47 protein-coding genes and 1 tRNA gene are annotated in these 54,607 nt (G+C 70.3%); 13 read left to right on the top strand and 35 right to left on the bottom strand.

Features of this window, described 5'->3' with window-relative positions:
* The 18 genes from ACFU6I_RS26590 to ACFU6I_RS26505 form a co-directional block, all read right to left on the bottom strand.
* The coding region (locus tag ACFU6I_RS26590) for an ATP-binding cassette domain-containing protein (RefSeq protein ID WP_384371241.1) at window positions 1–349 on the bottom strand (349 nt) is incomplete at its 3' end.
* Between the two features lie 75 nt (window positions 350–424).
* A complete protein-coding gene (locus ACFU6I_RS26585; protein WP_384371237.1) occupies window positions 425–1,267 on the bottom strand; it encodes a DUF4097 domain-containing protein in 843 nt (280 codons plus the stop codon).
* 83 nt (window positions 1,268–1,350) lie between these two features.
* Window positions 1,351–1,869 (bottom strand): toxin-antitoxin system HicB family antitoxin, encoded by a 519-nt coding sequence (locus tag ACFU6I_RS26580; RefSeq protein WP_384371235.1) that lies wholly within the window; start codon window positions 1,867–1,869, stop codon window positions 1,351–1,353.
* A gap of 639 nt (window positions 1,870–2,508) precedes the next feature.
* Window positions 2,509–2,582, bottom strand: a tRNA-Thr gene (locus ACFU6I_RS26575).
* Window positions 2,583–2,708: 126 nt separating this feature from the next.
* On the bottom strand, window positions 2,709–4,238 hold the full coding sequence (locus ACFU6I_RS26570) for an alpha/beta hydrolase (protein ID WP_384371233.1): 1,530 nt from the start codon (window positions 4,236–4,238) through the stop codon (window positions 2,709–2,711).
* An 86-nt stretch (window positions 4,239–4,324) separates the two neighbouring features.
* The gene (locus ACFU6I_RS26565) at window positions 4,325–5,530 is read right to left on the bottom strand and encodes a DNA polymerase III subunit delta' (RefSeq protein WP_384371231.1); all 1,206 of its coding nucleotides are present in this window, start codon (window positions 5,528–5,530) and stop codon (window positions 4,325–4,327) included.
* Between the two features lie 118 nt (window positions 5,531–5,648).
* Window positions 5,649–8,783 carry a dTMP kinase gene (gene tmk, locus ACFU6I_RS26560; RefSeq protein ID WP_384371229.1) on the bottom strand — a complete coding sequence of 1,045 codons (3,135 nt, stop codon included), beginning with the start codon at window positions 8,781–8,783 and terminating at the stop codon, window positions 5,649–5,651.
* A 153-nt stretch (window positions 8,784–8,936) separates the two neighbouring features.
* The gene (gene topA, locus ACFU6I_RS26555; protein WP_384371227.1) at window positions 8,937–11,795 is read right to left on the bottom strand and encodes a type I DNA topoisomerase; all 2,859 of its coding nucleotides are present in this window, start codon (window positions 11,793–11,795) and stop codon (window positions 8,937–8,939) included.
* A 335-nt stretch (window positions 11,796–12,130) separates the two neighbouring features.
* On the bottom strand, window positions 12,131–12,328 hold the full coding sequence (locus ACFU6I_RS26550; RefSeq protein WP_384371225.1) for a hypothetical protein: 198 nt from the start codon (window positions 12,326–12,328) through the stop codon (window positions 12,131–12,133).
* Between the two features lie 166 nt (window positions 12,329–12,494).
* Entirely contained in the window at window positions 12,495–13,082 is a 588-nt protein-coding gene (locus ACFU6I_RS26545; RefSeq protein ID WP_384371223.1) for an ABC transporter permease, read from the bottom strand.
* Window positions 12,992–13,309 carry a hypothetical protein gene (locus ACFU6I_RS26540; RefSeq protein ID WP_384371243.1) on the bottom strand — a complete coding sequence of 106 codons (318 nt, stop codon included), beginning with the start codon at window positions 13,307–13,309 and terminating at the stop codon, window positions 12,992–12,994. The genes ACFU6I_RS26545 and ACFU6I_RS26540 overlap by 91 nt, the downstream gene beginning before the upstream one ends.
* A 57-nt stretch (window positions 13,310–13,366) precedes the next feature.
* Entirely contained in the window at window positions 13,367–13,966 is a 600-nt protein-coding gene (locus ACFU6I_RS26535; RefSeq protein WP_384371221.1) for an ABC transporter permease, read from the bottom strand.
* Between the two features lie 23 nt (window positions 13,967–13,989).
* The gene (locus ACFU6I_RS26530) at window positions 13,990–14,430 is read right to left on the bottom strand and encodes a hypothetical protein (protein ID WP_384371219.1); all 441 of its coding nucleotides are present in this window, start codon (window positions 14,428–14,430) and stop codon (window positions 13,990–13,992) included.
* A 178-nt stretch (window positions 14,431–14,608) separates the two neighbouring features.
* Window positions 14,609–16,120 (bottom strand): methyltransferase, encoded by a 1,512-nt coding sequence (locus ACFU6I_RS26525; protein ID WP_384371217.1) that lies wholly within the window; start codon window positions 16,118–16,120, stop codon window positions 14,609–14,611.
* Between the two features lie 80 nt (window positions 16,121–16,200).
* A complete protein-coding gene (locus tag ACFU6I_RS26520) occupies window positions 16,201–16,827 on the bottom strand; it encodes a small secreted protein (protein WP_384371215.1) in 627 nt (208 codons plus the stop codon).
* Between the two features lie 301 nt (window positions 16,828–17,128).
* On the bottom strand, window positions 17,129–19,561 hold the full coding sequence (locus tag ACFU6I_RS26515; protein ID WP_384371213.1) for a sodium-translocating pyrophosphatase: 2,433 nt from the start codon (window positions 19,559–19,561) through the stop codon (window positions 17,129–17,131).
* A gap of 287 nt (window positions 19,562–19,848) precedes the next feature.
* Window positions 19,849–20,313, bottom strand: coding sequence for an ATP-binding protein (locus ACFU6I_RS26510; protein WP_384371211.1), 465 nt, complete (start codon window positions 20,311–20,313; stop codon window positions 19,849–19,851).
* Window positions 20,314–20,663: 350 nt separating this feature from the next.
* The gene (locus ACFU6I_RS26505; RefSeq protein WP_003967428.1) at window positions 20,664–21,017 is read right to left on the bottom strand and encodes an STAS domain-containing protein; all 354 of its coding nucleotides are present in this window, start codon (window positions 21,015–21,017) and stop codon (window positions 20,664–20,666) included.
* 78 nt (window positions 21,018–21,095) lie between these two features.
* On the opposite strand from ACFU6I_RS26505, the gene ACFU6I_RS26500 reads away from it, so the two are divergent.
* On the top strand, window positions 21,096–23,621 hold the full coding sequence (locus ACFU6I_RS26500; protein WP_384371209.1) for a DEAD/DEAH box helicase: 2,526 nt from the start codon (window positions 21,096–21,098) through the stop codon (window positions 23,619–23,621).
* On the opposite strand, the gene ACFU6I_RS26495 is transcribed toward ACFU6I_RS26500, so the two are convergent.
* The 7 genes from ACFU6I_RS26495 to ssd are packed head-to-tail and all read right to left on the bottom strand — an operon-like array spanning window position 23,515 to window position 28,634.
* On the bottom strand, window positions 23,515–23,985 hold the full coding sequence (locus tag ACFU6I_RS26495; RefSeq protein WP_384371239.1) for an Rv3654c family TadE-like protein: 471 nt from the start codon (window positions 23,983–23,985) through the stop codon (window positions 23,515–23,517). The two genes, ACFU6I_RS26500 and ACFU6I_RS26495, sit on opposite strands and share 107 nt — an antisense overlap.
* A gap of 47 nt (window positions 23,986–24,032) precedes the next feature.
* On the bottom strand, window positions 24,033–24,434 hold the full coding sequence (locus ACFU6I_RS26490; RefSeq protein WP_384371207.1) for a TadE family type IV pilus minor pilin: 402 nt from the start codon (window positions 24,432–24,434) through the stop codon (window positions 24,033–24,035).
* Window positions 24,421–24,630 (bottom strand): DUF4244 domain-containing protein, encoded by a 210-nt coding sequence (locus tag ACFU6I_RS26485; RefSeq protein WP_384371205.1) that lies wholly within the window; start codon window positions 24,628–24,630, stop codon window positions 24,421–24,423. The genes ACFU6I_RS26490 and ACFU6I_RS26485 overlap by 14 nt, the downstream gene beginning before the upstream one ends.
* Window positions 24,631–24,683: 53 nt before the next feature.
* On the bottom strand, window positions 24,684–25,487 hold the full coding sequence (locus tag ACFU6I_RS26480) for a type II secretion system F family protein (protein ID WP_384371203.1): 804 nt from the start codon (window positions 25,485–25,487) through the stop codon (window positions 24,684–24,686).
* The gene (locus tag ACFU6I_RS26475; protein ID WP_384371201.1) at window positions 25,484–26,365 is read right to left on the bottom strand and encodes a type II secretion system F family protein; all 882 of its coding nucleotides are present in this window, start codon (window positions 26,363–26,365) and stop codon (window positions 25,484–25,486) included. Before ACFU6I_RS26475 ends, ACFU6I_RS26480 begins: the two co-directional genes overlap by 4 nt.
* Entirely contained in the window at window positions 26,362–27,510 is a 1,149-nt protein-coding gene (locus ACFU6I_RS26470) for a TadA family conjugal transfer-associated ATPase (RefSeq protein ID WP_384371199.1), read from the bottom strand. Before ACFU6I_RS26470 ends, ACFU6I_RS26475 begins: the two co-directional genes overlap by 4 nt.
* Window positions 27,507–28,634 (bottom strand): septum site-determining protein Ssd, encoded by a 1,128-nt coding sequence (gene ssd, locus ACFU6I_RS26465; RefSeq protein ID WP_384371197.1) that lies wholly within the window; start codon window positions 28,632–28,634, stop codon window positions 27,507–27,509. The genes ACFU6I_RS26470 and ssd overlap by 4 nt, the downstream gene beginning before the upstream one ends.
* Before the next feature lie 502 nt (window positions 28,635–29,136).
* Between ssd and ACFU6I_RS26460 the strand changes: the two genes are divergently transcribed.
* On the top strand, window positions 29,137–29,976 hold the full coding sequence (locus ACFU6I_RS26460; RefSeq protein ID WP_266984237.1) for an HAD family phosphatase: 840 nt from the start codon (window positions 29,137–29,139) through the stop codon (window positions 29,974–29,976).
* 536 nt (window positions 29,977–30,512) lie between these two features.
* Here ACFU6I_RS26460 and ACFU6I_RS26455 read toward each other — a convergent pair.
* A complete protein-coding gene (locus ACFU6I_RS26455; RefSeq protein WP_384371195.1) occupies window positions 30,513–31,337 on the bottom strand; it encodes an oxidoreductase in 825 nt (274 codons plus the stop codon).
* Between the two features lie 102 nt (window positions 31,338–31,439).
* On the opposite strand from ACFU6I_RS26455, the gene ACFU6I_RS26450 reads away from it, so the two are divergent.
* A complete protein-coding gene (locus ACFU6I_RS26450) occupies window positions 31,440–32,435 on the top strand; it encodes an ATP-binding protein (protein WP_384371193.1) in 996 nt (331 codons plus the stop codon).
* A 57-nt stretch (window positions 32,436–32,492) separates the two neighbouring features.
* Here the strand turns inward: ACFU6I_RS26450 and ACFU6I_RS26445 are convergent, their stop codons facing one another.
* Window positions 32,493–33,806: a hypothetical protein gene (locus ACFU6I_RS26445; protein ID WP_384371191.1), complete on the bottom strand. Its 1,314-nt coding sequence runs from the start codon at window positions 33,804–33,806 to the stop codon at window positions 32,493–32,495.
* A 287-nt stretch (window positions 33,807–34,093) separates the two neighbouring features.
* Between ACFU6I_RS26445 and ACFU6I_RS26440 the strand changes: the two genes are divergently transcribed.
* From ACFU6I_RS26440 to ACFU6I_RS26415, 6 genes are all read left to right on the top strand, one after another.
* The gene (locus ACFU6I_RS26440; RefSeq protein ID WP_384371189.1) at window positions 34,094–36,700 is read left to right on the top strand and encodes a bifunctional SulP family inorganic anion transporter/carbonic anhydrase; all 2,607 of its coding nucleotides are present in this window, start codon (window positions 34,094–34,096) and stop codon (window positions 36,698–36,700) included.
* Window positions 36,701–36,865: 165 nt separating this feature from the next.
* Window positions 36,866–38,863 (top strand): acetate--CoA ligase, encoded by a 1,998-nt coding sequence (gene acs / locus ACFU6I_RS26435; protein WP_384371187.1) that lies wholly within the window; start codon window positions 36,866–36,868, stop codon window positions 38,861–38,863.
* Between the two features lie 251 nt (window positions 38,864–39,114).
* Window positions 39,115–40,521, top strand: a complete 1,407-nt coding sequence (nhaA, locus tag ACFU6I_RS26430) for a Na+/H+ antiporter NhaA (RefSeq protein ID WP_384371185.1) — start codon at window positions 39,115–39,117, stop codon at window positions 40,519–40,521.
* A 47-nt stretch (window positions 40,522–40,568) separates the two neighbouring features.
* Window positions 40,569–41,108 carry a phage holin family protein gene (locus ACFU6I_RS26425; RefSeq protein WP_384371183.1) on the top strand — a complete coding sequence of 180 codons (540 nt, stop codon included), beginning with the start codon at window positions 40,569–40,571 and terminating at the stop codon, window positions 41,106–41,108.
* Entirely contained in the window at window positions 41,105–42,100 is a 996-nt protein-coding gene (locus ACFU6I_RS26420) for an alpha/beta fold hydrolase (RefSeq protein ID WP_384371181.1), read from the top strand. The genes ACFU6I_RS26425 and ACFU6I_RS26420 overlap by 4 nt, the downstream gene beginning before the upstream one ends.
* 163 nt (window positions 42,101–42,263) lie before the next feature.
* Window positions 42,264–42,467 carry a hypothetical protein gene (locus ACFU6I_RS26415; protein ID WP_266984224.1) on the top strand — a complete coding sequence of 68 codons (204 nt, stop codon included), beginning with the start codon at window positions 42,264–42,266 and terminating at the stop codon, window positions 42,465–42,467.
* Between the two features lie 55 nt (window positions 42,468–42,522).
* Here ACFU6I_RS26415 and ACFU6I_RS26410 read toward each other — a convergent pair whose 3' ends face one another.
* From ACFU6I_RS26410 to nth, 3 genes are all read right to left on the bottom strand, one after another.
* Window positions 42,523–43,728: a MarP family serine protease gene (locus ACFU6I_RS26410; protein WP_384371178.1), complete on the bottom strand. Its 1,206-nt coding sequence runs from the start codon at window positions 43,726–43,728 to the stop codon at window positions 42,523–42,525.
* Window positions 43,729–43,817: 89 nt separating this feature from the next.
* Window positions 43,818–44,543 carry an NUDIX hydrolase gene (locus ACFU6I_RS26405; protein ID WP_384371176.1) on the bottom strand — a complete coding sequence of 242 codons (726 nt, stop codon included), beginning with the start codon at window positions 44,541–44,543 and terminating at the stop codon, window positions 43,818–43,820.
* A 59-nt stretch (window positions 44,544–44,602) separates the two neighbouring features.
* Entirely contained in the window at window positions 44,603–45,481 is an 879-nt protein-coding gene (gene nth, locus ACFU6I_RS26400) for an endonuclease III (RefSeq protein WP_384371174.1), read from the bottom strand.
* A gap of 313 nt (window positions 45,482–45,794) precedes the next feature.
* Between nth and ACFU6I_RS26395 the strand changes: the two genes are divergently transcribed.
* Window positions 45,795–46,469 carry a Crp/Fnr family transcriptional regulator gene (locus tag ACFU6I_RS26395; RefSeq protein ID WP_030925113.1) on the top strand — a complete coding sequence of 225 codons (675 nt, stop codon included), beginning with the start codon at window positions 45,795–45,797 and terminating at the stop codon, window positions 46,467–46,469.
* 104 nt (window positions 46,470–46,573) lie between these two features.
* Here ACFU6I_RS26395 and ACFU6I_RS26390 read toward each other — a convergent pair whose 3' ends face one another.
* The 4 genes from ACFU6I_RS26390 to ACFU6I_RS26375 form a co-directional block, all read right to left on the bottom strand.
* Entirely contained in the window at window positions 46,574–47,404 is an 831-nt protein-coding gene (locus tag ACFU6I_RS26390; RefSeq protein ID WP_384371172.1) for an MBL fold metallo-hydrolase, read from the bottom strand.
* A complete protein-coding gene (locus tag ACFU6I_RS26385; RefSeq protein ID WP_384371170.1) occupies window positions 47,401–48,315 on the bottom strand; it encodes an NUDIX hydrolase in 915 nt (304 codons plus the stop codon). The genes ACFU6I_RS26390 and ACFU6I_RS26385 overlap by 4 nt, the downstream gene beginning before the upstream one ends.
* 171 nt (window positions 48,316–48,486) lie before the next feature.
* Window positions 48,487–48,957 (bottom strand): RidA family protein, encoded by a 471-nt coding sequence (locus ACFU6I_RS26380; protein WP_384371168.1) that lies wholly within the window; start codon window positions 48,955–48,957, stop codon window positions 48,487–48,489.
* Window positions 48,957–49,115 (bottom strand): DUF4177 domain-containing protein, encoded by a 159-nt coding sequence (locus ACFU6I_RS26375; protein WP_019992579.1) that lies wholly within the window; start codon window positions 49,113–49,115, stop codon window positions 48,957–48,959. The genes ACFU6I_RS26380 and ACFU6I_RS26375 overlap by 1 nt, the downstream gene beginning before the upstream one ends.
* 71 nt (window positions 49,116–49,186) lie before the next feature.
* Between ACFU6I_RS26375 and ACFU6I_RS26370 the strand changes: the two genes are divergently transcribed.
* The gene (locus ACFU6I_RS26370) at window positions 49,187–50,173 is read left to right on the top strand and encodes an ArsA family ATPase (protein ID WP_384371166.1); all 987 of its coding nucleotides are present in this window, start codon (window positions 49,187–49,189) and stop codon (window positions 50,171–50,173) included.
* Entirely contained in the window at window positions 50,170–51,540 is a 1,371-nt protein-coding gene (locus ACFU6I_RS26365; RefSeq protein WP_384371164.1) for an ArsA family ATPase, read from the top strand. The genes ACFU6I_RS26370 and ACFU6I_RS26365 overlap by 4 nt, the downstream gene beginning before the upstream one ends.
* A gap of 32 nt (window positions 51,541–51,572) precedes the next feature.
* Here ACFU6I_RS26365 and ACFU6I_RS26360 read toward each other — a convergent pair whose 3' ends face one another.
* Window positions 51,573–51,920 carry a WhiB family transcriptional regulator gene (locus ACFU6I_RS26360; RefSeq protein ID WP_037690812.1) on the bottom strand — a complete coding sequence of 116 codons (348 nt, stop codon included), beginning with the start codon at window positions 51,918–51,920 and terminating at the stop codon, window positions 51,573–51,575.
* Window positions 51,921–52,327: 407 nt separating this feature from the next.
* On the opposite strand from ACFU6I_RS26360, the gene ACFU6I_RS26355 reads away from it, so the two are divergent.
* Window positions 52,328–54,553, top strand: a complete 2,226-nt coding sequence (locus ACFU6I_RS26355; RefSeq protein ID WP_384371162.1) for a transglycosylase domain-containing protein — start codon at window positions 52,328–52,330, stop codon at window positions 54,551–54,553.
* The last annotated feature ends 54 nt before the right edge of the window (window positions 54,554–54,607 follow it).

Below are 54,607 nucleotides of genomic sequence, written 5' to 3'. Positions count from 1 at the left end.
GGTGCAGGTCCGCCATGAGGAGCATGTTCTCCTCGCCGGTGATCAGGCCGTCGACGGCGGAGAACTGGCCGGTGACACCGATCGCGGCACGCACCCCGTCCGGGGACGTCGCGATGTCGTGGCCCGCGACCTGGGCCTGCCCGCCGTCGGCGGTGATGAGCGTGGACAGGATCTTCACAGCGGTGGTCTTGCCGGCGCCGTTCGGTCCGAGCAGCGCGAACACGGACCCGGCCGGGATGTGCAGATCGATGCCGTCGAGGACGGTCTTGTCTCCGTACGACTTGCGCAGACCGACGGTGGAGACGGCAGCCGGCGACGGGTGACCGTCCGCCCGCATGGACGTGGACATGACAGGAGAAGGCATGGGGCCCTCCGCTCGAAGGCTGAAGTGGGTTGGGGATGGGGCCGATTGCGGATGTGGCGCTCAGGCCTTGGCGCGGCGGATGTCGATGTTGCCGTGCCGGGTACGGGCGCGGACCTTGACGGTGCCCTCGGTCTTCTCGGGGGTCTCGGACGCGGTGAGCGTGTTGCGCACCTGGCCGGAGCCCGAGCTGACGTCGAGCCAGGCGGCCGTGCCCTCGCGGACGCCGACCTCGATGGCACCGTAGGAGGTCTCCAACTGGACGGTGCCACCGGCCACTTCGCCCACACGCAGGGTGCCGTGGGCGGTGGTGGCGGTGACCGAGTCCTCGGCACGCCGGATCTCGATGTCGCCGTTGGCGCCGCTCACCCGCAGCTCGCCGGTCGCGGCGCCGACGGTCGTGGTGCCGTGCGAGTTCTTCAGGACGGCGGGGCCGTCGACGAGGCCGACACGCAGGCTGCCGGAGCTGGTGGTGATCTCGGCCATGCCCTCGACCCGGTCCACGGTGATCGAGCCGTGCGACGCGGTCAGCTTCAGCGGGCCGGTCGCGTCGAGGCGGACGTCACCGGACGAGGTCTTCACGCGGACCTCGCCGAGCCGGCCCTCGCCGAGCACCTGGGCCCAGGCGCCAGTCATGTCGACGCGCGAGCCTGTGGGCAGTTCGACCGTCACGTCGACAGTGCCGGTGCGGCCGAACAGATTGGACTTGGGCGTCCTGACGGTCAGTACGCCGCTCGCGTACGTGACCTCGGTCTGGTCGGCCGCCCGCACGTCCTGGTCCCGCTTCGGGTCGCGGGGTTGCACCTCGACGACGGTGTCGAGGCGGTCGCCCGCGGTGAACTGGATGGAACCGGCCTCCACGTGAGCCGTGGCCGAGATCGGTGCGGGAGTGTCGAAAGAAGGCATGGCTGTCCCGTCCTCTTGAGTCTTTGGGTTGTCCCCGCTGGTGGGACGTGGTGTGGGTGAAGTGGTGCGGGCAGGGGGCGCGGTCAGCGCACCCAGCCCGTGAAGCTCTGTCCGACGGTCCGGGCCTTCTCCGTCGTACGCGGCCGGGTGCCGCCGTCGACCGCGGCCGACACGGCGCGCACCAGCCACGCGTTGACCGACAGTCCCTCGCGGGTCGCGGCCTCCTCGGCGCGGGCCTTGAGGTGGGCCGGCAGGCGCAGGTTGACGCGGGCGGTGCCGCCCTCGTCGCCATCGGCCGGGGCCGGGGTCTTGAACGTTTCGACGGGCGCGGCCGGCTCCGCGGGGGCGCCGCCGTAGGCGGGTGGCGGTGTCACCACGAAATCGGGGTCGAGCCCGCGCAGCCGTACGTCGACCGAGCCGGGGGCGAGTTCGCGGGTGATCTCGTCCATCGCGGCCGAGAGCACGTTGAGCATGGTCAGCCGGGTTGCCGACTCCAGGGGAGCGGTGAGCCTCTCGGCCAGCTCGCGGGCTTCGTCGCCGCCGGCTTCGGCAGCCACCGCAAGTTCGCGGCGGAGGGTATCGACATACGGGGTGAGGTCCATGACGCCATCATGGCGCCACAATGGCGCCACACGCAAGCCGCGAGGCGGCATTTCCGAGTCGGTCGCCAGCGCGATCGCCCTGACCTGCGAAAACACACTGGCACCAACCTGAGCAATTGTGGCGCCACGCATGCTCATGCGCTTCTGAGAGTGCGAAATGGCACCGAGCGGCACCGGATGGCGCCAACTGGTGCCACCCCGGCGCCATGGGATGCCATGCGACGTCGCAAGAAGGCGACCTGCCCCACCACACGGTCCGCCGCCGAACCGATCCCACCCGAGGTCGCACGATCGGGCCCGCCCCGCCCGCACCGAACACCGCGAACACCGCCCGCTGCTCGGCCGCCGCGGCTGGGTGACATGGCGGCAGGAGTTGCGGAGGACGCGGACCCCGGTCGATCCGGCCGGGCGCCCGGCCCGGGAGTCGTCGCCACAGCGACCGGCGGACGGGCCACCGTGCGTGCGCGGGCACCTGCGTGAACCGGTGAACCCCTGCACCGCGGTCGCCCCGGCGGACGACGTCACCCCCACCACAACTGGGACCACCGGCCGCCGCTCGACCCGCACCCGACGCCGACGCCGTGTCCGGCAAAAGCAAAAGCCCCAGGTCACGGCGAGTGAGTCCTGAGGCTTCTACAGAGCCGCCTTCGGGATTCGAACCCGAGACCTACGCATTACGAGTGCGTTGCTCTGGCCAACTGAGCTAAGGCGGCACGCCCTGTCGCACTATGGTGCGAGCAGCAGCGTCGCTAAGTTTACACAGTTTCGGAGGGTGCTCCGCACCACCCGCCTCCGGAGCCGAATGCGCAGGTCAGGCGGGTGGAGGGAGCCGCGGCAGGTCAGGAGCACTTCGTACCGTCGGCCGGCGGGGTGCCGTCCAGGAGGTACGTGTTGATCGCCGTGTCGATGCAGTGGCTGCCGCGGCCGTACGCGGTGTGACCGTCGCCCTCGTACGTGAGGAGCCTGCCCGAGGAGAGCTGGGCGGCGAGGGACTGGGCCCACTTGTACGGGGTCGCCGGATCACGGGTGGTGCCGACCACGACGATCGGGGACGCGCCCTTCGCCGTGATGCGGTGCGCGGTGCCGGTGGGCGCAACGGGCCAGTGGGCGCAGTTCAGGGCAGCCCAGGCGAAGGCCCTGCCGAAGACCGGGGAGGCCTTCTCGAAGCCGGGGATGGCCTGCTCGACGGCGTCCGGGCCGGTGAAGGCCGGGGGCGCGTCCAGGCAGTTCACCGCGGCGTTGGCGAACATCAGGTTCGCGTACGTGCCGTTCGGCTTGCGCTCGTAGTAGCTGTCGGACAGGGCGAGCAGACCGGCCCCGTCGCCCGCCCGGGCGCCGGCGAGGGCGCTGCGGAGCTGGGGCCAGGTCCCCTCGTCGTACATGGCGGCGATGACACCGGTGGTGGCGAGGGACTCACCGAGCTTGCGGGAGTCGCCGGCGGGGATGGGCCTGGCGTCGAGATCGGTGAAGAGCTGCTTCAGGCGGGTCGCGGCGTCGGCGGTGGAGGTGGTGCCGAGCGGGCAGTCCGACTTCTTCACGCAGTCCGCGGCGAAGGCCTGGAACGCGGTCTCGAAGCCCGCCGTCTGGTCGCGGTTCATCTCCAGCGACGGAAGCGACGGGTCCATCGCACCGTCGAGGACGAGACGGCCGGTGCGGCCGGGGAAGAGTTCGGCGTACGTCGCACCGAGGAAGGTGCCGTACGACGCCCCGACGTACGTCAGCTTCTCGTCGCCGAGCAGGGCCCGCAGGATGTCCATGTCGCGGGCCCCCTCGACGGTGGAGACATGCGGGAGGATCGTGCCGGAGCGCTGCTCACAGCCATCTGCGAACTTCTCGAAGGCCGTGCCCAGCTCCGAGACCTCGGTGCTGTCGTCGGGGGTCTGGTCGACCTGGGTGTAGGCGTCCATCTGCGGGCCGGTGAGGCATTCGACGGGCTCGCTGCGGGCGACGCCGCGCGGGTCGATGGCGACCATGTCGTAGCGGGCTCGGACCGGGGCCGGGTAGCCGAGGGCCGCATAGTTCTGGAGGTAGCCGATGGCCGAGCCGCCGGGGCCGCCCGGATTCACCAGCAAGGAGCCGATCCGCTTGCCCGGACCGGTGGCCTTCTTCCGGGACACGGCCAGCTTGACGTCGCCGCCGTCCGGCTTCCGGTAGTCGCGGGGCGCCTTCATCGTGGCGCACTGGAAACCCGAGACGCCGCAGTCCCGCCAGTTCAGATGCTGCGTGTAGTACGGCCGGAGCGCCGCCGGCGCAGCGGACGTCGAGCCCGACGCGCTCGTCGTCGAACTGCCTTTGCTGCAGCCGGAGATGAGGAGGCCGGTCGTGCCGAGCACGGTGGCGAAGGTACGGAGCAGACGCCTGGTATCCATGCCCGGAGCGTAGCCCTCAAGGGGCGACCGGCCCGTTTCGTTACCCATTCGGATGAATCGGCGGCGCGCAACAAGGTGCGGAGGGATCAGCCGGCGCGCAGAGCCATCGTCATCGCCTCCACCGCGAGCAGCGGCGCCACATTGCGGTCCAGCGCCCGGCGGCAGGCGATCACCGCCTCGATCCGGCGCAGGGTGCGCTCGGGCGTCGAGGACCCGGCGACGCGGTCGAGTGCGTCCCGTACATCGACATTGGCGAGGGCGATCTGCGAGCCCAGCTGCAGCGCCAGTACGTCGCGGTAGAAGCCGGTCAGATCGGTGAGAGCGAGGTCGAGGCTGTCGCGCTGGGTACGGGTCTTGCGGCGCTTCTGCTTGTCCTCCAGCTCTTTCATCACCCCGGCCGTGCCGCGCGGCATCCGGCCTCCGGCAGCCGCGCCGAGCGCGGCCTTCATGTCCTCCGTCTCCTTGGCGTCCACCTCCTCGGAAACCTGCTTCGCGTCCTCCGTGGCGGTGTCGATCAGCTCCTGGGCGGCCTTGAGACACCCACCGATGTCCTCCACCCGGAGCGGAAGCTTGAGCACGGCCGCGCGGCGCGCACGCGCCTTCTCGTCGGTGGCCAGGCGTCGGGCCCGGCCGATGTGCCCCTGAGTGGCACGAGCAGCTGCCGCGGCCCGCTCCGGTTCGATTCCGTCACGCCGGATCAGCACATCGGCAACGGCGTCGACGGGGGGCGTGCGCAGGGTGAGGTGACGGCAGCGGGACCGGATGGTGGGCAGCACATCTTCGAGCGAGGGTGCGCAGAGCAGCCACACCGTACGGGGCGCGGGCTCCTCGACCGCCTTCAGGAGCACGTTTCCCGCGCCCTCGGTGAGACGGTCGGCGTCCTCCAGGATGATCACCTGCCAGCGGCCCACGGCCGGGGACAGCTGGGCGCGGCGGACCAGCTCACGGGTCTCCTTCACGCCGATGGAGAGCAGGTCTGTACGGACCACCTCGACATCGGCATGCGTCCCGACGAGGCTGGTGTGGCAGCCGTCGCAGAAACCGCACCCCGGAGCGCCGCCCAGCGCACGGTCCGGGCTGGTGCACTGGAGGGCGGCGGCGAAGGCGCGGGCAGCGGTGGACCGCCCGGAACCCGGCGGTCCGGTGAACAGCCAGGCGTGGGTCATCTTCGACCCCGAAGGCACCTGATCCGCCGCGGAAATGGCGGTGACCAGCGCATCGGCGTCCCGGGCGGCCGCACCGAGCTGCTCCTGCACCCGGTCCTGGCCGACCAGGTCGTCCCATACGGTCATCGGTCACCGCCCTTCCGGTGGTGGTCTACGGCTCCGGCTTCCCATTGTGGGGGAAGGGTCTGACATTCCCGGCGATCCCGGTCCGCCCCTCCCCCCGGGCCACCCACCGCGGCCGCTCTCAGCGGCGCGGGCGACGGCCCCGTCCGGAGGTGCCACGGCCCTCGTCGTCCCGGTCGTGGTCGCCGAGCAGCTCGTCGGCCAGGGTCGGCAGATCGTCCAGCGGAGTCTCCTCGGCCCACTCCGGGCGACGGCGGCGGCGGCCCCGGCCCGGGCGTCGGTCCTCGGCCGCATCCGGGACGGCGTGCGGATCGCTGATCTGCGGCAGCTCCCGGGTGCGCTCGTTCTCACCCTCCGGTGCGGCGTCCGCCGGGCGCTCGTCACGGAAAATGCCCCGCGGAACGCGGTCCGTCGGCTGCTCGTCACCTACGTCACGTACCTGCGGGAGTACCGCGGTCTCGTCCGCGGAGCCCGTGGCGTCCCGTGCCGCAGGCCGCTCGGACGGATCGGTGATCCTCGGGATCATCGCCGTCTCGGCCTGGTCCGACGGTGTGTCGACCGGTGACGGCACCGGCTGCGTCACCTCGTTCGGGCTGACGACCGGTGTCGGAACCGTCAGCTCGTTGTCCGGGACGGAAGCGGACGCCGCCGCCTCCGCGCGGGCGGCCTCCGCCGCCGCGGCCGCCTCGGCCTCGGCCTGCCGCCGGGCAGCCTCGGCCCGCAGCAGCGCCTCCTCCGCCTTGCGCTGCTTCTCCAGCCGCCGCGCCTCGGCCTCCTTGCGCAGCCGGGCCTCCTCCTGGGCCAGCTTGCGCAGCCGCTCCTGCTCGGCCTCGCGCGCCTGCTCCTCGGCCTCGCGCCGGACCCGCTCCTCCTCGGCGACCCGACGGGCTTCCTCGGCCCGCAGACGGGCCTCCTCCGCCTGCCGCTCGGCCTCGCGCTGCCGCGCCTCCTCCAGCTCGCGGCGCTTGCGCTCCTCCTCCTCGGCGCGGAGCTTGGCGAGTTGCTCCTGGCGCTCGCGCTCCAGCCGCTCCTCCTCCGCCTTGCGCGCAGCCTCTTCCTCGGCCTTGCGCCTGGCCTCTTCCTCAGCCGCCTTGCGGGCCTCCTCCTGGGCCTTGATCTCGGCCTCGGAGAGCGGCAGGAGCTGGTCGAGCCGGTGGCGCACGACGGTGGTGATCGATTCCGGTTCCTGGCCGGCGTCCACCACCAGGTAGCGGGTCGGGTCTGCGGCGGCCAGTGTGAGGAAACCGGACCGTACCCGGGCGTGGAACTCGGGAGGCTCGGACTCCAGCCGGTCGGGCGCCTCGGTGAACCGTTCCCGCGCGGTCTCCGGGTCGACGTCGAGCAGCACCGTCAGATGCGGTACGAGTCCACTCGTCGCCCACCGCGAGATCCGGGCGATCTCGGTTGGGGAGAGGTCGCGGCCCGCGCCCTGGTAGGCGACGGACGAGTCGATGTAGCGGTCGGAGATGACGATCGCACCGCGCTCCAGCGCCGGACGGACCACCGAGTCGATGTGCTCGGCGCGGTCGGCGGCGTAGAGCAGTGCCTCGGCCCGGTTCGAGAGCCCGGCCGACGACACGTCGAGCAGGATCGAGCGCAGCCGCTTGCCGACCGGCGTGGCGCCGGGCTCGCGGGTGACGACGACCTCGTGGCCCTTGGCCCGGATCCACTCGGCGAGCGCCTCGACCTGGGTTGACTTGCCGGCCCCGTCGCCGCCCTCCAGGGCGAGGAAGAAGCCGGTGGCGGCGGGGGCGACAGCCGGTTCGCCGCCGCGCAGGGCCTCGCGCAGGTCACGGCGCAGCGGCACTCCGGAACGGTCGTCCGTCTTCGCGAGGACGATCGCGGCGACCGGCAGCAGCAGGGCGCCGATGAGCATGAGGGCGAACGCGGCGCCGCCGTGCGCGAAGACGAAGTCGCCGACCGTCAGCCGGTGAGTGCCGATCGCTGCGGCCAGCAGCGGTCCCGCGACCGCGCCGAGCGCGACCAGGACCCGGACGACGGCCTGGAGGTGCTCGGTCGTCCTGGCCCGGCGGGACTCCTCGGTCTCCTGGTCCACGAGGGTGTGGCCGGTGTTGGCCGCGACACCCGCCGCGTAACCGGCGAGGACCGCGAGGAGCACCACGGTCGCCGTGTCCGGCACCAGGCCCATCGCGAGGAGCGCGACCCCGGTGACGGCGGTGGCGAAGACGAGCAGCCGGCGCCGCGACAGGGTGGGCAGCACCTTCTCCGCGGTACGGATACCGGCGGCTGTGGCGCCCGCCAGGGCGAGGATCAGCAGGGCGAACGTGGCCGGTCCGCCACCGAGGTCGTAGGCGTGCAGTGCGGCGACGGCTGCTGCGGCTGCGATCGCTCCGGCGACGGCCGCGCACGCGCCGACGATCAGCGGGACGGCGCCGGTGCGGCCCTTGTCCGGGCCGTTGCCGGTGGACGGCCGCCGCAGACCCTCCAGCGGCGAGCGCGGGCGGGGCGTCGGCGAACCGGGGAGTTCGAGGAAGTAGAGGGTCGAGATCGAGGCGGAGAACAGTCCGGCCGCGACGTACGAGCCGAGAGCCGCCTGGTGGAAGGAGAACCACTCAAGACCCGAGCCCAGCAGATTGCCGATCAGCGTGGCGATCAGCAGAACGGCCGCGGCGGCGGGGACGGCGGCGAAGTCCGTACGGAGGGAGAGCCTACGCAGGGCGTCGAGGTGGTCCGGCAGCGGGCGTACCGCGGCGCCCTCGGGCGGCGGGGAGGGCAGCAGCGCGGGCGCGGCGCTCTCCTTCGCGACCGTCCACAGCCGTTCGCAGGCGCCGGTGACGAAGACGGTGACGAGGATCATCATGAGCGCCCTGTCGGGCATCCAGTCGATCCACAGCGGCGCGACGACGAGCAGCGCGAGCCGCAGGCCGTCCGCCCCGATCATCAGCCACCGCCGGTCCAGCGGTCCGCCGGGCGCGGTGAGCGTCGTCAGCGGCCCGAGGAGTACGGCTCCGAAGAGGAGCGTGGCAAGGATTCGGGCACCGAACACGGCGGCGACGGCAAAGGCCGCCCCGCGGTATCCGGATCCGAATGAGCCCTCGAGGACCGCCGCTTGCAGCGACAGCAGCACCATCACGAGAAGGGCGAGTGCATCGCCGACACCGCCGACGAGCTGTGCGCTCCACAACCGCTTCAGCGGGGGAACACGCAACAGGGCTCGTACGGCGCGCTCGCGTGAGTCTGCGGCAAGAGTGTCGGAGGTGGGGCTCACGACCGTTGGCTGCTCGGCTCGCGTCATCCGCCCAGCCTATCCGGAGCGGTGCGGTCAGCGACGGCCCCATCCGAACATATGGGCGCCCGAGTGGGGTGAGGAGGTGCTCCCCCGCACGCCCGAGGGGCTGGAACGTCCAGCCCCTCGGGGTGTCCGGGAAGGCGCTGACCGCCGGTGCGGTCAGTCCTCCACGGACGACGCGGTCGCCTTCTTCGCCGCCGCGGTCGTCTTCTTCGCGGTTGTCGTCTTCTTCGCGGCGGTCGTCTTCTTGGCTGCTGCGGTCGTCTTCTTTGCCGCCGTCTTCTTGGCCGCCGTCGCCTTCTTCGCGGGCGCCTTCTTCGCCGGGGCCTTCTTCGCCGTCTTCTTCTTGGCGGGTCCCTTGGCGCGCTTCTCCGCAAGGAGCTCGTAGCCGCGCTCCGGCGTGATGTCCTCGACGCTGTCGCCGGTCCGCAGCGTCGCGTTCGTCTCGCCGTCGGTGACGTACGCGCCGAAGCGCCCGTCCTTGACGACGACCGGAGCGCCGCTCACCGGGTCCGTGCCCAGCTCCTTCAGCGGCGGCTTGGCGGCGGCGCGGCCGCGCTGCTTGGGCTGGGCGTAGATCGCGAGTGCCTCTTCGAGCGTGATGTCGAAGAGCTGGTCCTCGGACGTCAGCGAACGTGAGTCCGTGCCCTTCTTCAGGTACGGGCCGTAGCGCCCGTTCTGCGCGGTGATCTCGACACCCTCGGCGTCCTCGCCGACGACCCTCGGCAGCGACATCAGCTTGAGCGCGTCCGCCAGCGTCACCGTGTCCAGCGACATCGACTTGAAGAGCGACGCGGTCCGCGGCTTCACCGCGTTCTTGCCGGTCTTCGGCGTGCCCTCGGGCAGCACCTCGGTGACGTACGGGCCGTAGCGCCCGTCCTTGGCGATGATCTGGTGCCCGGTGACCGGGTCCGCACCGAGCTCGTAGTCACCGCTCGGCTTGGCCAGCAGCTCCTCCGCGTACTCGACCGACAGCTCGTCGGGCGCCAGGTCCTCCGGCACGTCCGCGCGCTGGTGGCCCTCGGCGTCCTTCTCCCCGCGCTCGATGTACGGGCCGTAGCGCCCGACGCGGAGCTTGATGTCGTTGCCGACGGGGAAGGAGGAGATCTCCCGGGCGTCGATCGCGCCGAGGTCGGTGACGAGCTCCTTGAGACCGCCGAGGTGGTCGCCGTCGCCGTTGCCCGCGGCGGAGGCCGCGCCGCTGACGGCGTCGTCGCCCTCGCCGAAGTAGAAACGCCTCAGCCAGGGCACGGACTGGGCCTCGCCCCGCGCGATGCGGTCGAGGTCGTCCTCCATCCGCGCGGTGAAGTCGTAGTCGACGAGTCGGCCGAAGTGCTTCTCCAGCAGGTTGACCACGGCGAAGGAGAGGAAGGACGGGACGAGCGCCGTGCCCTTCTTGAAGACGTAGCCGCGGTCGAGGATCGTGCCGATGATCGAGGCGTACGTCGACGGGCGGCCGATCTCGCGTTCTTCCAGCTCCTTGACCAGCGAGGCCTCGGTGTAGCGGGCCGGGGGCTTGGTGGCGTGGCCGTCGACCGAGATCTCGTCGGCGGACAGCGCGTCGCCCTCGGCGACCTGCGGCAGCCGGCGCTCGCGGTCGTCGAGCTCGGCGTTCGGGTCGTCGGCGCCTTCGACGTACGCCTTCATGAAGCCGTGGAAGGTGATGGTCTTGCCGGACGCGGAGAACTCGGCGTCGCGTCCGTCGCTCGCCCGGCCGCCGATCTTCACGGTGACCGAGTTACCGACCGCGTCCTTCATCTGGGAGGCGACGGTCCGCTTCCAGATCAGCTCGTAGAGCCGGAACTGGTCGCCGGCCAGACCTGTCTCGGCGGGCGTGCGGAAGCGGTCGCCGGAGGGGCGGATCGCCTCGTGCGCCTCCTGCGCGTTCTTGACCTTCCCGGCGTACGTACGCGGCTTCTCCGGCAGGTAGTCGGCACCGTACAACTGCGTGACCTGCGCCCTCGCCGCGGAGACCGCGGTGTCGGAGAGCGTCGTGGAGTCGGTACGCATGTAGGTGATGAAGCCGTTCTCGTACAGCTTCTGGGCGACCTGCATGGTGGCCTTCGCCCCGAAGCCCAGCTTCCGGCTCGCCTCCTGCTGGAGGGTCGTCGTACGGAACGGGGCGTACGGCGAACGACGGTACGGCTTCGACTCGACGGACCGCACGGCGAACGCGGAGTCGGCTAGCGCGGCGGCAAGGGCCCGGGCGTTCGTCTCGTCCAGGTGCAGCACCTGGCCGGAGCCGGATTTCAGCAGTCCGTCCGGACCGAAGTCGCGGCCCTGGGCGATCCGGCGGCCGTCGACCGCGCTGAGGCGGGCGGTCAGCGTCGACGGGTCGGAGGCGTCACCGGTACGGCCGGTGGCAAAGGCGCCGGTCAGGTCCCAGTACTCGGCGGAACGGAAGGCGATGCGCTCGCGCTCCCGCTCGACGACGAGGCGGGTGGCGACGGACTGGACCCGGCCCGCCGAGAGTCGCGGCATGACCTTCTTCCACAGGACCGGCGAGACCTCGTAGCCGTAGAGGCGGTCGAGGATACGGCGGGTCTCCTGGGCGTCGACCATGCGCTGGTTCAGCTCGCGCGGGTTGGCGACGGCGGCCTGGATCGCGTCCTTGGTGATCTCGTGGAAGACCATCCGGTGGACCGGGACCTTGGGCTTGAGCACTTCCTGCAGGTGCCACGCGATGGCTTCGCCCTCGCGGTCCTCATCGGTGGCGAGGAAGAGTTCGTCGGACTCGGCCAGCAGCTGCTTGAGCTTCCTGACCTGCGCCTTCTTGTCCGCGTTGACGACATAGATGGGCTGGAAGTCATGCTCGACGTCGACGCCGAGCCGACGGACCTCGCCGGTGTACTCGTCGGGAACCTCTGCGGCGCCGTTCGGCAGGTCGCGGATGTGCCCGACGCTCGCCTCGACGACGTATCCGGGGCCGAGGTAGCCCTTGATCGTCTTCGCCTTGGCAGGCGACTCGACGATGACGAGTCGGCGGCCGCCCTGTGCGGTCTCGCTGGTCGGGGACAACTTCGCTCTTCTCTCCGGTCGACACTCGATGGGCATCCGGGCAGCGCGATGACGCTGCCGACGGTGCTGTCGCTGCGGAGTGTGACGGTACAACCCGCCCCCGTGTCAAACGGCAAAAGCCCGCAACGGCCACTCGAACGGTAACCCGACTTCCGCCATTCCTGCCGCCCGGAGTGCCCGATACGCGGCGTGCACGGTCGCTGCCTGCGGGTTTCGCGGCGCGGTGGTGGCGCTGCGGCCGCCGGGGGCGGGGAGGCGGGACAACCGGGCGTGTTCACGTCCCGGGCCGGGTGATCACACGGTGGCGACGCGGGTGGCCAGGCGGCAGCCGTGGATCAGATGCGGGTGAAGCACCCCACACCGAGGACGAGGAAAAGTACGCCGAACACAGTGGCGAGTGTGGCGGAGACAACGGGGCGCACCCTGTACGCCACCGGCGCACGGTGCACGACGCACGCCCCCGTCCATACCAGCAGCGCGGTCCCGAACAGCGCGAACGTCGTGCCGGCGAATACCGCAGGTCCGCTCTCCATGCCCGTACGCCTCTCCGTGACCGCCCGGCCCGGGGCCACTGCCCGCGTCGAGTCAGGGGGAGGCTGTCACTCGGGGGCGACACCGGTGCGAACCCCGGGTGAACTCCAGTGCCGCGGTCCACCGGGTCGCGCTGCCGACCGGGCCGCGCTCGTCGGCCGGATCACATCAGGTCGAGGGTCGCGCGACGCCGGCTGCCCCGTTCGAACACCGCCAACAGGACCACGGCGAGCACCGCGTATCCGGCCCCGTCGCCAGCTCGGCGCCGAGCCGTCCCCGGTCGAGGCCACCGCCTGCGGACAACTCCCGCGCGGCTTCGGCGGCATGGGTCAGCGGGAGAACGTCCCCCACGGCCCGCATCCACTCCGGCAGGGTCTCGCGCGGCACATTCGCGCCGGTCAGCAGCAGGAGCACGGAAGCGGCCACATTGGACACCAGGAACACATCGCGGAGACGCAGACCCAGCGCCCCGAGGGCGAGGCCGAAGACGGAACACCCGGCCGAGGCGGCGAGCAGCACTGCGGCAAGACCGGGCAGCGCAACAACCGGAATCCGCAGACCCAGCAGGAGAGTGGCGACGGTGAGCGTGAAGACACTGATGAGGAGGCCGTTCAGTACGTACGGCAGGGCACGCCCGAACCAGAGCGGAGCCCGGTGCCGAGGGCTCAGCAGCACCGCGCCGAGCGTGCCGTAACGACGCTCGTTGGGGACGGCCATGGTGCCGCCGTAGACGCAGACGGTGGAGGCCGAGACCACGGCGTTGCCGAGCAGGTGGAAGCGGTCGCCGGCGACCCCAGCTGCCGTCCGATGAAGACGAAGAACAGCAGTTGCAGCAGCGGGCCGACCAGCAGGGTGCCGATGAACATGGGCGGCGTCGTCCAGTTGAAGAGTGCCCGGTAGGAGATGGCGCCGCCGACCACGACGAGGCGCAGCGTACGGACGGCCCTCCGGGTGAGGGCGCGGGAGAGGGAGAGGAAGGACATGCGGGAACTCCAGGGCTTCGGGGCTGTGGGGCTGACCGGCCGTCCGGCCGTCCGGCTTCAGGCGAGGGAGAGCGTCGCCGCGGCCCGTGCCCGGCGTTCGACCCGCCCCAGGACCAGTACGGCGATCAGCGCGTAGAACAGGCCGAGGGCGAGGGCCACGGCCATCGGGGCCAGTACCTCATCGGCGGACGGGCCGCCGGAGTTCGCCGCGTGCACGGCCCGCGAGCCCCAGGTGGTGGGCAGCGCCCCGGAAACCGGACGCGTCCAGCCCGGCAGCACGGTGATGGGCACGAGCATCCCGGACAGCAGCCGCACGGGCGCGTCCAGCGGGTTGGCGAGGGCGTTGGCGCTGCGCAGCAGCACGAACGTGGCGGCGAGGAGCAGTCCCATCGTCCCGAGCGACAGGACACACACCGGTACGGCCACCAGGAACAGCAACGGGTGGGCGAAGTCGAGGGGCACATCGAAGAGCACGGCGCCCCAGATGACGGTCGCACCCATGGCGTACGTGCCGATGACGGCCGTGGCGAGCGTGATGGGCAGAAGGACGAAGGGGAGCGGCGTGGGCGAGCCGACCAGCGTCTCCAGGGTGCCGAGCCAACGCTGGTTCTGTACGGCTCCGCCCGATCCGAGGAGCACCGAGGACCAGATGCCCATCAGCCCCGCTCCGACGGCAGCCGTCAGCAGACGGTCGGGGTCGTCCGCGGCACGGAAGAGGTGGACGGCGAGGGTCGCGCCTCCAGCCCGGTGAAGAGCGCGTCGATGCCTTCGGTCGCGAACGTCCGGGCGCGGATGAGGACTTCGCCCTCGACGAGGCGCCGCACGGTCGGCCAGTGCGGCTCCATCGCCCCTTCCCAGTACGCGGCGCAGGAATCCGCGAGCGCGGCGCAGGCCGCCTCCGGATCCGCCAGGTAGGGCCGGATGCGCGGATGGTCCTCGAGTCCCGGATAGTGCTCCTCGCCCCCGGCCCGTACGACCTCGGGCGGCGTGGCCCTGATGATGTCCAGCTCCGTCTCGACGGACGATGCGCCGACCGGCCGGGGGAGCAGGAAGTCCGGGAAGCTCGGCTGGCCGTCGGTCAGCAGCCGCAGCGCCGCGGTCCGATCGTCCTCGCGCAGCACTTCACGGGCCCGCCCGACCCACTTCTCGTACGGCCAGGAGGGCGTACGGTGCGGCTTGGCCAGATGCAGGCTGCAGAAGGCGTCCCACAGCGGGCTGATGGCGATCCGGGTCGCGCCGAGCGCCGCCTAGTCCAGCTCGATCCGGATCACCCGGCGGTCACCGTCCGCTCCGTGCTCATCAGGCCTCCCCCACCGGCTCCAGGAACCCTTCCTCCACCAGCAGCCGGATCGCCTGCGGGGTACGGTCGCGCAGCAGTACCGGGTCCTCGTTCATCAACTGGGCGATCGCGTCCAGGATCCGGCCCGCGGGCAGCGTCCCGTCACAGACGCCCGCGAAACCGGCACCGACCGCGTCGACCTTCGTCGCGCGCCGCATGCCGCGGTTCTGACGCAGCACCACATGCTCGGGGTCCTCCGCGCCCGGCAGTCCGACCTGCTCCTGCATCACTTCCGGCACGAGCGTGAAGTGGTCGGCGAGCAGCCCCGCGTCATCGTGCGTCCGCAGATAGTCCTGGCGCGCGAAGTGGGCCTCCACGGCCGCGCCGAGCGGCTGTTCCACCGGATGCGGCCACTCCTCGATCACGACCGACGGATTCCCGTCGGCCGCGGCCGCGGACTTCCGGAGCGTGATCCAGCCGAAGCCGACGCCCTTCGTCTTGCGGGCCTCGAACTCGTCCAGCCAGGCGTCGTACCGTGCGGCGTACTCCGCGGGGTCCGTACGGTGGTCGCCGCTGTCGCGCAGCCACAGCTCGGCGTACTGCGTGATGTCCTGCACTTCGCGCTGGACGACCCAGGCATCGCAGTCACGCGGCACCCAGGAGCGCAGCCGGTCCTGCCACTCCTCGCCCTCGACGTGCTGCCAGTTGGCGAGGAAGTGCGCGTATCCCCCCTCGTTCAGCCGGTCGCCGGCCTGCTGCACCAGCGTCCGGCACAGGTCGTCGCCGCCCATGCCGCCGTCGCGGTACGTGAGACGGGCGCCCGGCGAGATGACGAACGGCGGATTCGACACGATGAGGTCGTACGTCTCGGTGCCGACCGGCTCGAAGAGCGAACCCTCGCGCAGATCGGCCGGGGCGGCACCGGACAGGGCAAGGGTCAGCCGGGCGAAGGCGAGGGCGCGGGGGTTGAGGTCCGTGGCCGTGACCCGGATGGCGTGCTGCGCGGCGTGCAGCGCCTGGATGCCGGAGCCCGTACCGAGATCGAGCGCGGAGGCGACCGGCGTACGGACGGTGATCCCGGCGAGTGTGGACGACGCCCCACCGACGCCGAGGACCACCCCCTCCTCGTGCGAACCGATGCCACCCGCGCCGCCGACCGCGCAGCCCAGGTCGGAGACGATGAACCAGTCCTGCCCCTCGGGCCCGCTGTACGGCCGCACATCGACGGCGGCCCGCACCTCCTCGCCCGCGCGGATCACCCAGCCGTCCTCGACGCACTCGTCCAGCGGGAGCGCGGCACGGGCCCGCTCGTACGGGACGGGGCGCTGAAGCAGGAAGAGCCGAACCAGAGTGTCGAGCGGGGAGTCTCCACGGGTGGCCCGCAGTGCCGGAACCGTCTCGCTGCGGGCGAGCGCGGCATAGGCGGGCGCACCGAGCAGGTCGAGGAGCCCGTCGGCGGTGAAGGCGGCAGCAAGCAGGGCTTCGCGGAGCCGGGGCGAACGGTCGGGCGCGGGGAGACTGGTCGTACTCACCCGCCCATTGTGGCCGCTCCCACCGACAACGGCAGCGGCCCGGCAGCATCGGAGCTGCCGGGCCGGTCGTAACGCCGTTGTCAGGGCTTCTTGCTGGGCGACGCGGAAGCCGCCTTCTCGGGGGTCTTCGACGGCGTGGCGGCCGGCGGGACCGAAGCCGTCGGCTTCTGGCAACCCGGCTGCTTGGCCATCGCGATGCCGACCTTGCCGGACTGGAGCTTCTTCAGCGCCTGGTCACCGTTGGTGCTGATCTTGTTCAGCTCGTCGGCGATGCCCTTCAGGCCGTCGGCGAACTTCGCCTGGTCCTTGATGTCGAGCGCGTCGACCTTCTTCTGCAACTCCGCGTAAGCGGCCGAGGAGGCGTTGAGCTCCTTCACGGCCTCCTTGTGCGTGGTCTCGCCGTTGTCGACCGGCGGTGCACCCGCCGAGTCCACAGCTGTGCCCAGCGCCTTGTACGCCTGCGAGATCTGCTGGAAGGCGGCCGAGTCCGTCTTCTGGACATCGGCGGGCTTGCTGTTGTCTGCGGTCTGCTGCTGGATGGCGGCGTTGGCGTTCGCGATCTTCTGCAGCTGGGGCTTGACCTGGTCACAGACCTTCTTGGCCCAGTCGTTGACCTTGTTGTCGCTGCCGCTGTCGTCGCTGCAGCCCGACAGCGTAAGTACCAGTACCGCACCGCCGGACAGTGCGGCTGCAAGCTTCTTGTTCACCGGATCGGTCCCTTCCAAGGCTCTCGGCCCCGGAACTTACACGCCAAATGACCTCCATCCGGGTGCCGGTCGTCCGATAGATGACCTTTTGTAGCCATTTGCACCAAGGGAAATGAGGGAGATACAACTCACGCGCGAACGGGTGAACGCGCGCGGCAGGCGAACGGCGAACGGGTGGACAGCGCATCAGGATGCACCGTCCACCCGTTCTTTGACCAGGTCATGCCCTTGCTTGATCAGGCGCTGCCCCGGGTCGATCGGGAACAGCCCGAGAGCTGTCGCCCCCTTCCCTGTACCCGTCTCATGAGACGGCAGCCGGATCGGTCGACTTGGCAGTCGCGCCGCCGTCGTCGTCGGAGTCGTCCTCGTCTCCCACGGCGATCCCGCGCCGCTTGGAGACATAGACCGCGCCGACGATGACGGCGAGGGCGAGCACCGCCACCACCGCCCGCACGCCCGCGCTCGCGTCCGCCCCGTAGCTGAACTGCACCACCGCCGGCGCGATGAGCAGCGCCACCAGGTTCATCACCTTGAGCAGCGGGTTGATCGCCGGTCCCGCCGTGTCCTTGAACGGGTCGCCGACTGTGTCGCCGATCACGGTGGCGGCGTGGGCCTCGCTGCCCTTGCCGCCGTGATGACCGTCCTCGACGAGCTTCTTGGCGTTGTCCCACGCGCCTCCGGAGTTGGCGAGGAAGACCGCCATCAGCGTCCCGGTGCCGATCGCGCCCGCGAGGTACGAACCGAGCGCCCCGACTCCGAGGGTGAAGCCCACCGCGATCGGCGCCAGCACCGCGAGCAGCCCGGGCGTGGCGAGTTCACGCAGGGCGTCCTTGGTGCAGATGTCGACGACGCGCCCGTACTCCGGCTTCTCGGTGTAGTCCATGATTCCGGGGCGCTCGCGGAACTGCCGTCGCACCTCGTAGACCACGGATCCGGCGGACCGGGACACCGCGTTGATGGCCAGGCCGGAGAACAGGAAGACGACCGCGGCCCCGAGGACCAGCCCCACCAGGTTGTTGGGCTGCGAGATGTCGAGACTGAGGGACATTTCCCCGGCCTTGGCACCCACGTTGTCGACCGCCGTGGCGATCGCGTCGCGGTACGAGCCGAAGAGCGCCGACGCCGCCAGCACGGCGGTGGCGATGGCGATGCCCTTGGTGATGGCCTTGGTGGTGTTGCCGACGGCGTCCAGATCGGTGAGGACCTGGGCACCGGCGCCCGTGACGTCGCCGGACATCTCGGCGATGCCCTGCGCGTTGTCGGAGACCGGTCCGAAGGTGTCCATGGCGACGATGACCCCGACGGTGGTGAGCAGCCCGGTCCCGGCAAGGGCCACCGCGAAGAGCGCCAGCATGATCGACGCACCGCCGAGCAGGAACGCCCCGTAGACGCCGAGGCCGATCAGCAGCGCGGTGTAGACGGCGGACTCCAGACCGATGGAGATCCCGGCGAGTACGACGGTGGCCGGGCCGGTCAGGGAGGACTTGCCGATGTCCTGGACGGGGCGCCGGCCGGTCTCGGTGAAGTAGCCGGTGAGCTGCTGGATCAGAGCGGCCAGCACGATACCGATGGCGACGGCGACCAGGGCGAAGACCCGTGGGTCACCGCTGTGCGTTGTGATCGCGCTGTCGGTGACGCCGTCCAGGTCGGCGTACGAGGACGGGAGGTAGACGAAGACGGCCACCCCCACCAGGACGAGCGAGATCACCGCGGAGATGAAGAAGCCTCGGTTGATGGCCGTCATCCCGCTGCGGTCGGCGCGCCGCGGGGCGACCGCGAAGATGCCGATCATCGCGGTGACCACGCCGATCGCCGGCACGATCAGGGGAAAAGCCAGTCCGGAGTCGCCGAAAGCGGCCTTGCCGAGGATGAGCGCGGCGACGAGCGTCACGGCGTACGACTCGAACAGGTCGGCCGCCATGCCCGCGCAGTCGCCGACGTTGTCGCCCACGTTGTCGGCAATGGTGGCTGCGTTGCGCGGGTCGTCCTCCGGGATGCCCTGCTCGACCTTGCCCACGAGGTCGGCGCCCACATCGGCGGCCTTGGTGAAGATGCCGCCACCGACCCTCATGAACATGGCGATGAGCGCGGCGCCGAGCCCGAAGCCCTCGAGCACCTTGGGCGCGTCGGCGGCATAGACGAGAACCACGCACGAGGCGCCGAACAGCCCGAGTCCCACCGTGATCATGCCGACCACGCCGCCCGTACGGAAAGCAATCTTCATCGCCCGGTGCGATACGTCGGTGAGATCTTTTTCCGGTTCGCCTTCCGCCGGCGTCGCCTCACGCGCGGCGGCGGCCACCCGCACATTGCTGCGGACGGCCAGACGCATGCCGATGTATCCGGTGGTCGCCGAGAAAAGCGCACCCACCAGGAAGAACAGCGACCGGCCGGCGCGCTGCGACCAGTTGTCGGCCGGAAGCAGCAGAAGCAGGAAGAAGACCACGACCGCAAAGACGCCGACGGTGCGCAGCTGCCGGGCCAGATAGGCGTTCGCACCTTCCTGGACGGCTGCCGCGATCTCCTTCATGCGGTCGGTGCCCTCGCCGGCCGCCAGCACCTGGCGGACCAGCAATCGGGCGACGATCAGTGCGGCGACGGCGACGATCGCGATGACGATCACGATGACGCGGTTGTCATCGGTGAGTACCGCTGCCGCGAGAGAGGTGGGTCGGTCGGAAAGTGCGGAAACTTCGGGCAGTTCTGCCAGTGGTGTGTTGATGAAGCCCGCCATACGTCCTCCTTGACGCTCAGCGCTCAAGACGTGGACGGATTGTAGGGAGCAGAACCTGATCAAAACAGTCCGCAGTAAATGTAAATCGCTTTTACCCACCGATCGGTAAATGATCGCACCCTCGGATTGCTCCGAATGCAGTAATGGGGCAGAAGCATTGTCCGTAGATCGCTGATCAAGCAGGAATGGAAAAAGGCCCTGCTCGGCAGGGCCTCGGAGAGTGGATCAGGAGTTACGGATCGGGGCGGCGCCACGACGGGCCGACCCGCTGTGACGCCTCCGGCGCCTCAGGGATGCAGTGTTGCGGGCGTCTTCGGCCAGCTCATGCGGATCACTCCGCCATCGGTTCCCGATCTGACTTCCACATCGTCGACGAGGCCGCTGATGACCGCGAGCCCCATCTCGTCCTCGCTGTCGGTGTCGGTCTCGGTATCCGGTTGGCCGGGCCCCGCGCCGGGCGTGGCGCCGGACGCCTCGGCTGCTCCGGCCTCACCGCCGGGGCCGGGCAGCTCGTCGCCGACCTCGATGGAGAAGGACTTCTCCTCCTCGGTCAGGACGACCTTGACCGGAGCGGTGATGCCGTGGTTGCGGTGCAGCCCTACGGCGCGGCTGCAGGCCTCGCCGACGGCGAGTCGGACCTCGTCGAGCACTGCCTCGTCGACCCCGGCCCGGCGCGCCACAGCGGCCGCCACGAGGCGGGCCGTCCTGACGTGTTCGGGCTGGGCGCTGAAGCGGAGTTCAACGGTGGCCATGCGATCCCCCTCAGACGTACGGGCGTGCATCCCGGGGGCCCGGGCGCAGTGCCCGGTACCCCCGCTCTCTCTTCCTCCGGAAGCCGGAAGAGCCACCGGCCTCCGACAGCCGACATGCGACCGACGGCAGTCGGCCCACCGACGGGTCACCCCGTCGACGCCCGGAAGCCGTCCGCACCGATGGCCGACAGCCCGCTGCCGGGCGTGTCGCAGCCGACAGCCCGGCCCGGCTGCCGGACCCGGCACCACGACTTCCACCGAGCCGGCCGCCCGCCGAACGGGCCGCAGTACGGCCCGGCTGTGCCCGGACCGACCGGCTGCCGGCCGATCCGAAAGCAGGCGGTCCGCCGTCAGTCGGTGGCCGCGACAGCCTCGTCGACCGTGGTGTGGATCGGGAACACCTTGGTCAGACCGGTAATCCGGAAGATCTTGAGAATGCGCTCCTGGTTGCAGACCAGGCGCAGTGAGCCCTCATGGGCCCGGACACGCTTCAGGCCACCCACGAGCACGCCGAGGCCGGTGGAGTCGAGGAAGTCGACACCTTCCATGTCGACAACCAGGTGGTAGCTGCCGTCATTCACCAACTCGACCAACTGCTCGCGCAGCTTGGGCGCGGTATACACATCAATCTCGCCACCGACCTCGACGACCGTACGGTCGCCACCAGGGCCGGACACATTGCGAGTCGACAAGGACAGGTCCACGGATCCTCCAGCACCTTGCTATCGAGCGGTCGCCCCTCGGTCTCCCCGACGGAGCCAGGGGACGGATCGCCAGCCGCGATGGCATTCAATCACTTACCAGCAGCCATGCACGACGCCTTGGGACCATTGTCCGTCACGCCGGTGACACACTCGGTGCCGATGGCCAAGAATCACCGCCCCAGTCGACCACCCGAGAGCAGGGACTCCCGCCCCTCTCCCGCCATGGTCCTCGACCGACTCGCCACAGCGGCGGGCCGGTCCGCGCGCATCACTCATACGGAGCACTTGCCCCCGCGGACGGGTGCCCATGCCATCTGGCCCGATCGCATCCGGCCGGAAGTGATCGCCGCTGTCCAGAAAGCCGGTATCGACCACCCGTGGGCACACCAGGCGGCCGCCGCGGAACACGCCCTGGACGGCGAATCCGTCGTGATCGCCACCGGAACCGCCTCCGGCAAGTCGCTCGCCTATCTGGCCCCGGTCCTCAGCGCCCTGCTCGACGGCTCGGAGGCCCCCAACGGCCGCGGCGCGACCGCCCTGTACCTGGCCCCCACCAAGGCGCTCGCCGCCGATCAGCGGCGTTCGGTCAAGGACCTCGCGGCTCCGCTCGGCAACGCGGTCAGGCCCGCGGTCTACGACGGCGACACTCCGGTCGAGGAACGCGAATGGGTACGTCAGTACGCCAACTACGTCCTGACCAACCCCGACATGCTGCACCGCGGGATCCTCCCGTCCCATCCGCGCTGGTCCACCTTCCTGCGCGCCCTGCGCTATGTCGTCATCGACGAGTGCCACACCTATCGCGGCGTCTTCGGCTCCCATGTCGCCCAGGTGGTGCGCCGACTCCGCCGCCTGTGCGCCCGATACGGAGCCGATCCGGTCTTCCTGCTCGCCTCGGCGACCGCCGCGCAGCCCTCGGTCGCCGCGGGCCGCCTCACCGGCCTCCCGGTCATAGAGGTCGCCGACGACGCCTCGCCCCGCGGCGAGATGGTCTTCGCCCTGTGGGAGCCACCGCTGACCGAGCTGCACGGCGAGAAGGGCGCCCCCGTACGCCGTACGGCCACCGCCGAGACCGCCGACCTCCTCACCGACCTGACCGTCCAGGGCGTCCGCTCGGTCGCCTTCGTGCGCTCCCGGCGCGGCGCCGAGCTCATCTCCGTCATCGCCAAGGAACGCCTCGCCGAGGTGGACCGCTCGCTGCCCGCCCGGGTCGCCGCCTACCGCGGGGGCTACCTCCCCGAGGAACGCCGCGCCCTGGAGCGCGCCCTGCACTCCGGCCGGCTGCTCGGTCTCGCCGCCACCACCGCCCTCGAACTCGGTATCGACGTCTCGGGCCTCGATGCCGTCGTCATCGCCGGTTACCCCGGCACCAGGGCGTCGCTGTGGCAGCAGGCGGGCCGCGCCGGGCGCTCCGGCCAGGGCGCCCTGGCCATCCTGGTAGCGCGCGACGACCCGCTGGACACCTTCCTCGTCCACCACCCCGAGGCTCTGTTCCAGCAGCCCGTGGAGTCGACCGTTCTGGACCCGGACAACCCGTACGTCCTCGCCCCCCACCTGTGCGCTGCCGCCGCGGAGCTTCCGCTCACCGAGAGCGATCTGGAGCTGTTCGGGCCGGCCGTGGCCGAGCTGCTGCCTCAGCTGGAGGCCGCGAAGCTGCTGCGCAAGCGGGCGTCGGGCTGGCACTGGACCCGGCGCGAGCGGGCCGCCGATCTCACCGACATCCGTGGCGAGGGCGGCCGCCCGATCCAGATCGTCGAGGAGGGCACCGGCCGGCTGCTGGGCACCGTCGACGAGTCGGCCGCGCACACCGCCGTCCACGAAGGGGCTGTCCACCTCCACCAGGGCCGCACCTATCTGGTCCGGAAACTGGATCTGGAGGACTCGGTGGCGCTGGTCGAGGAGGCCGGTCCGCCGTACTCGACGACCGCCCGTGACACCACCGCCATCACCGTCCTGGAGACCGATACGGAGATCCCCTGGGGTGACGGAAGGCTCTGCTACGGCTCCGTGGAGGTCACCAACCAGGTCGTCTCCTTCCTGCGTCGCAAACTGATCACCGGCGAGGTCCTCGGCGAGACCAAGCTCGATCTGCCACCCCGCACGCTGCGTACCCGCGCGGTGTGGTGGACGGTCACCCAGGACCAGCTGGACGCAGCCCGCATCAACCCGGAGATCCTCGGTGGCGCCCTGCATGCGGCCGAACACGCGTCGATCGGGCTGCTGCCCCTGTTTGCCACCTGCGACCGCTGGGACATCGGCGGCGTCTCCGTACCCCTCCATCCGGACACCCTGCTGCCGACGGTCTTCGTGTACGACGGTCATCCGGGCGGTGCCGGATTCGCCGAGCGGGCCTTCCACACCGCCCGCAGCTGGCTCACCGCCACCCGCCAGGCCATCGCGTCGTGCGAGTGCGAGGCAGGCTGCCCGTCGTGCATCCAGTCCCCCAAGTGCGGCAACGGCAACGACCCGCTGCACAAGCGGGGGGCCGTACGCCTCCTCACCGAACTCCTCCGCTCCGCCCCGGCGGACCCGGAGCAGGCGGGGGAGCCACCGAGCCCGGAAGCGGACCGGGACCGCCCGTCGGAGGGCCCGCCCGGGACCTGACCTCGGGTGCGTACGGCCCGAACCGCGCCCGGGCCGTCACATCGGCGATCTCCCCCCGCACGGCGCACCGCACCACCGTCGCACCCTGCGCCTCGGCCACCTCCGCCGCCGCCCTGCACGCCACCTCGGCCCCGCGCAGGGCGCGGTCGGCGGCTGCCAGGGCCGCCAGGTCCGCCGCCCCGCCGGCCCGGTGCCGAGCGACCACCACCTGGCCGAGCGCAAGCATGGCCGCGAACACCGCGCACAGCGCTGCCGTGGTCACCGCCACCCACACCGTCGCCACCCCCCGATCACGCCTGTCCCCACACCCGCGCGAACCCACCACCCGCAACGCCCGTCGGACCCGCCTCACCCACGAGATCATTCGCACCCGTCGCTTCTGTCGCATGGGCGCCGCCCCGATCGCCCCCGTCACGGCTCCGCCCCCAGCGTGTCCTCGGCCATCGCCGCCGCGTCGGCTCTCAGCGTCAGGGCCAGCGCTCCCGGTCCGGGCGTCGGCGCCGCAACCCGCACCCGCCACAGCTCCCCGGCGCGTTCCACCTCCACACGCGCCCGGTCGGGTGCCACCGAACGGGCGACGGCCACCACCTGCGCCTCGGGTTCGGACCGGGCCGCCGCCCGCGCCCCGGCCCTTGCCGCGTCCACACACCGGATCTGGGCAGAGGCGGCCATCAGCGCCCAGAGGAGAGCCAGGGCGAACAACACCAGCACCGGGATCACCATGGCCGCCTCCGCCGTCACCGCACCCCGGTCTCCTCCTCCCCCTTCGCGGTCCCCGACTCCGCGCCCCGAACGCCTCTCAGACCTTGGCATCGAGGGCGTCCGTGAGAATCGACTGCAGTGCCGCCATGACCGGCGGACTCGTGACCACCTTGTAGAGCACCGCCGCCAGCGCGCAGGCGGCGATCGTCCCCACCGCGTACTCGGACGTCGTCATCCCGCGGTCCGTCCGGATCCGGCGCGCCACACCCCGTGCCCAGCTCCTGACGCGCTTGATTTGCCCTGCCATGTCAACCCCCAGAAACGTTCTTTTCCGCTTGGTCACGTATTCAATGCTTTTGTTCATCGGCCTTGCAGGAGTCCGTTCGCCAGGCCGATGACCACCGGTGCCACACCGACCGCCAGGAAGGCGGGCAGAAAACAGAGCCCCACCGGAGCTGTGATCAGGACGCCGGCCCGCTGGGCGCGCGCCACGGCCTCGCTCGACCGCTGCGCCCGCATCGCCTCGGCCAGCCGGGCGACCGGTTCCGCTGCCGGAGCCCCGGTCGAACCCGCCCGGTCCAGACAGCGGGCCAGCGCGTCGGCGCCCGGTATCTCGCCGAACCTCCCCCAGGACACGGCAGGTTCGCCGCCCAGCCGGATCTCTACCGCCGTCCGCGCCAGTCGTTCCCCGACCGCACCGCCCAGCGACTCCCCCACCGCCTCGGCCGCTTCCCTCGGGCCGGCTCCGGCGGAGATGCACGCCGCCAACAGGTCGGCCGCCAATGGGAGCCGGCATTCGGTCTCAGCAGCCTCCGCCGCGGAAACAGCGGGTCCGCGGCCATGTCGCGTCTGCTGCCACCGCCATGTGCCGTACGCCGCCACCAGTCCGACCGCGCACCCCCACGGACCACCGACGAGGAACCAGCCCGTCACCGCGGCGCCCAGCAGCACGGCCCAGTTCTTCACCCGGGCCCCGGACACCGGCCGCTTGCGCCGTCGCCTCCCGGCGTCGACCGCCAGCAGCACCGCGCCCCGGCGGCGCACCACCCGACACCGCCTCCGCCCGGCCAGGCATGCGGCCAGGTATCCGACCGCGCCCAGGGCGACCGCCACCGGAACCGGCCCACGGACGATGTGAGCCACCACGCCGGCCCCTTCACTCACGGCCCCTCCCCCGCCCGTACGATCCGGCCGGCCCAGCAGAGACCGGCCGTCTCCAGCAGCCCGCCCGCCAACAGGCAGACCAGCCCGGCCGGACTGTGCAGGAGCACCCCCAACGGGTCGGCCCCGAGCGCCGCCCCCAGCCCCAGACCGAGCACCGGCAGCAGCGCCAGCACGGCCACCGTCGACCAGGCCCCCGCCAGCTGCGCCCGCAATTCCTCCCGCCGACGCCGCTCGGCCCGCAGTGCGCCCTCCAGGCGGTCCAGACCGGCTGCCAGCCCCGCCCCGCCGTCGACCGCCACCCGCCAGCAGGCCGCCACGCCGGCGAGCCCCTCCAGCCCGGGTTCGCGCGCCGCCTGTCCGAGCGCCTCCGGCACATCGCCACCGAATCGCGCCGCGGCCGACACCGCGGCCTCCGCCGCACCCATCGCCCCCGTGCCACGCACCGCCACCAGCAGTGCCTGCCCCGGCTCGTGCCCGGCCCGCAGTTCGCCCACCACCGCACCGCACAGCGCCACCACGGCGTCCGCCCGGCGCTCCCGCTCCTGCCGCCCGGCCCGCTTCCGAAGCCATCGCCGCACCAGCGGCACCGCCAGCGCCCCCGCGACCACCGGCAGCACGGACTCGCCCAGCACGGCGAGAAGCAACGCCACCGGAAGACACAGCCACTCCCGCCGCTCCCGGACGATCCCCGCGCACCACAGCCGGACCCGGTCCCGGCCGATCAGCGGCTCCGGCTCCAGCACCGGGCCGACGAACAACACCCGCGCCCGCCGCGTTCCTCGGCCCCGCCCCACCATCAGCCAGGCCGCGGCCCCCGCACACACGGCCGACGCGTACGTCGCGCACTCCGGCGCCCCCGCCGCCGTGCCACCGGTCACAGCACACCCCCGATCAGGGACCGCAGCCGCTCCCGGCCCCGCTCGTGGACAAAGCCGTCGGCTCCCCACCGCAGCGCCGGGACGGTCACCACCAGCCCGGCCGCATCCCGCTCCAGCACATGCACCTCGGCGATCCGGCGTACCCCGGCCCGGTCCCGTACGAGATGGACCACCACCGACAGCGCCGCCGCCAGCTGACTGTGCAGCGCCACGCGGTCAAGACCGGCTGCTGTTCCCAACGCCTCCAGCCGCGCCGGGACATGCTCGGCAGCGTTGGCGTGAACCGTCCCGCAGCCACCCTCATGGCCGGTGTTCAGCGCAGCGAGCAGTTCGGTGACCTCGGCGCCCCGCACCTCCCCGACCACCAGGCGGTCGGGCCGCATCCGAAGCGCCTGCCGCACCAGGTCCCGCAGAGTCACCCGTCCGGCACCCTCCTGGTTGGCAGGGCGTGACTCCAGCCGCACCACATGTGGATGGTCCGGCCGCAGCTCCGCCGAGTCCTCGGCGAGCACGATCCGCTCCCGCTCCCCGACGGCCCCCAGCAAACTCGACAGCAACGTGGTCTTCCCCGCCCCCGTCCCGCCACTGATCAGGTACGAGACCCTGGCCTCGACCAGCGCCCGCAGCACCCGGTCACCACCCGGCGGCACGGTGCCCGCCGCGACCAACTCCGCCAGAGAGAAGGCCCGGGGGCGCACCACCCGCAGCGACAGACAGGTGGAACCCACGGCCACCGGCGGCAGGACCGCATGCATCCGGGTCCCGTCCGGAAGCCGCGCGTCCACCCAGGGCCGCGCATCGTCCAGCCGCCGTCCCGCCACCGCCGCGAGCCGCTGCGCCAGCCTGCGCACCGCCGGAGCGTCGCGGAAGGTCACCCCGGTGAGTTCGAGCCCACTGCCCCGGTCCGTCCACACCCGGTCCGGTGCGGAGACCAGCACATCCGTCACCGCCGGATCGGCGAGCAGCGGTTCCAGAACTCCCGTACCGACAAGTTCGCCGCGCAACTCCTCTGCCGCGCCGAGGACTTCGGCATCACCGAGAAGCCTTCCCTGGGCGCGCAGCGCGGCCGCCACTCCGGCCGGGGTCGGTGCGGCGCCGCTCTGCGCAAGCCGCTGCCGCACGGCATCGAGGAGCCCGTCGGTCATGACGCACCTTCCCCGTCGGGGCCCGCGCCGACTCCACCGGCAAGCGCCCGCTCCCAGAACGCCGTACAGAATCTGGCGAGCGGCCCGCGGGCACTGGAGCCGGGCGGCGCTCCGTCGTCCTGAGCCGCCAGCAAGCCTGATTCCAGAGGGAGTTCACCGGCAAGCGGCAAACCGAGCGCCTGCGCCACCCAGCGCTCGTCCAGCCCCGCCGCGTAGGGGCCGCGTGCCACCACCCGCAGGTCGCCCAGGACCATCCCGGCCATCGACGCCACGCGTTTTGCCGCCGCGACCGCCCGCAGTTCACCGGGGACCACGAGCAGCCCGAGGTCCAGCTGCGCCAGCGCCTTCGCCACCGACTCGTCGACCCGGCGCGGCAGATCGACGACCACCACCCCGCCGAGCCTGCGGGCGGCCGCCAGCACCGCCTCCATGGCCTGCGGTGGGATGACCACCCAGTCGTCACGCCCCCAGCTGAGCACCCGCAGCCCGTGCAGTGCGGGCAGCGACTCCTCCAGGGCGCCACCGCCAACCCGCCCTTTGGAATGGGCGAAATCCGGCCACCTCATCCCCTCGGCCCGCTCGCCGCCGAGCAGCACATCGATGCCACCGCCCAGCGGATCGCCGTCGATCAGCATCGTCCGCCGCCCGGCCCTGGCAGCGGTCACGGCGAGAGCACAAGCCAGCGTGGACGCGCCGGCGCCGCCCCGCCCGCCGATCACCCCGACGGTGAGAGCGGGCCGCCCCACCCCCTCCGCCGCATTGGCGATCTGATCGACGAGCCAGCTCTCCGCATCGGGCAGCCGCAGGACATATTCGGCCCCGATCTCGACGGCCTGCCGCCAGACATCCGGCGCGTCCTGGTCGTGCCCGACGAGCATCACACCCTGTCTGCGCAGCGCTCCGCGGCATCGCGGAGCCGCATCGTCGCCCACCAGGACCATCGGAGCCTGCTCCCAGCCGCCTCTGCCTTCGGGCAGCGTGTGGTGCACCTCGGGCTCCGCGCCGGCGGCCGCGCACAGCCGCAGCAGATCGTCGAGCAGTTCCACATCCTCGGTCACGATCAACGGTCCGCCCCGGCGTTCTCCGACGAGCTGCAGACGATCCCGTGCGATGGATTCAGCCACGATCTCCGCCCCCTTCTCACTGCACCTTCACCGCGGTTTCGCAGCGATCTCGGAGCGTTCCGAGATCGGCGATATCCGGAACCCGCGGACTTCACGGGTGGAATCACCGTGCAGCGCTTCGGAAAATCGTGTGGATCTTGCTCTAAAACTGTGGACAACTCCACCGTTGTGAATATCCCGGTCACCCAAACCGGCGACTTCCGGAGAGCATCGCTTCCGTCACACACTGTGACGACAGGGAGTCGTGCAGGAGGGCCGAAAAGACAGGCCGCCGCGGCCGTGAAGGAGGCAGAATGCTTGATTCCGAGCGGTAGAAACGCGTCCGGACATGCGACGACCCCCGCCGGGGGGGAGAGCGGGGGTCGTCCCCACGGCCGACTCGGGGGGGGAGGAGTCGGACCGGGTTAGCACGGTCGCGAACGATCCGTGACTTCCATGGTGTACCCGAGAGCCTTCTCAGGCAAACCCATGCACCGGAGTTTACGCCGAATGGTGGGCCCCTATGCTCTGCCTTGTGGAAAACCACTCCTTGCCGCGCACAGCAGCCTTCTTCGACCTGGACAAGACGGTCATTGCGAAGTCATCGACTCTGACCTTCAGCAAGTCCTTCTACCAAGGCGGACTGATCAACCGCCGTGCCGTACTGCGCACCGCGTACGCACAGTTCGTGTTCCTCGCCGGGGGCGCAGATCACGACCAGATGGAGCGGATGCGCGAATATCTCTCCGCGCTCTGCAAGGGCTGGAACGTCCAGCAGGTGAAGGAAATCGTCGCCGAGACCCTGCACGATCTGATCGACCCGATCATCTACGACGAGGCGGCGACCCTCATCGAGGAGCACCACACCGCCGGACGCGACGTGGTCATCGTTTCCACCTCGGGCGCCGAGGTCGTCGAGCCGATCGGCGAGTTGCTGGGCGCCGACCGGGTCGTCGCCACCCGGATGGTCGTGGGCGACGACGGCTGTTTCACCGGTGAGGTGGAGTACTACGCATACGGGCCGACGAAGGCCGAGGCGGTCAAGGCGCTCGCCGTGTCCGAGGGGTACGACCTCTCGCGGTGCTACGCATACAGCGATTCCGCGACCGATGTACCGATGCTGGAGTCCGTCGGCCATCCGCACGCGGTCAATCCGGACCGCGCGTTGCGGCGTGAGGCCACGCTCCGGGAGTGGCCGATTCTCGTCTTCAACCGCCCGGTCCGACTCAAGCAGCGGCTGCCCGCCTTCTCCATGCCGACGCGCCCGGCACTCGTCGCCGCGGCGGCGGTGGGCGCGGCGGCCGTCACAGCGGGGCTGGTCTGGTACACCTCGCGCCGGCGCACGACCACAGCATCCGGCTGACCTCCTGCATCCGACCCGGCCCCCGAGCCCGGCCCACACCCGAACGTGCCCTCGGCCGCCGTTCCGGGACGTGGGCCGGGGTGCCGACCACTCACGTCCGACACCCTCCGCGGGCGCCCGGATTCCGCCCCGACCACCCGCCGGGCTCGCCCGTATTTGAACGCAAAAGTAAAGAAGTAAGGCCAGCACTACCGCTTGCCCTGGCTCTGGAGTACAAAGGACTCAACGGCCCGCGAGACCAAGGACATCCGAAAGGATTACCTGATAACGCAGAGAAGGCCCCACGGACCGAGCATGAATACCCAGCACCCACGCGACGTCGACCCGTCGATTACGGGCCAGCCGCACCAGGGAACGGGCTGAGTTCCCGACCTGATGGGCAATTTTCGAGGACGCATGGTAACTGGGTGGACGTGCCAGCGGCGGTACCGAGAACGGTACCGCCGCAACCCTTTTATCGGGCAGTGAAGCTGACGAAACGCAACAGGGTTGACGGGCCCGTCAGTTGAGGTGTGTGCCGACAGCCCCGAGGGCCGTCACGCGGCTCCACGCTGAAGCGCTTCGCAGACCGCCGTCGACTCCCTGACCCCCAGCTCCACCGCGCGCCCGCAGTGTGCGATCCAGGCGGACATCCCATCCGGCGTTCCCGACCGATACCCCTCGAACGCCGCGACGTACGCCGCCCTCCCCTGCTCGGCGTGACCGACCTCGGCGGGGCAGATCGCTTTCGGGTCGAGCCCGCTCCCGATCAGGACGATCCGCTCGGCGGTCCGCGCGACAAGGCCGTTGTGCGAGCCGAAGGGACGCAGCGCCAGCAGTTCGCCGTGCACGACCGCGGCCGTCACCAGCGCGGGCGCCGCACTCCCCGAAAGGATCAATCCGGAGAGCCCCTCCAGCCGGCCCGCGACCTCGTCGGCATCGGGCAGCGGCGCTTCGATGAGTGGCTCGTCGACCGGTTCACCGGCCAGCCGCGGGCGGCCGACAGTGTCGTCGGGCGCGGCCCCGCCTGCCGCCACGAGGTGCAACCGGGCAAGGACCCGCAGCGGCGACTGCCGCCAGATCGAGAGCAGTTGGCCCGCCTCCGCGGTCAGTCGCAGGGCGGCGCCGATCACCTGCGACTCCTCGTCGCCGCTGAAGTCGGTGCGTCGACGCACCTCCTCCAGGTTCCAGTCGGCACCGGAGAGTGCGGCGGAGCCGCGGGCGCCACGGAGCGCCGCCTCCGCGGTGATCTCGTTGCTGCGGCGCCGCATGACGCGGTGGCCGTAGACCCGGTCGACGGCCTTGCGTACGGAGTCCACCGCATCGGAGACACCCGGCAGGGCACCCAGGGCGGCGAGCGGATCTGAGGCAGTCGTACTCATAAGTAGCGAGGCTACGCGCCCCCTGCGCCCCAACCACCCCGGAGTGGCCTTCTTCACGAAGGGTAACTGCGGAGTGCGTTTGCACCGCTACCCTAGGTGAACATGAAGATCGCTTTCGTGGGGAAGGGCGGCAGCGGCAAGACCACGCTGTCCTCGCTCTTCATTCGCCACCTTGCCGCCAACGAAGCCCATGTCGTCGCGGTGGACGCCGACATCAACCAGCACCTCGGGGCCGCGCTCGGCCTCGACGAGGAGGAGGCCGCAGCACTGCCCGCCATGGGTGCGCACCTGCCCCTGATCAAGGAGTATCTGCGAGGCAGTAACCCCCGCATCGCCTCGGTGGAGACAATGATCAAGACGACTCCGCCCGGCGAGGGCTCGCGGCTGCTGCGGGTGCGCGAGGACAACCCGGTCTACGACGCGTGCGCCCGCACGGTCGGGCTCGACGACGGGGACATCCGGCTGATGGCCACCGGACCGTTCACCGAGTCGGATCTCGGGGTGGCGTGCTACCACTCCAAGGTCGGCGCGGTCGAGCTCTGCCTCAACCACCTTGTCGACGGTCCCGACGACTATGTGGTCGTCGACATGACCGCGGGTTCGGATTCGTTCGCGTCCGGCATGTTCACCCGCTTCGACATGACGTTCCTGGTCGCCGAGCCGACCCGTAAGGGCGTCTCGGTCTACCGCCAGTACAAGGAGTACGCACGGGACTTCGGAGTCGCCCTGAAGGTCGTGGGCAACAAGGTGCAGGGCCAGGACGACCTGGACTTCCTGCGGGCCGAGGTCGGCGACGACCTACTGGTCACGGTCGGCCACTCCGACTGGGTCCGGGCGATGGAGAAGGGGCGTCCGGCCCGCTTCGAGCTTCTGGAGGCGGACAACCGGATGGCCCTGCAGGCTCTGCAGAACGCCGCGGAGGACTCGTACGAGCAGCGCGACTGGGAGCGCTACACCCGTCAGATGGTGCACTTCCACTTGAAGAACGCGGAGAGCTGGGGCAACGAGAAGACGGGCGCCGACCTGGCCGCCCAGGTCGACCCCGCCTTCGTGCTCGACGAGCGGAGCGCACAGGCAGCCGCAGCACAGCCCGCGTGAGCCGGCCGCCCGAGGCCCCGTCCACCGTCGACCCGGCGGGCGGCGGATCGACGGGCTTCAGTGCTCCCCCGGCTTCATGTCGGATTCGCCGGGAGCCTTGACGGTTCCCGGAGTCCCGGCCGTTCCGGAGGCCTGGGCGGCGAAATGGGCCGCCCAGCCCTCCTTCGGCGCCTGGCCGACGTCGAGTGTGCGGAGTTTCGCCAGCGTCGCCGGGTCCTGGGCGTCCAGCCAGTCGGCGAGCTGCCTGAAGGACACACAACGCACGTCCTCCTTGGTGCAGACCGCCTCGATGGTCTCCTCGACGGCGCGCATGTACGTGCCACCGTTCCAGGACTCGAAGTCGTTGCCGATGATCAGGGGCGCCCGGTTTCCCTCGTACGCCCGGTCGAAGGCCTGGATCAGACCGTCGCGCATCTGGTCGCCCCAGTACTCGTACTGGTCCGGGTCGCCCTGTCCGGCCGTCCCGGACTGGTTGGACATGAAGTCGTAGTCCGTCGACAGCGCCTCGAACTCCCTCCCCGGCACCGGAACGCGTTGCAGGGAGAGGTCCCAGACGCCGTCCCTCTTCTTCGGCCAGACCTGTTCACCCACGCCGCTGGAGTCGTAGCGGAAGCCCATCGACCGCGCTGCGGCCACCATGTTCTTCCGCCCCTCCAGACAGGGGGTGCGGCCGCCGACCAGCTCCGTGTCGTAGTCGAAGGGCAGCGGCTTCTCGTCCGCGAGGTCCGGGACGTTCGTCCTCCACTTCTTCACGAAGGACTTGGCCTGGCTGATCTCACGCTTCCACTCGGCGACCGACCAGGTGCCGACGCCGCCGTCCGGGCCGCAGAAGTGGCCGTTGAAGTGGGTGCCGATCTCGTCGCCGTCCTGCCAGGCGCCCCGGATCTGGGTGATGGTGTCCCGGATCCCCTTGATGTCGCTGAAGCCGATGTCGGAGCTGCCCGCGTTGTGCTTCGGCGGGTCGTAGAGCTCCCGCTTCTCCTCCGGCAGCATGTACACGCCGCTGATGAAGTAGGTCATGTTCGCGTGGTACTTCCTGCCGACCTCGCGAAAGTGGGAGAACAGCTCCCGACTGTCCCCACCCGCGCCGTCCCAGGAGAACACCACGAACTGCGGGGGCGTCTGACCGGGCGCCAGGCGCAGCGGCACGGGCTGCTTCGGCTGACTGCCGGTGAAGGAGGTCGAGCCGTCGCCGATGAGCCGGAAGGCCTTCTCGGGGGCGTTCCTCTCAGGTCCGGCAGCCCCCTTCTCCGCACCCGGACCCGCAGCCCCGAGAGCCGAACCGGAATCCGAGCCGGAACAGCCGGCGACTCCCGCGACGAGCGCGACGGCCATGACCCCCAGGGCGAGCCTCTTCGTGGCGGCCATCATCCGCCCACCCTCTTCCTTTTCAGGTAATTTGCGTGGAATGCGCCGACACGGTGCGGTCACACTCGCACACAGACCTGAGCGAATCGGCACGACAGGCCGTATGAAAAGCTTCTTATTCACGTGAATGGGTGATTGAGTCGACTATTTGCCCCCAATAATGGACACGATTCTTTACTCTCCATTACGATCTATTTACCGAGAGTTGAGAAATCCCGCCGCTGCACGCCGTGACCCACGGCCGCGACCCCCACGTTCCGCGACCGCGCCGCCCCGGAGGAGACGGGAACATGTCTGCCTGCGTCCCCACTCGTGATGACCACACGTCCCGCAGTTGGCGCCAGTCCAACGGCCCGGGAATCAAGCGACCTCACAGCCCGCCACCGCCGCGTCGCGGCGGACGATTCCGTATCGCGGGCGCCGACCTGTCCGCATCGATCACTGTCTTTCTCATTGCCGTCCCCATGTCGCTCGGCCTCGCCGTGGCCATGGACGCCCCACTGGAGGCCGGACTCGTCTCCGCGGCCATCGGCGGCATCGTCGCCGGACTGCTCGGCGGCACCCCCCTTCAGGTCAGTGGCCCGTCCGCCGGACTGACCGTGGTCACAGCCGAGTTGATCCAGATCCACGGCTGGCGCACCACCTGCGCGATCACCATCGGCGCCGGGCTGCTGCAGATCCTGCTGGGCGCGGTGCGTGCGGCGCGCAGCGCTCTCGCCGTCAGTCCCGCCATCGTGCACGGCACCCTGGCGGGTATCGGCGTGGCCATCGCACTGGCCCAGCTGCATATCGTGCTCGGCGGCTCACCCCAGAGCTCGGCCGTCGACAATGCCCTCGCCCTGCCTGCCCAGTTGGACCGGCTCAGCCCGGCCGCTCCTCTCGTCGGCGGGCTGACCATCGCCATCCTGATGGCCTGGCCACGGCTCCCCGGGCGGATCGGACGGGCGGTCCGGAGAATTCCGGCGGCCCTCGCCTCGGTGGCGATCGCCACAACGGTGGCGGCGGTGGCGGCTCCCGGCATCGCCCGGGTGGATCTGCCCTCCTGGCGGTCGCACGCCCTGCCCGAACTCCCGCAGGGCCCCGTACTGGCCCTCGCCACAGCCATGTTCACCGTGATGCTGGTGGCCAGCCTCGAATCACTGCTCGCAGCGGTCGCGGTGGACAAGCTGACCACCGACCGCGCCGGGCGGCAGAGCACCGAGACTCCCACGTCGGCAGTCCCGACCGCCCCGCCGGTCAGGCGCGCCGACCTCGACCGCGAACTGCGCGGCCAGGGCATCTCCAATGTCCTGGCCGGCCTGCTGGGCGGGCTGCCGGTGTCAGGGGGCGCTGTGCGCAGTTCGGCGAATGTACGGGCCGGGGCCACCGGCCGCGCCTCCACCGTCCTGCACGGCGTCTGGGTCCTGCTCGCCGCCGGGTTGCTGGTCACGGCGCTGGAGTGGATCCCGCTGGCCGCGCTCGCCGCACTGGTGATGATGGTCGGCATCCAGATGGTGAGCTACGCCCATATCCGCAATGTTCACAAGCATCGCGAATTCCCGGTCTACGGGGCGACGATCACCGGTGTGGTGCTCTTCGGTGTGCTGAAAGGTGTGGCGATCGGCATCGCGGTGGCCGTCGTCATCGCTCTGCACCGGCTGGCCCGGACACGGATCACGGTGACGGATCAGGGCGGACAGCATCTCGTGGTCGTACGTGGGCAGTTGACGTTCCTCGCGGTTCCACGGCTCAGCCGAACGCTCGGCAGGCTTCCCCAAGGCGGGGATGCAGTGGTCGAGTTGGACGGCTTCTTCATGGACCATGCGGCATACGAGACGATCCAGGACTGGAGCGACGCTCAGACCGCCCAGGGCGGCCGGGTCGTCTTCACCGGCAGAGCCGGGGGCCGGATCGCCGAGCCTGCCTCGGCGGCGCACTCCTGCTGCCGCCCCTGGACGCCGTGGCGCAATCACCACTGCCACGACCGGCCCGAACCGGACAGCGTCCACCGCGACGGCGGCACGCGAGCCGACGCCGGCAGTGAGCACCACGCCGCCGCCACCCGCCCCAGCCCCGGAACAACCGACGCCACGGCGACCGACGCCACGAGCAACTCAACGCCGACCACGAGCGACGCGGCCCCAACCGCCGAACCCGTTCCCGGCGCTCCTTCATCCACCGCACTCCCCGCCACCCCCCGTCGGACCGGCGCGCACCGGCTGGTCAGTGGTCTGAGTTCGTTCCAGCGCAACACGGCTCCGCTGGTGCGCGAGGAACTGGCCCGGCTGGCCCGGGAGGGGCAGCGCCCCTCCCAGCTCTTCATCACCTGCGCGGACTCCCGGCTGGTCACCAGCATGATCACAGCCAGCGGTCCGGGAGACCTGTTCACCGTGCGGAACGTCGGCAATCTGGTGCCCCCACCGGGCGCGGAAGCCGGCGACGACTCGGTGGGCGCCGCGATCGAGTACGCGGTGGACGTGCTTCAGGTGGAGTCCATCACCGTGTGCGGCCACTCCGGCTGCGGCGCGATGCAGGCACTGCTGGGCGCCGAGCCGGACAACCCGCAGACATCCCTGTGGCGGTGGCTGCGGCACGGTCTGCCGAGCCTGGAACGGATGGAGTCCCGGCATCGCGCCTGGGCGCGGATCTCCGGCCGGCTGCCCGCCGATGCGGTGGAGCAGCTCTGCCTCACCAACGTGGTCCAGCAGCTGGACCATCTGCGCGCCCACGAATCGGTATCGCGGCGACTCGCCGAGGGCACACTGCAGCTCCACGGGATGTACTTCCATGTCGGTGAGGCGCAGGCATACCTCCTGACCGAGGGCGCGAGCGCCGGTACATGTATCGACGAGGTCTTCGACCACGTGGGCCCCGGCGATCCTTCCGGTTCCGGCGAGTTGGAACGTACAAGCGCCTGAACCGCACGCACCCCGGGTCCGTGAGACCTTGTGGTCCCGCTTCCGCATTGCACTGTGCTGCACCGCATCGCAGGTGGGGGGCGGGACCGTGCCCCATACACGAAAACACAGGTCTAAACCAATTCCTGGCAGACACTTGTCACCCGGCCCCCGGCCTGATGAGCTATGCCCCGGGACACAACGGACACCCTGGGAATGGGAGATGTCGTGAGCAACGAAAGCCTGGCCAATCTGCTCAAGGAGGAGCGGCGGTTCGCACCGCCCGCCGATCTGGCCGCGAACGCCAACGTCACAGCCGAGGCGTACGAGCAGGCCAAGGCGGACCGGCTGGGCTTCTGGGCCGAGCAGGCCCGGCGCCTGACCTGGGCCACGGAGCCGACCGAGACGCTCGACTGGAGCAATCCGCCCTTCGCGAAGTGGTTCGCGGACGGCAAGCTGAACGTCGCGTACAACTGTGTGGACCGCCACGTCGAGGCGGGCAACGGCGACCGGGTCGCCATCCACTTCGAGGGTGAGCCCGGCGACAGCCGCGCGATCACCTACGCAGAGCTGAAGGACGAGGTCTCCCGCGCCGCCAACGCCCTCACCGAGCTCGGTGTCGCCAAGGGCGACCGGGTCGCCGTCTACCTGCCGATGATCCCCGAGGCCGCCGTCGCGATGCTGGCCTGCGCCCGCATCGGCGCCGCGCACTCGGTGGTCTTCGGCGGCTTCTCCGCCGACGCCATCGCCGCCCGCATTAAGGACGCGGACGCCAAGGTCGTCATCACGGCCGACGGCGGCTACCGCCGCGGCAAGCCGTCGGCACTGAAGCCCGCGGTCGACGACGCCGTATCCCGTATCGACGGCGTCGAACATGTCCTCGTGGTGCGGCGCACCGGCCAGGACACCGCGTGGACCGAGGGCCGCGACATCTGGTGGCACGAGATCACCGGCCGCCAGTCCGCCGAGCACACCCCCGAGGCCTTCGAGGCGGAGCAGCCGCTCTTCATCCTCTACACCTCGGGTACGACGGGTAAGCCGAAGGGCATCCTGCACACCTCCGGCGGCTACCTCACGCAGGCCGCGTACACCCACAACGCGGTCTTCGACCTCAAGCCGGAGACCGATGTCTACTGGTGCACGGCCGACATCGGCTGGGTGACCGGGCACTCGTACATCGTGTACGGACCGCTGGCCAACGGCGCGACGCAGGTCATGTACGAGGGCACGCCCGACACCCCCCACCAGGGGCGTTTCTGGGAGATCGTGCAGAAGTACGGCGTCACGATCCTGTACACCGCGCCGACCGCCATCCGGACGTTCATGAAGTGGGGCGACGACATCCCCGCCAAGTTCGACCTGTCCTCGCTGCGGGTCCTCGGTTCGGTCGGTGAGCCGATCAACCCCGAGGCGTGGATGTGGTACCGCAAGCACATCGGCGCCGACAGGTGCCCGATCGTGGACACCTGGTGGCAGACCGAGACCGGCGCGATGATGATCTCGCCGCTCCCCGGTGTCACGGCCACCAAGCCCGGTTCGGCGCAGCGCGCCCTGCCCGGCATCTCCGCCACCGTCGTCGACGACGAAGCCAACGAGGTGGAGAACGGCGGGGGCGGCTACCTCGTCCTCACCGAGCCGTGGCCGTCGATGCTCCGCACCATCTGGGGTGACGACCAGCGCTTCATCGACACGTACTGGTCGCGCTTCGAGGGCAAGTACTTCGCGGGCGACGGCGCCAAGAAGGACGAGGACGGCGACATCTGGCTGCTCGGCCGGGTCGACGACGTGATGCTCGTGTCCGGGCACAACATCTCGACGACCGAGGTCGAGTCGGCGCTCGTGTCCCACCCGTCCGTCGCCGAGGCGGCCGTGGTCGGCGCGGCCGACGAGACGACCGGTCAGGCCATCGTCGCGTTCGTGATACTGCGTGGCACCGCGTCCGCCTCCGACGAACTCGTCGCGGACCTGCGCAACCACGTCGGTGCCACGCTCGGCCCGATCGCCAAGCCGAAGCGGATCCTGCCGGTGGCCGAGCTGCCGAAGACCCGCTCCGGCAAGATCATGCGGCGTCTGCTGCGTGACGTCGCGGAGAACCGCGAGCTGGGCGACGTCACCACGCTCACCGACTCCTCGGTGATGGACCTCATCCAGACTCAGCTGCCGACGTCTTCGTCCGAGGACTGACAGGGGCACAGGCAGAAGGCCGGAGCACCGGCCGACGTAGGTGTACGAACCCGAGGGGCATCCGGCAACGCGCCGGGTGCCCCTCGGGCATCTAAGGTGAAGATCACTGGATACGCCCCCGCACACCCCGGGTAGAGTGGCTGCAACGTCAACAACACATCAAGAAATCTCCACAGGGTGTGCCGGGAAGTCTGGTCGGCAAGTGCATCAGCCATGCCATCGCTGCCGTACCGACCCGGAGGTCTCCACTCGTGGCCGCGCCCACCCCCACACCCCCGCCGTCGCACCGGACCTTCCTCGGGCGCCTCTCCCTCCCCGAGCGGAACTACCTCGCGGACGCCCTGCGCACCGAGACCGTCGGCGGAGTCATCCTGCTGGGCGCCGCCATCGCGGCGCTGGTCTGGGCGAACACCCTCGGCTCGAGTTACCGGGCCATCAGCGACTTCCACTTCGGGCCGGAGTCCCTGGGACTGAATCTCTCCGTGCAGCACTGGGCGGCCGACGGGCTGCTTGCGGTCTTCTTCTTCGTCGCGGGCGTCGAGCTCAAGCGCGAACTGGTCGCGGGTGAGCTGCGCGATCCCAAGGCGGCCGCGCTGCCGGTCATCGCCGCCGTGTCCGGAATGGCCGCGCCGGCCGTCGTCTACACGCTGGTGACAGTGATCGGCGGCGGTTCAACCGCCGGATGGGCCGTCCCCACAGCCACCGATATCGCCTTCGCACTCGCTGTGCTCGCGGTCATCGGCACCTCGCTGCCGTCCGCGCTCCGCGCCTTCCTGCTCACGCTCGCCGTCGTCGACGACCTCCTCGCGATCCTGATCATCGCGATCTTCTTCACCGACGACATCGACCTCGCCGCGCTCGCCGGCGCCTTCGTCGGCCTCGCCGTCTTCTACCTCCTGCTGCGCAAGAACGTCCGCGGCTGGTACGTCTACATCCCGCTCGCCCTGGTCATCTGGGGACTGATGTACAACAGCGGCATCCATGCCACCATCGCCGGTGTCGCCATGGGGCTGATGCTGCGCTGCACCCGGCGCGAGGGCGAGGAGCACTCCCCCGGCGAGCACATCGAGCACCTGATACGCCCGCTGTCGGCCGGTCTCGCCGTGCCGCTCTTCGCTCTGTTCTCGGCCGGGGTGTCGCTCTCCGGTGACGCGGTGGCGAGTGTCTTCACGCGGCCCGAGACGCTCGGTGTCGTGCTGGGGCTCGTCGTCGGCAAGACGGTCGGCATCTTCGGCGGTACATGGCTGGCCGCCCGTTTCACCAAGGCGGAGCTGAACAAGGACCTGGCCTGGGCGGACGTCTTCGCGATCGCCGCGCTCGCCGGGATCGGCTTCACCGTCTCGCTGCTCATCGGCGAGCTGGCGTTCGAGGGCGACGCGTTCATCGAGAACGAGATCAAGGCAGCCGTGCTGATGGGGTCGCTGTTGGCCGCCGTGTTCTCCGGTGTGCTGCTCAAACTCCGGGTACGTACCTACCGGGCGCTGTACGAGGCGGAGGAGCGCGACGAGGACGAGGACGGGGTACCCGACATCTACGAACAGGACGATCCGGCGTACCACCTCCGGATGGCCGCGATCTACGAGAAGAAGGCTGCAGAGCACCGGCGCCTTGCCCAAGTGGCGGGGGTGGCGAGCAGCAAGCCGGACAGTCCGGCATGATCTGACACCAGATGTGTTGAGCAGGAGAGCAGAAGAGGGAGTCAGGGATGAGCGACCCCGGCAACTACGCGGGCAGCGCCGACCGCAGTCTCGGTCAGCTGGTCGCCTCGGCGACGGCCGAGATGTCCGCGCTGGTGCACGACGAGATCGCCCTGGCCAAGGCCGAGGTGCGGCAGGACGTCAAGCGGGGTGTGACCGGCAGCGTGGCGTTCATCGTCGCGGGAGTGCTGATCCTGTTCTCGTTGCCGGTGCTGAGCTTCGCGGCGGCGTACGGAATCCACAACCTGGGTCTCGGGCTCGCCTGGTCGTTCCTGATCGTGGGCGGTGCGTTCATTCTGCTGGCGATCGTGCTCGCGCTGATCGCCATGGCCAAGTTCAAGAAGGTCAAGCCGCCGGAGAAGTCGATCGCGTCGGCCAAGCTGTCGGCGGCCGTGCTGCAGGGCGCCAAGCCGCACCCGCGTCCGGCGATCACCGCGAGTGTCGGTCGCCCGGCCGTCACCGCCTCGGGCGGCACGCGGACGGAGAACGCCGGAGCGAAGTCCGCGGTCAAGGACAATGCGTCCGCTGTGGCACGCTCGTCCACATGACCGTCCCCGATTCCAGCGCATTCGGCCCCACAGGCTCCGGCCCGGGCTCCGGCTCGTCAGGCCTTGGCTCCGGCTCCGGCAGTCCTGTACGGATCGACGGTCCCTGGATCCACCGGGATGTGGCGGCCAACGGGGCACGCTTCCACATCGCGGAGCTGGGCGACGGCCCCCTGGTACTGCTGCTGCACGGTTTCCCGCAGTTCTGGTGGACCTGGCGCCATCAGCTGACCGCGCTCGCCGACGCCGGCTTCCGTGCCGTCGCGATGGATCTGCGCGGGGTGGGCGGCAGCGACCGTACGCCGCGGGGGTACGACCCCGCCAACCTGGCCCTCGACGTCACAGGCGTGATCCGGTCGCTCGGTGAGCCGGACGCGGCGCTGGTCGGTCATGACATGGGCGGATACCTCGCCTGGACGGCCGCGGTGATGCGGCCCAAGCTGGTGCGCCGGCTGGTGGTCTCCTCCATGCCGCATCCGCGCCGCTGGCGGTCCTCGATGCTCTCCGACTTCGCGCAGTCCCGGGCAGGCTCGTACATCTGGGGCTTCCAGCGCCCCTGGGTGCCGGAGCGTCAGCTCGTCGCGGACGACGGGGCCTTGGTGGGCCGGCTGATCCGTGACTGGTCGGGGCCACGGGCGTCGGAGTTCCCCGACGACGCGGCAGTGGACGTCTACCGGCGTGCGATGTGCATCCCGTCGACGGCTCACTGCTCGATCGAGCCGTATCGCTGGATGGTGCGCTCCATGGCGCGCCCGGACGGCGTCCAGTTCAACCGCCGGATGAAACGACCGGTACGGGTGCCGACCCTGCATCTGCACGGTTCGCTCGATCCGGTGGCCCGTACGCGGAGTGCGGCGGGGTCCGGCGAGTACGTCGAAGCGCCGTACCGTTGGCGACTTTTCGATGGTCTGGGGCACTTCCCGCACGAGGAGGATCCGGCCGGTTTCTCGACCGAACTCATCAACTGGCTCAAGGATCCCGAGCCCGACCGGTAGCTCCGGGACGGGCCCCGAGGGTGGCCGAACAGGTAACCGGTCGCGACCAACCGGTGGCTGGAAGAGCACAGTTGTCCGACGAACAGCCAATTGCCCGGCGCATAGGCCAATTGGCTGGCGCCCGCACGATTACCGACCATGAGGCACGGGCAGACGTCGGGGTATGGGCTGGACGCACGACTTCGGTGACGCAGCACGTAATCGTCGCTCGACCGCTACGGCGGATCCGAGCATTCATGAGGGGGACGGTCCTCGGGGCCGGGTGCTCGGTGTGCATGACCTGCATGATCCCCAGCTGGGCATTCCGCATATTCTCCGCCGCCGGGCCCGCTGGGTCTCGGCGCGGCTGCGCCATCCTCGCGGATGACGCAGTCCTGACCTGATCACACGGATCGGATCCGGGCCGGCCCCTGTCCGCTTCCCTACAGCGCACACGCCTGACTGTCGACCTGCTGGTTGGCGGTGCGGCCGTCGGCGATGTCCTGGCGGATCTCGTCGGCGGTCAGGGCGTAGCCCGTGTCGGGGTCGTCCAGCGACTTGGCGAAGACGACCCCGTACACCTTGCCGTCGGGGGTCAGCAGCGGTCCGCCGGAGTTTCCCTGGCGGACCGTCGCGAAGAGCGAGTACACATCGCGGCGGACGGTGCCCCGGTGGTAGATGTCCGGGCCGTCGGCTTCGATGCGGCCGCGGACACGCGCGGAGCGTACGTCGTACGAGCCGTTCTCCGGGAAGCCCGCGACGATGGCGTCGTTCCCCGTCGCGGCGTCGCGGTCCGTAGCGGTGAACTTCAGCGGCTTCGCGTCGAGATCCGGGACGTCGAGTACGGCGATGTCGCGCTGCCAGTCGTAGAGGACGACCTTCGCGTCGTACAGCCGCCCCTGGCCGCCGATCTGGACGGTCGGCTCGTCGACGCCGCCCACGACATGGGCGTTGGTCATCACCCGACGGTCGGAGAAGACGAAGCCGGTGCCTTCGAGGACCTTGCCGCAACTCGGGGCCGTACCGACGACCTTGACGATGGACTGCTTGGCACGGGCCGCGACGGGGCTGCGGGCCAGCGCCGGATCCGGAGCCCTGACCTCGGTGATCGGCTCATTGACGAAGGGGCTGAAGACCTGCGGAAAGCCGTTCTGCGCGAGGACGGAGGAGAAGTCCGTGAACCAGGTGGAGGCCTGCGCGGGCATCACCCGGGAGATGCCGAGCAGCACCGAGGAGTTACGCACCTCCTTGCCCAGCGTCGGCAACGACGTGCCCGCCAGCGCGGAACCGATCAGCCACGCCACCAGCAGCATCGCGACCACATTGACGAGTGCGCCGCCGGTGGCATCGAGGGCGCGGGCGGGCGACCACGTGATGTACCGCCGGAGTTTGTTGCCGAGGTGGGTGGTGAAAGCCTGGCCGACGGAGGCGCACACGATCACGATGATGACCGCGACCACAGCGGCCGTGGAGGAGACCTCGGAGCCGTCCGTCAGCTGGTCCCACAGGACCGGCAGCAGATAGACGGCGACCAGGCCGCCGCCCAGGAAGCCGATGACCGACAGGATGCCGACGACGAAGCCCTGGCGGTAGCCGATCACTGCGAACCACACGGCGCCGGCCAGCAGCAGGATGTCCAGCACGTTCACCGTCTATTGCCTCGCAGATTCGTCACCGGACCCGTTTCGTTCGGCTGGGACCGGGCAGGCCCGAACGGCCCAGCACGGAAGTCAGCCTGTCATGCGCGCCAGTCGAGCGGCACCTGCCTGGTACCGTCCCAGGGGCGCTCCCAACCCGCGAAGTGCAGAATGCGGTCGATCACCCCGGCGGTGAAACCCCAGACCAGTGCCGATTCGACCAGGAATGCCGGGCCTCGGTGACCGCTGGGATGCACCGTCGTCACCCGATTGGCCGGATCAGTGAGATCCGCCACGGGAACCGTGAAGACCCGGGCAGTCTCGGCCGGATCGACGACCCCGACCGGGCTCGGCGTCCGCCACCAGCCGAGTACGGGCGTGACGACGAAACTGCTCACCGGGATGTAGAGCCGGGGCAGCACAGCAAAGAGCTGGACGCCACGCGGATCGAGTCCGGTCTCCTCCTCGGCCTCCCGCAGAGCCGCCCTGAGCGGTCCTGCGGTCGCCTGGTCGCCGTCCTCGGGGTCCAGGGCTCCCCCGGGGAAGGACGGCTGCCCGGCGTGGGAACGCAGTGACCCCGAGCGCTCCATCAGGAGCAGCTCGGGCCCGTGCTCGCCCTCACCGAACAGGACCAGGACGGCGGACTGGCGCCCGGCGCCGCTCTCGGGCGGCAGAAAGCGGCTGAGCTGCTGGGGCTCGATGGTCCGTGCGGCGCGGGCGACGGGCTCGAGCCACTCGGGCAGCCCGTCCGTCGAGACGGTGATCGTGCCGTCCCGGCCCACGCCCGCGGAGTGATCCTCCACGTGGCTCTGTTCGTGCGTCTTCATAGGCACCCCTCGTCTCACAACGCCTGCGGTCGCGCATTTCGTTCCGGAAAGGCGCTCCGTCACCCGGCGCCCGGCGCCGGCGCGGGCTTGCCCGGGTAGTCGGGCGGCGGGCTCAGCCGCTGGCCGGGCTGTCCGCCCATCTCGTATTTCAGGAGCTTCCGGGCCTTCTCCGGATCCGTCTCTCCCTCGCCGTACGAGGGGCAGAGCGGGGCGATCGGACAGGCGCCGCAGGCGGGCCTGCGGGCGTGGCAGATACGGCGGCCGTGGAAGACGACGCGGTGCGAGAGCATCGTCCACTCGCTCTTGGGGAAGATCGCGGCGATCTCCGCCTCGACCTTCTCCGGGTCCTCCTGCTCCGTCCACTTCCAGCGGCGGACCAGTCGGCCGAAGTGGGTGTCGACCGTGATGCCGGGGACGCCGAAGGCATTGCCGAGGACGACATTGGCGGTCTTGCGGCCGACGCCGGGCAGCGTGACCAGGTCCGCCAGCCGCCCCGGGACCTCACCGCCGAAGTTGTCCCTGAGGGCCGCGGAGAGCCCTATCAGCGACCTGGCCTTGGCCCGGAAGAAGCCGGTCGGCCGGATGACCTCCTCCAGCTCCTCGGGGACGGCCGCGGCCATGTCCTCGGGGGTCGGGTAGGCGGCGAACAGCGCGGGGGTGGTCTGGTTGACTCTCAGATCGGTGGTCTGGGCGGAGAGGACCGTGGCGACCAGGAGCTCGAAGGGGTTCCGGAAGTCCAGCTCCGGATGGGCGTACGGATAGACCTCGGCGAGCTCGCGGTTGATCCGGCGGGCGCGGCGGACCATCGCGAGGTGTGACTCCGGCTTCCCGGACTTTCCCGGCCTCACCGCCGCCCCGGACTTCTTCGCCGATGCCCCGGCCTTCTTCGCGGACCCCTTGGACGCCTTCGCGGGCCCCCCGGACGCCACCGGCGTCACCGACTCCCGAGGTGGGTGTTTTGCGGCTTTTGCCGGTTGACTCGTAGACTGTTCGCCCACAGCGGAATTACGGTCTTCCGACACCTCATCAGCCCCCTCGGCCTGCGCTCTCACCGGCTTGTTGGACACCCGGCCAGCCTAGAGCCAGGCACTGACATCCGCCCCGGTCACCGTGGATCCGTCCCCAATCGGCCCCCTGCGGCACGATGGGGCGCGCCCGTGCGTCAAACTGGTTTGTGATTGATCGCACTGTTTTACCGTCCGGCATGATGGGGACCACGGTTCCCTGAACAGGCCGACAAGGAGAGAACTCGTGGACGACGTTCTGCGGCGCGCCCCGCTTTTCGCGGCGCTCGATGACGAGCAGGCCGCGGAGCTCCGCGCCTCGATGAGTGAGGTGACCCTCGCACGCGGCGACGCTCTCTTCCACGAGGGCGACCAGGGTGACCGCCTGTACGTGGTCACCGAGGGCAAGGTGAAGCTCCACCGCACGTCCCCCGACGGGCGCGAGAACATGCTGGCCGTCCTCGGCCCCGGCGAGCTGATCGGTGAGCTGTCGCTCTTCGACCCGGGCCCGCGCACCGCCACCGCCACCGCGCTGACCGAGGTCAAGCTCCTCGGCCTCGGCCACGGCGACCTGCAGCCCTGGCTGAACGCCCGCCCCGAGGTGGCTACGGCCCTGCTGCGCGCTGTCGCCCGTCGACTGCGCAAGACCAACGACCAGATGTCCGACCTGGTCTTCTCCGACGTACCGGGCCGTGTCGCCCGCGCCCTCCTCGACCTGTCGCGCCGGTTCGGCGTCCAGTCGGAGGAAGGCATCCACGTCGTCCACGACCTGACCCAGGAAGAGCTGGCCCAGCTGGTCGGCGCCTCCCGCGAGACGGTCAACAAGGCGCTTGCCGACTTCGCGGGCCGCGGCTGGCTCCGCCTGGAGGCACGCGCCGTGATCCTGCTGGATGTGGAGCGCCTGGCGAAGCGTTCGCGCTAGCCGGACCCCCCTCACGACGCGAGAGGCCCCGCCGGACGGCGGGGCCTCTCGCGCGTCACGGCGCCTCGCAGCCCCGATATCAGCGCCACGGGCGTAACAGCGGCTCAGATCAGCCCGTGCTCACCCAGATACTCCAGCTGCGCCCGCACCGACAGCTCCGCCGCGGGCCACAGCGACCGGTCCACGTCCGCGTACACGTACGCCACCACCTCCGTGGCCGAGCGGTGCCCTGCCTCCACCGCCGTCTCCACCTGGGCGAGCCGGTGCGCGCGGTGGGCGAGATAGAACTCGACCGCGCCCTGCGCGTCGTCCAGGACCGGACCGTGCCCCGGCAGCACCGTGTGCACCCCGTCGTCGACCGTCAGCGAACGCAGCCGCCGCAGCGAGTCGAGGTAGTCGCCGAGCCGCCCGTCCGGGTGCGCGACGAGCGTGGTGCCACGCCCGAGGATCGTGTCGCCGGTCAGCACCGCCCGGTCGGCGGGCAGATGGAAGGAGAGCGAGTCGGAGGTGTGCCCCGGGGTCGGGACCACCCGCAGTTCGAGCCCTCCGGTGGTGATCACGTCGCCCGTCGTCAGCCCCTCCTCGCCGAGCCGCAGCGCCGGGTCCAGCGCCCTCACCGTCGTACGGGTCAGCTCGGCGAAGCGCGCCGCGCCCTCCGCGTGGTCGGGGTGACCGTGGGTGAGGAGCGTGAGGCCGATCCGCCGGCCGGCGCGCTCGGCGGTGTCGATGACGGCCTGCAGATGGCTGTCGTCAAGAGGGCCCGGGTCGATGACGACCGCGAGGTCGGAGTCCGGCTCGGCGACGATCCAGGTGTTGGTGCCGTCGAGCGTCATCGCCGAGGCGTTGGGGGCCAGAACGTTGACCGCACGGGCGGTCGCGGGGCCGGAGAGGACCCCTCCGCGCGGCTGCCCGGGCAGCGCTGCTGCGTCGCTCATGCGGAACCATCTCCGGTCGGGATGTGCTTGGTGAATTCGTCGTGCCCCGGCCAGCTCAGCACCAGTTCACCGTCCTCCAGCCGCGCCCGCGCGAGTACGGGGGTGAGATCCTGGGAGGACGCGGCCTTCAGCGCCTCGGCAGCGGTGCCGTACGGGCGCAGCTGACGCAGCGTCGACACGGTCGGCGGCATCATGAGCAGATCGCCCCGGTCGTATCCGTCGGTGGCTTCCGCCGCGGAGATCCAAAGCGCGAGGTCGGCCTCGGTGGAGGCGGAGGGGGCACCTCCCATGCCTTCGGGGCCATGGGAGATGGTGCGCTGGCCCTCGGGAAGCGCGGCGACGAAGAACCACGTGTCATAGCGCCGGGGTTCGAACTCGGGTGTGATCCAGCGCGCCCACGCCCCGAGCAGATCGGAGCGGAGCACGAGCCCGCGCCGGTCGAGGAACTCGGCGAAGGACAGCTCGCGGGCGACGAGGGCCTCGCGGTCCGCCTCCCAGTCGGCGCCCGTGGTGTCGCTGACGACGGTGTCGGCGGTCGGCCCGGCGAGGAGGACACCCGACTCCTCGTACGTCTCGCGGACCGCCGCACAGACGATGGCCTGCGCCTCGGTGACCGTACCGACGCCGAGCCGCTCGGCCCAGAGCTCCAGCGCGGGTCCGGCCCAGCCGACGAGGCGGTCGTCGTCGCGCGGGTCGACGCCGCCACCCGGATAGGCGTACGCACCCCCGGCAAAAGCCATGGAGGTGCGGCGGCGCAGCATGTGGACGGCGGGCCCGCCCTCGGTGTCAGCGGGGTCCCGGAGCAGCATCACGGTGGCCGCGCGCCGGGGCGTCGCGGCCGTGAGCTCACCTGCGGCAAGTGCCCGGATCCGGTCGGGCCATTCCGGTGGGTACCACTGACCATTGGACATGGCCGGAGGCTATCCGGAACCGCGACGATGTTCGAGAGGCAGCAAGGGGCGCCCGGGGCGCGACGGGCTTCAGGCGTGGACCCCGGGCCGTGGAACGCGTGATCCCGTCCGGTCGCACGGACCGGACGGGATCACGGATCAGAGAGGTACCCGCCTCACTGCGGCAGCGGCTCAGGCCCCGTCCAGCTCGACCTGCACCTCGACCTCGACCGGCGCGTCCAGCGGCAGCACCGCGACGCCCACTGCGCTGCGCGCGTGCACGCCCTTGTCGCCGAGCACCGCGCCCAGCAGCTCGCTCGCACCGTTGATCACGGCGGGCTGCCCGGTGAAGTCGGAGGCCGAGGCGACGAAGCCCACGACCTTCACGACCCGCTTGATCCGGTCCAGGTCGCCCGCGACCGACTTCACGGCGGCCAGCGCGTTGAGCGCGCAGATCCTGGCCAGTTCCTTGGCCTCGTCCGGCGTGACCTCCCCACCGACCTTGCCGGTGACCGGAAGCTTGCCCTCCACCATGGGCAGCTGGCCCGACGTGTACACGTACACCCCGGACTGGACGGCCGGCTGATACGAGGCGAGCGGCGGTACGACGTCCGGCAGCGTCAGCCCGAGTTCGGCGAGCTTCGCCTCGACGGCGCCCGCCACTACGGCTTCTCCCGCTTCAGGTAGGCCACGAGCTGCTCGGGGTTGTTCGGGCCGGGAACGACCTGGACCAGCTCCCAGCCGTCCTCGCCCCAGGTGTCCAGAATCTGCTTCGTCGCGTGCACGAGAAGGGGCACGGTCGCGTATTCCCACTTGGTCATAGGCCGACTGTAATGCCTGGCACGTACGGGCTCGTGCGTAGCCCGGGGCCGTACTGGTTAGGCTCGAATACGTGAGCAGGTTCCAGGTCGTCAGCGGCAAGGGCGGTACCGGTAAGACCACGGTCGCCGCCGCCCTCGCGCTCGCCCTCGCGACCGAGGGCAAGCGCACCCTCCTCGTCGAGGTCGAGGGCAGGCAGGGCATCGCCCAGCTCTTCGAGACGGATTCCCTTCCGTACGAGGAGCGCAAGATCGCCGTCGCGCCGGGCGGCGGCGAGGTGTATGCCCTCGCGATCGACGCGGAGCGTGCGCTCCTCGACTACCTCCAGATGTTCTACAAGCTCGGCAGCGCGGGCCGGGCGCTCAAGAAGCTCGGTGCGATCGACTTCGCCACGACGATCGCCCCCGGTGTACGGGACGTGCTGCTGACGGGCAAGGCCTGCGAAGCCGTACGCCGCAAGGACAAGCAGGGCCGGTACAGCTACGACTACGTGATCATGGATGCGCCGCCCACCGGCCGCATCACGCGCTTCCTCAATGTGAACGACGAGGTGGCGGGGCTGGCCCGGATCGGCCCGATACACAATCAGGCGCAGGCCGTGATGCGGGTGCTGAAGTCCCCGGAGACAGCGGTCCACCTGGTGACGCTGCTGGAGGAGATGCCGGTCCAGGAGACCGCGGACGGCGTCGCGGAGCTGCGGGCGGCCGAACTGCCGGTGGGCCGGGTCATCGTGAACATGGTGCGGCCGCATCTGCTGGACGAGGACGCGCTGCGTACCGCCTCGGGGGGCCGCCGCAAGGAGATCGCCAAGACGCTCACCCGGGCGGGCGTGACCGGGTCCGCTGCGCTGGTACGTCCGCTGATCGAGCAGGCCTCCGAGCATGCCCAGCGGGTCGAGCTGGAGCGCGAGCAGCGCGCGGTCCTCGCGGATCTGGACCTGCCGACCGACGAACTTCCGCTGATCGGCGAAGGCGTGGACCTGCCCGGTCTGTACGACCTCGCGGTCGAACTCCGCAAGCAGGGCATGGGCGACGAGGCGGGCCAAGGGATGGGTGCATGAGAGCGGGTACGGAACCGGGCACCGATGCGCGTACGGACGCCGGTACAGGCACAGCCACGGGCACCGCGCCCGTGCTGGACACGGACGCGCTGCTCGACGATCCGGGCATCCGGATCATCGTGTGCTGCGGCTCGGGTGGTGTCGGCAAGACCACGACCGCGGCGGCGCTGGGTGTACGGGCCGCCGAGCGCGGCCGGAAGGTCGTCGTCCTCACCATCGACCCGGCCCGCAGGCTCGCCCAGTCGATGGGCATCCTCTCGCTGGACAACGTCCCGCGCCGGGTGCCGGGCATCGAGAGCGCCGGTGAGGGCGGCGGTGAACTGCACGCCATGATGCTCGACATGAAGCGGACCTTCGACGAGATCGTCGAGGCGCACGCGGAGGGTGAGCGGGCGCGCGCGATCCTGGAGAACCCCTTCTACCAGTCCCTGTCGGCCGGTTTCGCAGGCACGCAGGAGTACATGGCGATGGAGAAGCTGGGGCAGTTGCGGGCGCGCAACGAGTGGGACCTGATCGTCGTCGACACCCCGCCGTCGCGTTCCGCGCTGGACTTCCTGGACGCGCCCAAGCGACTCGGCTCGTTCCTGGACGGGAAGTTCATCAAGCTGCTGATGGCCCCGGCGAAGATGGGCGGCCGGGCCGGGATGAAGTTCCTCAACGTCGGCATGTCGATGATGACCGGGACGCTCGGCAAGTTGCTGGGTGGCCAGTTCCTGCGTGACGTACAGACGTTCGTCGCGGCGATGGACACCATGTTCGGTGGTTTCCGGACCCGGGCGGATGCCACGTACAGGCTGCTGCAGGCGCCCGGCACGGCGTTCCTCGTCGTCGCGACACCGGAGCGGGACGCGCTGCGCGAGGCCGCCTACTTCGTGGAACGGCTGGCCGCGGAGGACATGCCCCTGGCCGGTCTGGTCCTCAACCGGGTCCACGGCAGTGACGCCGCCCGGCTCTCCGCCGAGCGCGCCCTGGCAGCCGCAGAAAATCTTGACGACATCGGCATTGTGGATCAGACCACAGGGAAGGCTGGACTTCGTGACCCGGCCGGCTCGGCAGTCACCTCCCCCGAAGACCCCGAGTCGCCGCCCTCCCCCGCCCGTTCCGAGGACACCCAGGATGCTGACACCGAACCAGAGGCCGATGCCGTCTCCGTCGAGCAGCTGACCGCAGGCCTGCTGCGGCTGCACGCTGAACGCATGCAGGTGGTCGCGCGCGAACAGCGCACCCGCGACCGCTTCACCGCACTGCACCCCGAGGTCGCCGTGACCGAAGTCGCGGCGCTGCCCGGAGATGTGCACGACCTCGCAGGACTGCGGGCCATCGGAGACCGGCTCGCGACCGATTCCGCTCCGGCCGGAGCTGCGTAACTCACCCGGACGACCGGACGGCCCCCGGCGGTCTACCCCACGGCGGCGTAGGTCTCGTGCAGTTCGTCGTCCAGACCGATGGCCACCGGCAGGATGCCCGTCGACCGCTCGTACTCACTGCGAGCGGTCTCCAACAGTCGGCGCCAGGACGTGACGGTGGGTCGCCTGCGCAGCAGCGCGCGACGCTCCCGTTCCGTCATTCCGCCCCACACGCCGAATTCGACGCGATTGTCCAGCGCATCGGCCAGGCACTCGGTCCGCACCGGGCAACCGGTGCACACCGCCTTGGCCCTGTTCTGCGCTGCCCCTTGTACGAACAGTTCATCCGGATCGGTAGTGCGGCAGGCTGCCTGCGCACTCCAGTCGGTTACCCAGCCCATCCCGGCGCCGTCCTCTCCCGAATCGAGGCTCCCCCACGGCGGTAGCGGCATATTCACCGCTGCCAGTTGAGGACGTTACGGAAGGTGGCGACAGCACAACACCCCCTTCGGGCCCAATCTTGAATGGCCCGAACGGACTATGCGTACGCGGCAGATCACCCAGGGGAGTGAGGTGAGGGCATACAAGAATATCCCGTCAAAATAGGGACAATTTACCTGAGTCGCAACGGGCATTCGATGACACATGGGGCGAATTCGGGGCGCCCGAGGTGCCGACCGAGCCGAGGCCCGGTCACCGCCGAGTGATGCATGGGGGTTGATACGGAACCGGACTGCTGTGACAGTTGTGAGCAGCTTAGGCCAAGGCATATACGCGTGTCCGGCGAATGAGAACGTAGGCTGCCCCCATGCCAAAGAACCGCTCGGGCGGGGGTCTCACCGCGACCCAGCAGGCCGCCAAGTTCCTCGGTGTCGCCGCACTCTCCGGAGTCGTGCTCGCAGGCATCGCGCTGCCGGCCGCCGGAGCACTGGGGCTCGCCGCGAAGGGGACGGTCGAGGGATTCGACGAGATCCCGGCCAACCTCAAGACTCCGCCGCTGAGCCAGCGCACCAAGATCCTGGACAGCAAGGGCGGCATGCTTGCGACGGTCTACTCACGTGACCGCACCGTCGTTCCGCTCAAGGACATCTCCCCGTACATGCAGAAGGCGATCATCGCGATCGAGGATGCCCGCTTCTACCAGCACGGGGCGGTCGACCTCAAGGGCATCCTGCGCGCGATGAACCGCAACGTGCAGGCGGGCGGCACCGCGCAGGGCGCGTCGACCCTCACCCAGCAGTACGTGAAGAACGTCTTCGTCGAGGAGGCGGGCGACGACCCGGACAAGGTCGCGCAGGCCACCCAGCAGACGATGGGCCGCAAGGTCCAGGAACTGAAGTACGCGATCCAGGTCGAGGAGGAGCTCGGCAAGAAGAAGATCCTGGAGAACTACCTCAACATCACGTTCTTCGGACAGCAGGCGTACGGCATCGAGGCGGCCTCCCAGCGCTACTTCTCCAAGTCGGCGAAGGACCTGAAGCTGGAGGAGGCCGCCCTGCTGGCCGGCATCGTCCAGTCGCCGAGCCGCTACGACCCCGTCAACGACGCACAGGAGGCGACCAAGCGTCGCAACACCGTGCTGCAGCGGATGGCGGCTGTCGGGGACATCACGCAGGCCGCGGCGGAGAAGGCACAGGCGACGCCGATCAAGCTGAGGGTCAGCAAGCCCAAGAACGGCTGCATCACAGCCGTCAACGGGGCCGCCTTCTTCTGTGACTACGTCCGCAAGGTCTTCCTCGCCGACCCGGTCTTCGGCAAGACGAAGGAGGAGCGGGCCAAGGTCTGGAACCAGGGCGGACTCACGGTCCGCACGACGCTCGACCCGCAGGCGCAGGAGGGCGTGCAGGCCTCGATCAAGAGTCACGTCTACAAGACGGACAAGGTCGCCACCGCCGTGACGCTGGTCCAGCCCGGCACCGGCAAGATCATGGGCATGGGCCAGTCCAAGCCGTACGGCTTCGGGGCGAACGAGACCCAGTACAACTACTCCGTCAACAAGGACATGGGCGGCTCGAACTACGGCTTCCCGACCGGGTCGACGTTCAAGCCGTTCCTCGCCGCGGCAGCCATAGAGGGCGGCAAGCCGGCGACGCAGATGTACTCGGCGCCGTACGAGATGGACTACCCGGACACGGTTCAGACCTGCGGAAAGCCGTGGGTCAACGACGGCGTGCCGAAGTATCACCTGGAGAACGAGAGCGAGTCCGAGGAGGGGCCGTACGCCCTGAAGGAAGCGATGGAGATGTCGGTCAACACCTACTTCGTCCAGATGCTCCAGGACATCGGCATGTGCCCGGTCTCCCAGATGACGGACAAGCTCGGTGTGGTGCAGGGTGACGGGACCAAGCTGCCGCAGAACCCGTCCACGCTGACCCTCGGCTCCAACGGCCTCTCACCGCTCACGATGGCCAGCGCGTACGCCACCTTCGCCAACCGGGGCACGTACTGCACGCCGATCGCCATCGAGGCGGTCAGGACGGCGGACGGCAAGTCGCTCCCGGTACCGAAGACCACCTGCTCGCAGGCGATGTCGCAGACGACGGCCGACACCGTCAACACCTTGCTGCGCGGTGTGGTCGACTCAGGTACCGGTCGTGAGGCCGGTCTGCAGAACCGCGACAACGCGGGCAAGACGGGTACGACCGACGCCCGTAAGAACGCCTGGTTCGTCGGCTACACGCCGAACATGTCCGGCGCGGTCTGGGTCGGGAGCCCGTCCCAGAGCGTCGAGATGGAGCGCATCACCATCGGTGGCGTGTACCAGGACAAGGTGTACGGCGGTCAGGTCCCCGGACCGATCTGGCGCGACGCCATGACGAACGCCCTCAACGGGCTGCCCGCCCCGTCGTTCAACACCGTCAACATCCCGGACCCGCCGGACAACTCGGACGAGGACCGGGGCAGGGGCCGGGACAGAAGGCGGGACAGGGGCGACGGCAACGACCCGTTCCCCGGCATCAGCGTCCCGCCGGACTTCCTCGGCGGGAACAACGGACCCCAGCGCCCGGGTCACGGCGGCACGAAGGGTCCCTGACCGGCCGCTCGGTCCATGAACGAGGAGGTGGGGTGACCCGGAACATTCCGGGTC

The sequence above is a fragment of the Streptomyces sp. NPDC057486 genome, assembly GCF_042802415.1.
Classification (GTDB): Bacteria; Actinomycetota; Actinomycetes; order Streptomycetales; family Streptomycetaceae; genus Streptomyces; species Streptomyces yanii.
This window is presented reverse-complemented; position numbering and strand designations above follow the sequence as displayed.

What these genes read in the sequence shown, in the direction of transcription:
- ACFU6I_RS26585 (WP_384371237.1), bottom strand. Translation starts at nt 1,267, where the DNA reads ATGCCTTCTTTCGACACTCCCGCACCGATCTCGGCCACGGCTCACGTG.
- ACFU6I_RS26580 (WP_384371235.1), bottom strand. Translation starts at nt 1,869, where the DNA reads ATGGACCTCACCCCGTATGTCGATACCCTCCGCCGCGAACTTGCGGTG.
- ACFU6I_RS26570 (WP_384371233.1), bottom strand. Translation starts at nt 4,238, where the DNA reads ATGGATACCAGGCGTCTGCTCCGTACCTTCGCCACCGTGCTCGGCACG.
- ACFU6I_RS26565 (WP_384371231.1), bottom strand. Translation starts at nt 5,530, where the DNA reads ATGACCGTATGGGACGACCTGGTCGGCCAGGACCGGGTGCAGGAGCAG.
- tmk (WP_384371229.1), bottom strand. Translation starts at nt 8,783, where the DNA reads ATGACGCGAGCCGAGCAGCCAACGGTCGTGAGCCCCACCTCCGACACT.
- ACFU6I_RS26550 (WP_384371225.1), bottom strand. Translation starts at nt 12,328, where the DNA reads ATGGAGAGCGGACCTGCGGTATTCGCCGGCACGACGTTCGCGCTGTTC.
- ACFU6I_RS26540 (WP_384371243.1), bottom strand. Translation starts at nt 13,309, where the DNA reads ATGTCCTTCCTCTCCCTCTCCCGCGCCCTCACCCGGAGGGCCGTCCGT.
- ACFU6I_RS26535 (WP_384371221.1), bottom strand. Translation starts at nt 13,966, where the DNA reads ATGGGCATCTGGTCCTCGGTGCTCCTCGGATCGGGCGGAGCCGTACAG.
- ACFU6I_RS26515 (WP_384371213.1), bottom strand. Translation starts at nt 19,561, where the DNA reads ATGGCGGGCTTCATCAACACACCACTGGCAGAACTGCCCGAAGTTTCC.
- ACFU6I_RS26510 (WP_384371211.1), bottom strand. Translation starts at nt 20,313, where the DNA reads ATGGCCACCGTTGAACTCCGCTTCAGCGCCCAGCCCGAACACGTCAGG.
- ACFU6I_RS26500 (WP_384371209.1), top strand. Translation starts at nt 21,096, where the DNA reads ATGGCATTCAATCACTTACCAGCAGCCATGCACGACGCCTTGGGACCA.
- ACFU6I_RS26495 (WP_384371239.1), bottom strand. Translation starts at nt 23,985, where the DNA reads ATGATCTCGTGGGTGAGGCGGGTCCGACGGGCGTTGCGGGTGGTGGGT.
- ACFU6I_RS26490 (WP_384371207.1), bottom strand. Translation starts at nt 24,434, where the DNA reads ATGCCAAGGTCTGAGAGGCGTTCGGGGCGCGGAGTCGGGGACCGCGAA.
- ACFU6I_RS26485 (WP_384371205.1), bottom strand. Translation starts at nt 24,630, where the DNA reads ATGGCAGGGCAAATCAAGCGCGTCAGGAGCTGGGCACGGGGTGTGGCG.
- ACFU6I_RS26470 (WP_384371199.1), bottom strand. Translation starts at nt 27,510, where the DNA reads ATGACCGACGGGCTCCTCGATGCCGTGCGGCAGCGGCTTGCGCAGAGC.
- ACFU6I_RS26460 (WP_266984237.1), top strand. Translation starts at nt 29,137, where the DNA reads ATGCTCTGCCTTGTGGAAAACCACTCCTTGCCGCGCACAGCAGCCTTC.
- ACFU6I_RS26455 (WP_384371195.1), bottom strand. Translation starts at nt 31,337, where the DNA reads ATGAGTACGACTGCCTCAGATCCGCTCGCCGCCCTGGGTGCCCTGCCG.
- ACFU6I_RS26450 (WP_384371193.1), top strand. Translation starts at nt 31,440, where the DNA reads ATGAAGATCGCTTTCGTGGGGAAGGGCGGCAGCGGCAAGACCACGCTG.
- ACFU6I_RS26445 (WP_384371191.1), bottom strand. Translation starts at nt 33,806, where the DNA reads ATGATGGCCGCCACGAAGAGGCTCGCCCTGGGGGTCATGGCCGTCGCG.
- ACFU6I_RS26440 (WP_384371189.1), top strand. Translation starts at nt 34,094, where the DNA reads ATGTCTGCCTGCGTCCCCACTCGTGATGACCACACGTCCCGCAGTTGG.
- acs (WP_384371187.1), top strand. Translation starts at nt 36,866, where the DNA reads ATGCCCCGGGACACAACGGACACCCTGGGAATGGGAGATGTCGTGAGC.
- ACFU6I_RS26425 (WP_384371183.1), top strand. Translation starts at nt 40,569, where the DNA reads ATGAGCGACCCCGGCAACTACGCGGGCAGCGCCGACCGCAGTCTCGGT.
- ACFU6I_RS26420 (WP_384371181.1), top strand. Translation starts at nt 41,105, where the DNA reads ATGACCGTCCCCGATTCCAGCGCATTCGGCCCCACAGGCTCCGGCCCG.
- ACFU6I_RS26415 (WP_266984224.1), top strand. Translation starts at nt 42,264, where the DNA reads ATGGGCTGGACGCACGACTTCGGTGACGCAGCACGTAATCGTCGCTCG.
- ACFU6I_RS26405 (WP_384371176.1), bottom strand. Translation starts at nt 44,543, where the DNA reads ATGAAGACGCACGAACAGAGCCACGTGGAGGATCACTCCGCGGGCGTG.
- ACFU6I_RS26390 (WP_384371172.1), bottom strand. Translation starts at nt 47,404, where the DNA reads ATGAGCGACGCAGCAGCGCTGCCCGGGCAGCCGCGCGGAGGGGTCCTC.
- ACFU6I_RS26385 (WP_384371170.1), bottom strand. Translation starts at nt 48,315, where the DNA reads ATGTCCAATGGTCAGTGGTACCCACCGGAATGGCCCGACCGGATCCGG.
- ACFU6I_RS26375 (WP_019992579.1), bottom strand. Translation starts at nt 49,115, where the DNA reads ATGACCAAGTGGGAATACGCGACCGTGCCCCTTCTCGTGCACGCGACG.
- ACFU6I_RS26365 (WP_384371164.1), top strand. Translation starts at nt 50,170, where the DNA reads ATGAGAGCGGGTACGGAACCGGGCACCGATGCGCGTACGGACGCCGGT.
- ACFU6I_RS26360 (WP_037690812.1), bottom strand. Translation starts at nt 51,920, where the DNA reads ATGGGCTGGGTAACCGACTGGAGTGCGCAGGCAGCCTGCCGCACTACC.
- ACFU6I_RS26355 (WP_384371162.1), top strand. Translation starts at nt 52,328, where the DNA reads ATGCCAAAGAACCGCTCGGGCGGGGGTCTCACCGCGACCCAGCAGGCC.